The sequence below is a fragment of the Pseudomonas sp. BN415 genome, assembly GCF_029871195.1.
In the GTDB taxonomy this organism is placed as follows: Bacteria; Pseudomonadota; Gammaproteobacteria; order Pseudomonadales; family Pseudomonadaceae; genus Metapseudomonas; species Metapseudomonas resinovorans.
The window spans coordinates 1-57671 of the sequence record NZ_SSOK01000051.1 but is presented as its reverse complement, the minus strand read 5'-3'; the positions used below and the strand labels follow the sequence as shown (position 1 = coordinate 57671).

Annotated in this window: 50 protein-coding genes (1 of these 50 running past the window's edge); 40 read left to right on the top strand and 10 right to left on the bottom strand. The window is 63.6% G+C overall.

Annotation, left to right across the window (positions count from 1 at the left end; genetic code table 11):
* The 14 genes from E8F20_RS12045 to nuoN form a co-directional block, all read left to right on the top strand.
* Positions 1-897: the final stretch of a PhoX family phosphatase gene (locus E8F20_RS12045; RefSeq protein WP_280283925.1), read on the top strand. It extends 1098 nt beyond the left edge of the window; the window shows 897 of its 1995 coding nt (coding positions 1099-1995); the start codon falls outside the window, past its left edge; the stop codon is at positions 895-897.
* 491 nt (positions 898-1388) lie between these two features.
* Positions 1389-1802, top strand: coding sequence for an NADH-quinone oxidoreductase subunit A (locus E8F20_RS12040; RefSeq protein ID WP_280283924.1), 414 nt, complete (start codon positions 1389-1391; stop codon positions 1800-1802).
* Between the two features lie 10 nt (positions 1803-1812).
* Positions 1813-2490: an NADH-quinone oxidoreductase subunit B gene (locus E8F20_RS12035; protein ID WP_028628745.1), complete on the top strand. Its 678-nt coding sequence runs from the start codon at positions 1813-1815 to the stop codon at positions 2488-2490.
* Between the two features lie 62 nt (positions 2491-2552).
* On the top strand, positions 2553-4334 hold the full coding sequence (gene nuoC, locus E8F20_RS12030) for an NADH-quinone oxidoreductase subunit C/D (protein ID WP_153922522.1): 1782 nt from the start codon (positions 2553-2555) through the stop codon (positions 4332-4334).
* Position 4335: 1 nt separating this feature from the next.
* Entirely contained in the window at positions 4336-4830 is a 495-nt protein-coding gene (gene nuoE / locus E8F20_RS12025; RefSeq protein ID WP_280283923.1) for an NADH-quinone oxidoreductase subunit NuoE, read from the top strand.
* Positions 4827-6173: an NADH-quinone oxidoreductase subunit NuoF gene (gene nuoF / locus E8F20_RS12020; protein WP_280283922.1), complete on the top strand. Its 1347-nt coding sequence runs from the start codon at positions 4827-4829 to the stop codon at positions 6171-6173. The genes nuoE and nuoF overlap by 4 nt, the downstream gene beginning before the upstream one ends.
* A gap of 99 nt (positions 6174-6272) precedes the next feature.
* Positions 6273-8981, top strand: a complete 2709-nt coding sequence (nuoG, locus tag E8F20_RS12015; protein WP_280283921.1) for an NADH-quinone oxidoreductase subunit NuoG — start codon at positions 6273-6275, stop codon at positions 8979-8981.
* Positions 8978-9970 carry an NADH-quinone oxidoreductase subunit NuoH gene (nuoH, locus tag E8F20_RS12010; RefSeq protein WP_280283920.1) on the top strand — a complete coding sequence of 331 codons (993 nt, stop codon included), beginning with the start codon at positions 8978-8980 and terminating at the stop codon, positions 9968-9970. Before nuoG ends, nuoH begins: the two co-directional genes overlap by 4 nt.
* Positions 9971-9981: 11 nt before the next feature.
* Positions 9982-10530, top strand: a complete 549-nt coding sequence (nuoI, locus tag E8F20_RS12005) for an NADH-quinone oxidoreductase subunit NuoI (protein ID WP_028628751.1) — start codon at positions 9982-9984, stop codon at positions 10528-10530.
* A 10-nt stretch (positions 10531-10540) separates the two neighbouring features.
* Entirely contained in the window at positions 10541-11041 is a 501-nt protein-coding gene (gene nuoJ / locus E8F20_RS12000) for an NADH-quinone oxidoreductase subunit J (protein WP_137823045.1), read from the top strand.
* Positions 11042-11044: 3 nt separating this feature from the next.
* Complete coding sequence (gene nuoK / locus E8F20_RS11995) at positions 11045-11353, top strand: NADH-quinone oxidoreductase subunit NuoK (protein ID WP_004421908.1); 309 nt, start codon at positions 11045-11047, stop codon at positions 11351-11353.
* Positions 11350-13197, top strand: a complete 1848-nt coding sequence (gene nuoL / locus E8F20_RS11990) for an NADH-quinone oxidoreductase subunit L (protein WP_280283919.1) — start codon at positions 11350-11352, stop codon at positions 13195-13197. Before nuoK ends, nuoL begins: the two co-directional genes overlap by 4 nt.
* 25 nt (positions 13198-13222) lie before the next feature.
* Positions 13223-14749, top strand: coding sequence for an NADH-quinone oxidoreductase subunit M (nuoM, locus tag E8F20_RS11985; RefSeq protein WP_280283918.1), 1527 nt, complete (start codon positions 13223-13225; stop codon positions 14747-14749).
* A 7-nt stretch (positions 14750-14756) separates the two neighbouring features.
* Positions 14757-16220 carry an NADH-quinone oxidoreductase subunit NuoN gene (gene nuoN / locus E8F20_RS11980; RefSeq protein ID WP_280283917.1) on the top strand — a complete coding sequence of 488 codons (1464 nt, stop codon included), beginning with the start codon at positions 14757-14759 and terminating at the stop codon, positions 16218-16220.
* A 280-nt stretch (positions 16221-16500) separates the two neighbouring features.
* On the opposite strand, the gene E8F20_RS11975 is transcribed toward nuoN, so the two are convergent.
* Positions 16501-18183 (bottom strand): methyl-accepting chemotaxis protein, encoded by a 1683-nt coding sequence (locus E8F20_RS11975; protein ID WP_280283916.1) that lies wholly within the window; start codon positions 18181-18183, stop codon positions 16501-16503.
* 124 nt (positions 18184-18307) lie between these two features.
* Positions 18308-19627, bottom strand: a complete 1320-nt coding sequence (locus E8F20_RS11970) for a Na+/H+ antiporter NhaC family protein (protein WP_280283915.1) — start codon at positions 19625-19627, stop codon at positions 18308-18310.
* A gap of 241 nt (positions 19628-19868) precedes the next feature.
* Here E8F20_RS11970 and E8F20_RS11965 point away from each other — a divergent pair, with 241 nt between their 5' ends.
* Positions 19869-22013, top strand: a complete 2145-nt coding sequence (locus tag E8F20_RS11965) for a methyl-accepting chemotaxis protein (protein WP_280283914.1) — start codon at positions 19869-19871, stop codon at positions 22011-22013.
* Positions 22014-22870: 857 nt separating this feature from the next.
* Positions 22871-23467, top strand: a complete 597-nt coding sequence (locus tag E8F20_RS11960) for an NAD(P)H-dependent oxidoreductase (protein WP_280283913.1) — start codon at positions 22871-22873, stop codon at positions 23465-23467.
* A gap of 14 nt (positions 23468-23481) precedes the next feature.
* Here E8F20_RS11960 and E8F20_RS11955 read toward each other — a convergent pair whose 3' ends face one another.
* The gene (locus E8F20_RS11955) at positions 23482-24756 is read right to left on the bottom strand and encodes a sigma 54-interacting transcriptional regulator (protein ID WP_280283989.1); all 1275 of its coding nucleotides are present in this window, start codon (positions 24754-24756) and stop codon (positions 23482-23484) included.
* A gap of 235 nt (positions 24757-24991) precedes the next feature.
* On the opposite strand from E8F20_RS11955, the gene E8F20_RS11950 reads away from it, so the two are divergent.
* From E8F20_RS11950 to E8F20_RS11915, 8 genes are all read left to right on the top strand, one after another.
* Positions 24992-26095: a GNAT family N-acetyltransferase/peptidase C39 family protein gene (locus E8F20_RS11950; protein WP_280283912.1), complete on the top strand. Its 1104-nt coding sequence runs from the start codon at positions 24992-24994 to the stop codon at positions 26093-26095.
* Between the two features lie 84 nt (positions 26096-26179).
* Positions 26180-28054 (top strand): di-heme-cytochrome C peroxidase, encoded by a 1875-nt coding sequence (locus tag E8F20_RS11945; protein ID WP_280283911.1) that lies wholly within the window; start codon positions 26180-26182, stop codon positions 28052-28054.
* Between the two features lie 53 nt (positions 28055-28107).
* Positions 28108-29259: a catalase family protein gene (locus E8F20_RS11940; RefSeq protein ID WP_280283910.1), complete on the top strand. Its 1152-nt coding sequence runs from the start codon at positions 28108-28110 to the stop codon at positions 29257-29259.
* A gap of 298 nt (positions 29260-29557) precedes the next feature.
* A complete protein-coding gene (locus E8F20_RS11935; RefSeq protein WP_280283909.1) occupies positions 29558-30517 on the top strand; it encodes a homocysteine S-methyltransferase family protein in 960 nt (319 codons plus the stop codon).
* 220 nt (positions 30518-30737) lie between these two features.
* A complete protein-coding gene (locus E8F20_RS11930) occupies positions 30738-32120 on the top strand; it encodes a nodulation protein NfeD (RefSeq protein WP_280283908.1) in 1383 nt (460 codons plus the stop codon).
* A gap of 2 nt (positions 32121-32122) precedes the next feature.
* The gene (locus E8F20_RS11925) at positions 32123-32890 is read left to right on the top strand and encodes a slipin family protein (RefSeq protein WP_280283907.1); all 768 of its coding nucleotides are present in this window, start codon (positions 32123-32125) and stop codon (positions 32888-32890) included.
* A gap of 134 nt (positions 32891-33024) precedes the next feature.
* On the top strand, positions 33025-34146 hold the full coding sequence (gene ald, locus E8F20_RS11920; RefSeq protein ID WP_280283906.1) for an alanine dehydrogenase: 1122 nt from the start codon (positions 33025-33027) through the stop codon (positions 34144-34146).
* 227 nt (positions 34147-34373) lie between these two features.
* On the top strand, positions 34374-35219 hold the full coding sequence (locus tag E8F20_RS11915) for an EamA family transporter (protein ID WP_280283905.1): 846 nt from the start codon (positions 34374-34376) through the stop codon (positions 35217-35219).
* Positions 35220-35226: 7 nt separating this feature from the next.
* Here E8F20_RS11915 and E8F20_RS11910 read toward each other — a convergent pair whose 3' ends face one another.
* A complete protein-coding gene (locus E8F20_RS11910; RefSeq protein WP_280283904.1) occupies positions 35227-35574 on the bottom strand; it encodes an I78 family peptidase inhibitor in 348 nt (115 codons plus the stop codon).
* Between the two features lie 169 nt (positions 35575-35743).
* On the opposite strand from E8F20_RS11910, the gene E8F20_RS11905 reads away from it, so the two are divergent.
* Both E8F20_RS11905 and lpdA read left to right on the top strand, forming a co-directional pair.
* Positions 35744-36625, top strand: a complete 882-nt coding sequence (locus E8F20_RS11905; protein ID WP_280283903.1) for a pseudouridine synthase — start codon at positions 35744-35746, stop codon at positions 36623-36625.
* A gap of 148 nt (positions 36626-36773) precedes the next feature.
* Positions 36774-38174: a dihydrolipoyl dehydrogenase gene (lpdA, locus tag E8F20_RS11900; protein WP_280283902.1), complete on the top strand. Its 1401-nt coding sequence runs from the start codon at positions 36774-36776 to the stop codon at positions 38172-38174.
* 238 nt (positions 38175-38412) lie between these two features.
* Here the strand turns inward: lpdA and E8F20_RS11895 are convergent, their stop codons facing one another.
* Entirely contained in the window at positions 38413-38904 is a 492-nt protein-coding gene (locus E8F20_RS11895) for a hypothetical protein (protein ID WP_280283988.1), read from the bottom strand.
* A gap of 450 nt (positions 38905-39354) precedes the next feature.
* On the opposite strand from E8F20_RS11895, the gene E8F20_RS11890 reads away from it, so the two are divergent.
* Positions 39355-40161, top strand: a complete 807-nt coding sequence (locus tag E8F20_RS11890) for a lytic transglycosylase domain-containing protein (protein ID WP_280283901.1) — start codon at positions 39355-39357, stop codon at positions 40159-40161.
* A 286-nt stretch (positions 40162-40447) separates the two neighbouring features.
* Positions 40448-41074 carry a DUF2459 domain-containing protein gene (locus tag E8F20_RS11885; RefSeq protein WP_280283900.1) on the top strand — a complete coding sequence of 209 codons (627 nt, stop codon included), beginning with the start codon at positions 40448-40450 and terminating at the stop codon, positions 41072-41074.
* Positions 41075-41127: 53 nt separating this feature from the next.
* Here the strand turns inward: E8F20_RS11885 and E8F20_RS11880 are convergent, their stop codons facing one another.
* Complete coding sequence (locus E8F20_RS11880; RefSeq protein WP_280283899.1) at positions 41128-42057, bottom strand: malate dehydrogenase; 930 nt, start codon at positions 42055-42057, stop codon at positions 41128-41130.
* A gap of 611 nt (positions 42058-42668) precedes the next feature.
* On the opposite strand from E8F20_RS11880, the gene E8F20_RS11875 reads away from it, so the two are divergent.
* The 5 genes from E8F20_RS11875 (at position 42669) to E8F20_RS11855 (ending at position 48174) form a co-directional block, all read left to right on the top strand.
* Complete coding sequence (locus E8F20_RS11875; RefSeq protein ID WP_280283898.1) at positions 42669-43565, top strand: LysR family transcriptional regulator; 897 nt, start codon at positions 42669-42671, stop codon at positions 43563-43565.
* Between the two features lie 2 nt (positions 43566-43567).
* Positions 43568-44470: a LysR family transcriptional regulator gene (locus E8F20_RS11870; protein WP_280283897.1), complete on the top strand. Its 903-nt coding sequence runs from the start codon at positions 43568-43570 to the stop codon at positions 44468-44470.
* A 170-nt stretch (positions 44471-44640) separates the two neighbouring features.
* The gene (locus E8F20_RS11865) at positions 44641-45267 is read left to right on the top strand and encodes a glutathione S-transferase (RefSeq protein WP_280283896.1); all 627 of its coding nucleotides are present in this window, start codon (positions 44641-44643) and stop codon (positions 45265-45267) included.
* Positions 45268-45318: 51 nt separating this feature from the next.
* Positions 45319-47376 carry a pyridoxamine 5'-phosphate oxidase family protein gene (locus tag E8F20_RS11860; RefSeq protein WP_280283895.1) on the top strand — a complete coding sequence of 686 codons (2058 nt, stop codon included), beginning with the start codon at positions 45319-45321 and terminating at the stop codon, positions 47374-47376.
* A 321-nt stretch (positions 47377-47697) separates the two neighbouring features.
* Positions 47698-48174 carry a nuclear transport factor 2 family protein gene (locus tag E8F20_RS11855; protein WP_280283894.1) on the top strand — a complete coding sequence of 159 codons (477 nt, stop codon included), beginning with the start codon at positions 47698-47700 and terminating at the stop codon, positions 48172-48174.
* 305 nt (positions 48175-48479) lie between these two features.
* On the opposite strand, the gene E8F20_RS11850 is transcribed toward E8F20_RS11855, so the two are convergent.
* Together E8F20_RS11850 and E8F20_RS11845 are read right to left on the bottom strand one after the other, a co-directional pair.
* Positions 48480-49223 carry an anti-sigma factor gene (locus E8F20_RS11850; RefSeq protein WP_280283893.1) on the bottom strand — a complete coding sequence of 248 codons (744 nt, stop codon included), beginning with the start codon at positions 49221-49223 and terminating at the stop codon, positions 48480-48482.
* Positions 49220-49726, bottom strand: a complete 507-nt coding sequence (locus tag E8F20_RS11845) for a sigma-70 family RNA polymerase sigma factor (RefSeq protein WP_280283892.1) — start codon at positions 49724-49726, stop codon at positions 49220-49222. Before E8F20_RS11845 ends, E8F20_RS11850 begins: the two co-directional genes overlap by 4 nt.
* A 139-nt stretch (positions 49727-49865) precedes the next feature.
* On the opposite strand from E8F20_RS11845, the gene E8F20_RS11840 reads away from it, so the two are divergent.
* From E8F20_RS11840 to E8F20_RS11820, 5 genes are all read left to right on the top strand, one after another.
* Positions 49866-50924 (top strand): catalase family peroxidase, encoded by a 1059-nt coding sequence (locus tag E8F20_RS11840; RefSeq protein WP_280283891.1) that lies wholly within the window; start codon positions 49866-49868, stop codon positions 50922-50924.
* Positions 50921-51481 (top strand): cytochrome b/b6 domain-containing protein, encoded by a 561-nt coding sequence (locus E8F20_RS11835; RefSeq protein ID WP_280283890.1) that lies wholly within the window; start codon positions 50921-50923, stop codon positions 51479-51481. Before E8F20_RS11840 ends, E8F20_RS11835 begins: the two co-directional genes overlap by 4 nt.
* A gap of 46 nt (positions 51482-51527) precedes the next feature.
* Complete coding sequence (locus E8F20_RS11830) at positions 51528-51785, top strand: DUF2790 domain-containing protein (protein ID WP_028631281.1); 258 nt, start codon at positions 51528-51530, stop codon at positions 51783-51785.
* Between the two features lie 246 nt (positions 51786-52031).
* Positions 52032-53132 (top strand): 2OG-Fe(II) oxygenase, encoded by a 1101-nt coding sequence (locus E8F20_RS11825; RefSeq protein WP_280283889.1) that lies wholly within the window; start codon positions 52032-52034, stop codon positions 53130-53132.
* A 56-nt stretch (positions 53133-53188) separates the two neighbouring features.
* The gene (locus tag E8F20_RS11820) at positions 53189-53518 is read left to right on the top strand and encodes a DUF5629 family protein (protein WP_280283888.1); all 330 of its coding nucleotides are present in this window, start codon (positions 53189-53191) and stop codon (positions 53516-53518) included.
* A 90-nt stretch (positions 53519-53608) separates the two neighbouring features.
* Here E8F20_RS11820 and E8F20_RS11815 read toward each other — a convergent pair whose 3' ends face one another.
* Positions 53609-54199 carry an XRE family transcriptional regulator gene (locus E8F20_RS11815; RefSeq protein WP_280283887.1) on the bottom strand — a complete coding sequence of 197 codons (591 nt, stop codon included), beginning with the start codon at positions 54197-54199 and terminating at the stop codon, positions 53609-53611.
* Between the two features lie 57 nt (positions 54200-54256).
* Between E8F20_RS11815 and rhtA the strand changes: the two genes are divergently transcribed.
* The gene (rhtA, locus tag E8F20_RS11810) at positions 54257-55150 is read left to right on the top strand and encodes a threonine/homoserine exporter RhtA (RefSeq protein ID WP_028631277.1); all 894 of its coding nucleotides are present in this window, start codon (positions 54257-54259) and stop codon (positions 55148-55150) included.
* Between the two features lie 89 nt (positions 55151-55239).
* Positions 55240-56181, top strand: a complete 942-nt coding sequence (epsC, locus tag E8F20_RS11805; protein WP_280283886.1) for a serine O-acetyltransferase EpsC — start codon at positions 55240-55242, stop codon at positions 56179-56181.
* A 301-nt stretch (positions 56182-56482) separates the two neighbouring features.
* Here epsC and E8F20_RS11800 read toward each other — a convergent pair whose 3' ends face one another.
* Complete coding sequence (locus E8F20_RS11800) at positions 56483-57586, bottom strand: IS110 family transposase (protein ID WP_280282091.1); 1104 nt, start codon at positions 57584-57586, stop codon at positions 56483-56485.
* Between the last annotated feature and the right edge of the window lie 85 nt (positions 57587-57671).

The window sequence follows — 57671 nt, the reverse complement described above, 5'->3', positions numbered from 1 at the left end:
GTGAAACCAGGCCGGCCCGTGGTCTGTTACTCCGGCGACGACTCCCAGAACGAGTACATCTACAAATACGTCAGTCGCGAAAAGTACCGTCCCGGACAGGCCAACGGCCGCCTGCTGGACGAAGGCACCCTTTACGTCGCCCGCTTCAATGCCGATGGCAGCGGCGACTGGCTGGCCCTGGACATCAACGACCGCACATTCCTCAAGGCCTGCCTGACCGCCGGCGTCGCTTTTGCCGATCAGGGCGAAGTACTGATCAATACACGCCTGGCCGCTGACATCGTTGGCGCCACCCGTATGGACCGTCCGGAATGGGGTGCAGTGAATCCGGACAATGGCGAGGTCTACTTCACGCTCACCAACAACACCGCGCGCTCCAACGCCGACGCTGCGAACCCGCGCCCGGCCAACGCCTACGGCCATATCATCCGATGGCGTGAGAACAGTCGCGACCATGCAGGCAATCGATTCGACTGGAACCTCTTCCTGCTCGCCGGCCCCGAGGGAGATAGCCGTGGCCCGAACGGCAATCCGCTGGGCGCGCAGAACATCCTCGCCAGCCCGGACGGTCTCTGGTTTGACGACGAGGGTCGCCTGTGGATCCAGACCGATATGAGCGGCAGCCAATTGAACGCCGGCCCCTTCGGCAACAACCAGATGCTGGTAGCCGACCCGCGCAGCGGCGAACTGAAGCGCTTCCTGGTCGGCCCAACAGGTGCCGAAGTGACCGGCATCAGCGCGACGCCGGACTTCCGCACCCTGTTCATCAACATCCAGCACCCAGGCGAAGGCTCCACCGCCACGAACCTGCTAAGCACCTGGCCCGACGGCCCAGGCAAACGCCCGCGCTCATCCACCGTGGTCATCACGCGCGAAGACGGCCGCCGCCTACTCTGAATCCCCTCAAGGATTTCGGCCGACCCACGCGGGTCGGCCTCTTTTTCCTCGCTGGAAAGGCAGCATGAACAAAAACAAATGGAATTGTCGCAATTATGAAAACGACTTGAAGAGCAACTTTGGAGGACGCCAGGAGTATTTGTTATTTGCAGTTTTTAAGTTCTGCAAGAGCATTCTCGTGTAGTGATTAATTAACCACCAATCAAATGCTAATGACTATCATTCCCGCGCCAAATTCAACCCTCAGTGCGACATAAGGCCGCAATCAGACGAAGGCCTAAAAGAACCCTGAAAGCCCCGCCACCAGAGGCCTCCAGCCAAGCTAGCAGCCCAGAATTCGGCTGCGCGGGCAATTTTTTGGTGTGAAAAATTTACTTGCACACCCGCTCGGGCATAAAATTGTCGGAATCGATTGCCTGGGCATCATTGATACCCGGCATTAAACCTTTTAACGCAAGTGAACGCCGTTCCTTGTCTTAAGGAGTTCCGGCATGTCGGAAGCTACTGCCATCATCTCCCACAACTGGGGTTTCGCTGTTTTCCTGTTGGGTGTCGTCGGCCTCTGCGCCTTCATGATCGGGGTCTCTAGCCTGCTCGGCAGCAAGTCCATCGGTCGCAGCAAGAACGACCCCTTCGAATCCGGCATGCTCCCCACCGGCACTGCTCGCCTCCGCCTCTCCGCAAAATTCTATCTGGTCGCGATGCTCTTCGTGATCTTCGACGTCGAAGCCCTCTTTCTCTTCGCTTGGTCCGTCTCCGTCCGTGAAAGCGGCTGGGCCGGCTTTATTGAAGCAACCATTTTCATAGCAATTCTGTTGGCAGGTCTTGTCTACCTTTGGCGCATCGGGGCACTTGATTGGGCTCCCGAAGGTCGTCGCAAGCGGCAGGCGAAGCTAAAACAATGAGGCTTTGGCAATGCAATACAAACTTACTCGGATCGATCCGGATGCCACTTATGAGCAGTATCCGATCGGCGAACGGGAGACCGTTTCCGACCCGCTGCTAGAAGATCAGGTGCACAAGAACATCTTCCTGGGCAAGCTCGAGGATGTTCTCAACGGCGCAGTCAACTGGGGGCGCAAGAACTCCCTGTGGCCTTACAACTTCGGCCTCTCCTGCTGCTACGTGGAGATGACCACCGCCTTCACCGCGCCGCACGACATCGCGCGATTCGGTGCGGAGGTCATTCGTGCATCACCGCGCCAGGCGGATTTCATGGTCATCGCCGGCACCTGCTTCATCAAGATGGCACCGGTCATCCAGCGCCTCTATGAGCAGATGCTGGAGCCCAAGTGGGTGATCTCCATGGGTTCGTGCGCGAACTCCGGTGGTATGTACGATATTTACTCGGTCGTTCAGGGCGTGGACAAGTTCCTTCCCGTGGACGTCTACATTCCCGGCTGCCCGCCCCGTCCGGAGGCGTTTCTGCAAGGCTTGATGCTGCTGCAGGAATCCATCGGCCAGGAGCGCCGCCCGCTATCCTGGGTCGTGGGGGACCAAGGCATCTACCGTGCCGACATGCCCTCCGAGCGGGAAAAGCGCCGCGAACAGCGTATTCAGGTCACCAACCTGCGCAGCCCCGACGAAGTCTGAGCCTGTTCTTCTCTGGAAGACCCCAGGCTCATTCTTTACGTTGACCGATAGCGACCGAGACCATGACTGCAGACACCGTTCTGTCTATTCCGCCTTATAAGGCTGACGACCAAGACGTCGTCGTAGAGCTCAATTCCCGCTTTGGCGCCGAAAGCCTGACCATCCAGTCGACCCGCACCGGCATGCCGGTGATCTGGGTCGCCCGTGACAAGCTGATCGACGTCCTCAAGTTCCTGCGCAATCTCCCGCGCCCCTACGTCATGCTTTACGACCTGCATGGCGTCGACGAGCGCCTGCGGACCCAGCGTCGCGGCCTGCCGAATGCCGACTTCACGGTGTTCTACCACCTGATGTCGCTGGAGCGTAATAGTGACGTGATGATCAAGGTGGCCTTGTCCGAGGGCGACCTCAACCTTCCTACCGTCACCGGTATCTGGCCCAACGCCAACTGGTACGAACGCGAAGTCTGGGACATGTACGGCATCACCTTTGCCGGCCATCCGCACCTGTCGCGGATCATGATGCCCAACACCTGGGAAGGTCACCCGTTGCGCAAGGACTACCCGGCGCGCGCCACCGAATTCGATCCCTTCAGCCTGACCCTGGCCAAGCACCAGCTTGAAGAAGAAGCTGCGCGCTTCCGCCCGGAAGACTGGGGCATGAAACGCCACGGCGAGAATGAGGACTACATGTTCCTCAACCTCGGCCCGAACCACCCCTCCGCCCACGGTGCCTTCCGCATCATCCTGCAGCTGGACGGCGAAGAGATCGTCGACTGCGTGCCGGAAGTCGGTTACCACCACCGCGGCGCCGAGAAGATGGCCGAGCGCCAGTCCTGGCACAGCTTCATTCCGTACACCGACCGCATCGACTACCTCGGCGGAGTGATGAACAACCTGCCGTACGTCCTCGCGGTCGAAAAGCTCGCCGGCATCAAGGTGCCGCAGCGTGTCGACTTCATCCGCGTGATGATGGCCGAGTTCTTCCGGATCACCAGCCACCTGCTGTTCCTGGGCACCTATATCCAGGACGTCGGCGCCATGACCCCGGTGTTCTTCACCTTCACCGACCGCCAGCGCGCCTACAAGGTCATCGAAGCCGTCACCGGCTTCCGCCTGCACCCGGCCTGGTACCGCATCGGCGGCGTCGCCCACGACCTGCCGCGCGGCTGGGATGGCCTGGTGAAAGAGTTCGTCGAATGGCTGCCCAAGCGCCTCGACGAGTACGAAAAGGCCGCCCTGCAAAACAGCATCCTGCGTGGCCGTACGATCGGCGTTGCCCAGTACAACACCAAGGAAGCCCTGGAATGGGGCGTCACCGGTGCTGGCCTGCGCTCCACCGGTTGCGACTTCGACCTGCGCAAGGCACGCCCCTACTCCGGCTACGAGAACTTCGAGTTCGAAGTGCCGCTGGCCCACAACGGCGACGCCTACGATCGCTGCATGGTTCGCGTCGAAGAAATGCGCCAGAGCATCCGGATCATCGACCAGTGCCTCAAGAACATGCCGGAAGGCCCGTATAAGGCGGACCACCCGCTGACCACGCCGCCGCCGAAAGAGCGCACACTGCAGCACATCGAAACCCTGATCACCCACTTCCTGCAGGTTTCCTGGGGCCCGGTCATGCCGGCCAACGAAGCCTTCCAGATGATCGAGGCGACCAAGGGCATCAACAGCTACTACCTCACCAGCGACGGCAGCACCATGAGCTACCGCACCCGGATCCGGACGCCCAGCTTCCCCCACCTGCAGCAGATCCCTTCGGTGATCCGCGGCAGCATGGTGGCAGACCTGATCGCCTACCTGGGCAGTATCGACTTCGTAATGGCTGACGTGGACCGCTGATATGAGCACCCTTATCCAGACCGACCGTTTCGTCCTCAGCGAAACCGAGCGCTCGGCCATCGAGCACGAAATGCATCACTACGAGGACCCGCGCGCGGCGTCCATCGAAGCCCTGAAGATCGTCCAGAAAGAGCGTGGCTGGGTGCCGGACGGCGCTGCCGACGCCATTGGCGCGATCCTCGGCATTCCCGCCAGCGACGTCGAAGGCGTGGCTACTTTCTATAGCCAGATCTTCCGTCAACCGGTCGGCCGCCACGTGATCCGCGTGTGCGACAGCATGACCTGCTACGTCGGCGGCCATGAATCCGTCGTTGCCGAGATGCAGAAGCAACTCGGCATCGGACTCGGCCAGACCACCACCGACAACCGCTTCACCCTGCTGCCAGTCTGCTGCCTCGGCAACTGCGACAAGGCGCCGGCGGTGATGATCGACGACGACACCTTCGGCGACGTCCAGCCCGACGGTGTCTCCAAGCTGCTGGAGGCCTACCCATGAAGACCCTCACCTCCATCGGCCCGGCCAACCGCATCGCCCGCAGTGAAGAAACCCATCCGCTGACCTGGCGCCTGCGTGAAGACGCGCAGCCGGTATGGCTCGACGAGTACCAGCAGAAAAACGGCTACGCCGCCGCTCGCAAGGCCCTGACCGAAATGGCCCAGGCCGAGATCGTGCAGCAGGTCAAGGACTCCGGGCTCAAGGGCCGCGGCGGTGCGGGCTTCCCCACCGGCGTGAAGTGGGGCCTGATGCCAGCCGACGAATCCATGAACATCCGCTACCTGCTGTGCAACGCGGATGAAATGGAACCCAACACCTGGAAAGACCGCATGCTGATGGAACAGCTGCCCCACCTGCTGGTGGAAGGCATGCTGATCAGCGCGCGCGCCCTCAAGGCCTATCGCGGTTACATCTTCCTGCGCGGCGAATACGTCGACGCAGCGCGCAACCTCAACCGCGCCATAGACGAAGCCAAGGCCGCCGGCCTGCTGGGCAAGAACATCCTGGGCTCGGGCTTCGACTTCGAACTCTTCGTCCACACCGGCGCCGGCCGTTATATCTGTGGTGAAGAGACTGCCCTGATCAACTCCCTGGAAGGCCGCCGCGCCAACCCGCGCTCCAAGCCGCCCTTCCCTGCCGCCGTCGGCGTCTGGGGCAAGCCCACTTGCGTCAACAACGTCGAGACCCTGTGCAACGTGCCGGCAATCGTCGCCAACGGCGTGGACTGGTACAAAACCCTCGCCCGCCCGGGCAGCGAAGACATGGGCACCAAACTCATGGGCTTCTCCGGCAAGGTGAAGAACCCCGGCCTGTGGGAATTGCCCTTCGGCGTTCCGGCTCGCGAGCTGTTCGAAGACTACGCTGGTGGGATGCGCGACGGCTTCAAGCTGAAAGCCTGGCAGCCCGGCGGTGCCGGTACCGGTTTCCTGCTCCCCGAGCACCTCGATGCGCCCATGTATGCCGCCGGCATCGCCAAGGTGGGCACCCGTATGGGTACCGGGCTCGCCCTGGCCGTGGACGACAGCATCAACATGGTCTCCCTGCTGCGCAATATGGAAGAGTTCTTCGCCCGTGAGTCCTGCGGCTGGTGCACGCCTTGCCGCGACGGTCTGCCCTGGAGCGTCAAGCTCCTCCGCGCGTTGGAGCGCGGGGAAGGCCAAGCCGGCGACCTGGAGACCCTGGAGCAGCTCGTCAGCTTCCTCGGCCCAGGCAAGACCTTCTGCGCCCACGCTCCGGGGGCCGTCGAGCCGCTGGGCAGTGCCATGAAATATTTCCGTCCGGAATTCGAGGCAGGCATCGCCCGCCAGATCCCGGCAGCGCGACCGATTCCAGTCGGCGCCTGAGAAAAAAGGATTCGCGCAGCGGCGGCCGCAACCCGACCCCGCGCGCACGCTGATTCCATTAGCCAAAGCCCGGTCACACGGGCAGATGAAGACTGAACCATGGCCACTATCCACGTAGACGGCAAGACGCTCGAAGTCGATGGTGCAGACAACCTCCTGCAGGCCTGTCTGTCCCTCGGACTCGACATCCCCTACTTCTGCTGGCACCCGGCGCTCGGTAGCGTCGGCGCCTGCCGCCAGTGCGCGGTGAAGCAGTACACCGACGAGAACGACAAACGCGGTCGCCTCGTCATGTCCTGCATGACCCCCGCCACCGACAACTCCTGGATTTCCATTGACGACGAAGAGGCCAAGCAGTTCCGCGCCAGCGTCGTCGAATGGCTGATGACCAACCACCCGCACGACTGCCCGGTGTGCGAGGAAGGCGGCCACTGCCACCTGCAGGACATGACGGTAATGACCGGCCACAACGCCCGTCGCTATCGCTTCACCAAGCGCACCCACCAGAATCAGGAACTAGGCCCGTTCATCGCCCACGAGATGAACCGCTGCATCGCCTGCTACCGCTGCGTGCGCTACTACAAGGACTACGCCGGCGGCACCGACCTCGGCGTTTACGGCGCCCACGACAACGTCTACTTCGGCCGCGTCGAAGACGGCACCCTCGAGAGCGAGTTCTCGGGCAACCTGGTCGAGGTCTGCCCGACTGGTGTGTTCACCGACAAGACCCACTCCGAGCGCTACAACCGCAAGTGGGACATGCAGTTCGCCCCGAGCATCTGCCACGGCTGTTCCAGCGGCTGCAACATCAGCCCCGGTGAGCGTTACGGCGAGATCCGCCGCATCGAGAACCGCTTCAACGGCTCGGTGAACCAGTACTTCCTCTGCGACCGCGGCCGCTTCGGCTACGGCTACGTCAACCGTGAGGATCGCCCACGCCAGCCGCTGCTGGGTAACCAGAAGCTGAGCCTGGACGGCGCCCTGGACAAGGCCGCCGAACTGCTGAAAGGCAAGCGCGTGATCGGCATCGGTTCGCCCCGCGCCAGTCTCGAAGGCAACTTCGCCCTGCGCGAGCTGGTTGGCATCGAGAACTACTACTCCGGCATCGCCGCCAGCGAACTGGCGAACCTGCGTCTGATCCGCGACGTCCTGCAGAACGGCCCGCTACCGGTCCCCACCCTGCGCGACATCGAGCAGCACGACGCGATCTTCGTCCTCGGTGAAGACCTGACCCAGACCGCAGCCCGCATGGCCCTCGCCCTGCGCCAGGCCGTCAAGGGCAAGGCCACCGAAATCGCCGCCTCGATGAAAATCCAGGACTGGCACATGGCCGCCGTGCAGAACGTCGCCCAGGACGCCCTGAACCCGCTGTTTATCGCCAGTGTCACGGCTACCCGCCTGGATGACGTCGCCGCTGAAAGCGTCCACGCCGCACCGGCTGACCTCGCCCGTATCGGTTTCGCCGTGGCCCACGCCATCGACCCGAGCGCTCCGGCCGTGGAAGGACTGGAAGGCGAAGCGGCCGAACTGGTCAAACGCATTGCCGACGCTTTGCTGGCCGCCAAACGTCCGCTGGTCATTTCCGGCGCTTCGCTGGGCGAGAAAGCCCTTATCGAAGCCGCGGCGAACATCGCCAGCGCGTTGAAGAACCGTGAGAAGAACGGCTCCATCAGCCTGGTGGTGCCGGAAGCCAACAGCATGGGCCTGGCCCTGTTCGGTGGCGAGTCCCTGGAAGCCGCCCTGGAGGCCCTGACCTCCGGCAAGGCCGACGCTGTCGTGGTCCTGGAAAACGACCTGTACCGCCGCGCCGACGCCGCCAAGGTGGACGCCGCCCTGGCAGCCGCCAAGGTCGTCATCGTCGCCGACCACCAGCAGACGGCCACCGTCGAATGCGCCCACCTGGTGCTCCCGGCTGCCAGCTTCGCCGAAGGCGATGGCACCCTGGTCAGCCTGGAAGGTCGTGCCCAGCGTTTCTTCCAGGTCTATGACCCGTCCTACTACGACGCCAACATCCTCGTTCGCGAAGGCTGGCGCTGGCTGCACGCACTGCACAGCACCCTGCTGGGCAAGTCCGTGGACTGGACCCAACTGGACCAGGTCACCGCCGCCTGCGCCGACAGCAGCTCGTTGCTGGCTGGCATCCGCGACGCGGCTCCGAGCGCCTCGTTCCGCATCAAGGGCCTGAAGCTCGCCCGTGAGCCGCACCGCTACAGCGGCCGCACGGCCATGCGCGCCAACATCAGCGTACACGAGCCGCGCCAACCGCAGGACAAGGACTCGGCCTTCGCCTTCTCCATGGAAGGTTATGCCGGCAGCGCCGAACCCCGTCAGCAGATCCCCTTCGCCTGGTCCCCGGGTTGGAACTCGCCGCAGGCCTGGAACAAATTCCAGGACGAAGTCGGTGGCCACCTGCGCGCCGGCGACCCGGGCATTCGCCTGATCGAAGCCAAAGGCCAGGCTCTTCCCTGGTTCAGCGTCAATGCCGCCTTCAACCCGGCTCAGGGCACCTGGCAGGCCGTGCCGCTGCACCACCTGTTCGGCAGCGAGGAGAACAGCTCCCGCGCCGCTCCGGTTCAAGAGCGCATCCCGCAGCCCTACGTGGCCATGGCCAAGGACGAAGCGGATCGCCTCGGCGTCAATGACGGCGCCCTTATCGCCCTGACCGTCAATGGCCAGACCCTGCGTCTGCCGCTTGCCATCAAGGAAGAAATGGGCATCGGCCTGATCGGCCTGCCTGCCGGTCTGCCGGGTATCCCGGCAGTCTTCGCCGGTGCCGTCGTCACTGCCGTACAGGAGTCCGCGCAATGAGTTGGCTGACGCCCGAACTGATCGACATCGTCGTCACCGTCCTCAAAGCCATCGTCATCCTGCTCGGGGTGGTCGTGACCGGTGCGCTGCTCTCCTGGGTGGAACGCCGCCTGCTGGGCCTCTGGCAGGACCGCCATGGTCCGAACCGGGTGGGGCCCTTCGGCGCATTCCAACTGGGCGCGGACATGATCAAGATGTTCTTCAAGGAAGACTGGACCCCGCCGTTCGCCGACAAGCTGATCTTCACCCTGGCGCCCATCATCGCGATGAGTGCCCTGTTGATCGCGTTTGCCGTGGTGCCGGTCACCCCCACCTGGGGTGTGGCCGACCTTAACATCGGCGTGCTGTTCTTCTTCGCCATGGCCGGCATCGCGGTCTACGCGGTGCTCTTCGCCGGCTGGTCGAGCAACAACAAGTTCGCCCTGCTCGGCAGCCTGCGTGCCTCGGCCCAGACCATCTCCTACGAGGTGTTCCTGGCGTTGTCGCTGATGGGCATCGTGGCCCAGGTCGGCTCCTTCAACATGCGCGACATCGTTGAATACCAGGCCCAGAACCTGTGGTTCATCATTCCGCAGTTCTTCGGCTTCTGTACCTTTTTCATCGCTGGCGTCGCCGTGACTCACCGTCACCCGTTCGACCAGCCGGAAGCGGAACAGGAACTGGCCGACGGCTACCACATCGAATACGCCGGCATGAAATGGGGCATGTTCTTCGTGGGTGAGTACATCGGCATCGTGCTGATCTCCGCCCTGCTCGTGACCCTGTTCTTCGGCGGCTGGCATGGCCCGTTCGGCATACTGCCGCAGATCCCCTTCATCTGGTTCGCGCTCAAGACCGCCTTCTTCATCATGCTGTTCATCCTGCTGCGCGCGTCGATCCCGCGCCCGCGCTATGACCAGGTGATGGCCTTCAGCTGGAAGGTGTGCCTGCCGCTGACCCTGATCAACCTGCTGGTGACCGGCGCGCTCGTGCTGGCCGCGGCCCAGTAAGGAGAAACACCATGATCAAAGAAATCATCCACGTCGTGCATGGCACCTTCACCCAGCTTCGCAGCCTGGTGATGATCTTCGGCCATGCCTTCCGCAAGCGTGACACCCTGCAATACCCGGAAGAGCCCGTGTACCTGCCGCCGCGCTACCGCGGCCGCATCGTCCTCACCCGCGACCCCGATGGCGAAGAGCGTTGCGTAGCCTGCAACCTCTGCGCCGTGGCCTGCCCGGTCGGCTGCATTTCCCTGCAGAAGGCCGAGACCGAGGACGGTCGCTGGTACCCCGAGTTCTTCCGCATCAACTTCTCCCGCTGCATCTTCTGCGGCCTGTGCGAAGAAGCCTGCCCCACCACCGCGATCCAGCTGACCCCGGATTTCGAGATGGGCGAGTTCAAGCGCCAGGACCTGGTGTACGAGAAGGAAGACCTGCTGATCTCCGGTCCAGGCAAGAACCCGGACTACAACTTCTATCGCGTGGCGGGTATGGCCATTGCCGGCAAACCGAAAGGTGCCGCGCAGAACGAGGCCGAGCCGATCAACGTGAAGAGCCTGCTGCCCTAAGGAGACGCGCGTGGAATTCGCCTTCTATTTCGCCGCTGGTGTGGCCGTTGTCTCCACCCTGCGGGTAATCACAAACACCAATCCGGTGCATGCCCTGCTGTATCTCATCGTCTCGCTGCTGGCGGTGTCGATGTGCTTCTTCGCCCTGGGCGCGCCCTTTGCCGGCGCGCTGGAAATCATCGTCTACGCGGGCGCCATCATGGTGCTGTTCGTCTTCGTGGTCATGATGCTCAACCTCGGCCCGGCAATCGCCGAACAGGAGAAGAAGTGGCTCAAGCCCGGCATCTGGACCGGCCCTGCCCTGCTCTCCCTGATTCTGCTGGCCGAACTGCTGTATGTGCTGTTCGGCAATGCCACTGGTGCCACCATCGGTCACACCACCGTGGACGCCAAGGCAGTTGGCATCGCCCTCTTCGGCCCGTACCTGCTCGCTGTGGAGCTGGCTTCCATGCTGCTGCTGGCAGCCCTGGTCGCCGCCTTCCACCTCGGCCGCCACGAAGCTAAGGAATAAGCCATGAACGCAATCCCACTGGAACATGGCCTCGCGGTCGCCGGCGTGCTCTTCTGCCTCGGCCTGGTCGGCCTGATGGTGCGCCGCAACATCCTCTTCGTGCTCATGAGCCTGGAAGTCATGATGAACGCCGCCGCGCTGGCCTTCGTGGTCGCCGGCGCCCGCTGGGCCCAGCCTGACGGCCAGATCATGTTCATTCTGGTGATCAGCCTTGCAGCCGCCGAAGCCAGTATCGGCCTGGCGATCCTCCTGCAGCTGTACCGCCGCTTCCATACCCTCGATATCGACGCTGCCAGCGAGATGCGCGGATGAACCTTCTATTCCTCACTTGCCTGTTCCCGCTGCTTGGCTGGTTCATCCTGGCCTTCTCCCGCGGGCGTCTCTCCGAAAACACCTCTGCCGTCATCGGCGTCGGTTCCGTGGGCCTCTCGGCCTTGGTCGCGGCCTGGATCATCTGGCAGTTCAACGTGGCCCCGCCAGAAGGCGGCGTCTATACCCAGATGCTCTGGCAATGGATGAGCGTGGCGGGCTTCGCGCCCAGCTTCACCCTCTACCTGGATGGCCTCTCCCTGACCATGCTCGGCGTGGTCACCGGCGTCGGTTTCCTGATCCACCTGTTCGCCTCCTGGTACATGCGTGGTGAAGAGGGTTACTCGCGCTTCTTCGCCTATACCAACCTGTTCATCGCCAGCATGCTGTTCCTGGTGCTGGGCGATAACCTGCTGTTCCTCTACTTCGGTTGGGAAGGCGTGGGGCTGTGCTCGTACCTGCTGATCGGCTTCTACTTCAAGCACACGCCCAACGGCAACGCAGCGCTGAAGGCCTTCATCGTGACCCGCGTGGGCGACGTGTTCATGGCCATCGGCCTGTTCATCCTGTTCTTCCACCTGGGCACCCTGAACATCCAGGAACTGATGAAGCTGGCCCCCGAGAAGTACGTCGCCGGTGACGCCTGGCTGTGGGTCGCCACCCTGATGCTGCTCGGCGGCGCCGTGGGCAAATCCGCCCAGCTGCCGCTGCAGACCTGGCTGGCCGACGCGATGGCGGGCCCGACCCCGGTTTCCGCGCTGATCCACGCGGCGACCATGGTGACTGCGGGCGTCTACCTGATCGCCCGTACCCACGGCCTGTTCCTGCTGACCCCGGAAATCCTCGAACTGGTCGGTATCGTCGGTGGCGTGACCCTGGTCCTGGCCGGCTTCGCCGCCCTGGTACAGACCGACATCAAGCGTATCCTCGCCTACTCCACCATGAGCCAGATCGGCTACATGTTCCTCGCACTCGGCGTGGGCGCATGGGATGCGGCGATCTTCCACCTGATGACCCACGCCTTCTTCAAGGCCCTGCTGTTCCTCGCTTCCGGTGCGGTGATCAACGCCTGCCACCACGAGCAGAACATCTTCAAGATGGGTGGCCTGTGGAAGAAACTGCCGCTGGCCTACGCGAGCTTCATCGTCGGTGGTGCGGCACTGGCGGCCCTGCCGCTGATCACCGCCGGCTTCTACTCCAAGGACGAGATCCTCTGGGAAGCCTTCGCCAGTGGCCACTCCGGTCTGCTCTACGCCGGTCTGGCGGGCGCCTTCCTGACCTCGATCTACACCTTCCGCCTGATCTTCATCGCCTTCCATGGTGAAGCGCAGACCGAAGCCCATGCTGGCCACGGCGTCGCTCACTGGCTGCCGCTGACCGTGCTGATCGTGCTCTCCACCTTCATCGGCGCGCTGATCACCCCGCCGCTGGCCGGCGTCCTGCCGGAAAGCGTCGGCCACGCCGGTGGCGAAGCCAAGCACAGCCTGGAAATCGCCTCGGGCGCCATCGCCCTGGCGGGCATCCTGCTGGCCGCCCTGCTCTTCCTTGGCAAGCGCCGTTTCGTCAGCGCACTCGCCCAGAGTGCGCCGGGTCGCTTCCTTGGTGCCTGGTGGTATGCCGCCTGGGGCTTTGACTGGCTCTACGACCTGCTGTTCGTCAAACCCTACCTGCTGGTCTGCCGCCTGCTCCGTCGCGATCCCATCGACGGCACCATCGGCCTGGTTCCACGCGTGGTAAGGGGCGGCAACTTTGCCCTCAGCCGTAGCCAGACCGGCCAGCTGCGCTGGTACGCCGTATCCATCGTCGGCGGAGCCGTGCTCGTGCTCGGCGCCGTGCTGCTGACCTGAATCTTCTTAAGGAATTGAGCCCGTCATGATTCTGCCCTGGCTAATCCTGATTCCCTTCATCGGCGGCCTGCTCTGCTGGCAGGGTGAGCGCTTCAGCGCCACCCTGCCCCGCTGGATCGCCCTGCTCACCATGTCCCTGCTGTTCGTTCTCGGCCTCTGGCTGTGGGCGACCGGTGACTTCACCCTGGCACCCGCCCCTGGCACCGATCCGGTCTGGGCACATGAGTTCCAGGTGCAGTGGATCGAGCGCTTCGGCGTCACCATCCACCTGGCAATGGATGGCATCTCGGTCCTGATGATCGTCCTCACCGGCCTGCTCGGGGTGCTTTCGGTACTCTGCTCCTGGCGTGAGATCCAGAACCGCGTCGGCTTCTTCCACCTCAACCTGATGTGGATCCTCGGCGGAGTGGTCGGCGTATTCCTCGCCATCGACCTGTTCCTGTTCTTCTTCTTCTGGGAAATGATGCTGGTGCCGATGTACTTCCTCATCGCGCTCTGGGGTCACAGCGGCAGCAAGGGCAAGACCCGTATCACCGCCGCCACCAAGTTCTTCATCTACACCCAGGCCAGCGGCCTGATCATGCTGGTGGCCATCCTCAGCCTGGTGCTGGTGAACTACAGCAACACCGGCGTGCTGACCTTCAACTACGCCGACCTGCTGAAGGCCCAGCTCGCCCCGGGTACCGAGTACCTGCTGATGCTCGGCTTCTTCATCGCCTTCGCGGTGAAGTTCCCGGTGGTGCCGTTCCACTCCTGGCTGCCCGATGCCCACGCCCAGGCACCGACCGCAGGCTCCGTCGACCTCGCCGGCATCCTGCTGAAAACCGCCGCCTACGGCATGATCCGCTTCGCCCTGCCGCTGTTCCCCAACGCCTCGGCCGAGTTCGCGCCGATCGCACAGTGGCTTGGCGTGTTCGCCATCGTCTACGGCGCCCTGCTGTCCTTCGCCCAGACCGACATCAAGCGCCTGGTGGCCTACTCCAGCGTGTCCCACATGGGCTTCGTGCTGATCGCCATCTACTCCGGTAGCCAGATCGCGCTGCAAGGTGCCGTCGTCCAGATGATCGCCCACGGCCTCTCCGCCGCCGCACTCTTTATCCTGTGTGGCCAGCTCTACGAGCGCCTGCACACCCGTGACATGCGCGAGATGGGTGGCATCTGGAACCGCATGCCCTACCTGCCCGCGATCAGCCTGTTCTTCGCTGCTGCGGCACTGGGCCTGCCGGGTACCGGCAACTTCGTTGGTGAGTTCCTGATTCTGGTCGGCGCCTTCCAGCAAGTGCCTTGGATCGCCGTCCTGGCCTCCACAGGCCTGGTGTTCGGTTCGGTCTACTCGCTGATCATGATTCACCGCGCCTACTTCGGCCCGGCGAAGAACGAGAACGCCTACGAAGGCCTGAGATACCGCGAGCTGACCATGGTCCTGGGCCTTGCCGGCCTCTTGATCCTGCTCGGTGTTTACCCGCAACCGGTACTGGATACCTCTGCTGCGACCATGCATGGCGTGCACCAGTGGCTGGATTCCGCCGTCAATCAACTCGTTGCCCGGTAAGTAGGTTATGGAATTCACGACTCAACACCTGATCGCCCTGCTGCCGCTGCTGGTCACCTGCGCCACTATTGTCGTGGTCATGCTGGCCATTGCCTGGAAGCGGCACCACTCCTGGACCTTCGGCCTGTCGGTCATCGGTCTCAACCTCGCCCTGCTCTCCATCCTGCCGGCGCTCAAGGTCACCCCCCTGGAGGTGACCCCGCTGATGATGGTGGACCACTTCGGCGCCTATTACATGGCGCTGGTCCTGGCCGGCACCCTCGCCTGCGTCACCCTGATCCATGCCTACCTGGGCGGTGAGTCGGGCAAGGGCTACCCGGGCAACCGTGAAGAGATGTACCTGCTGATCCTCCTGTCCGCCGCCGGCGGCCTGGTGCTGGTCACCGCGCAGCACCTGGCGGGCCTGTTCATCGGCCTGGAACTGCTTTCGGTGCCGGTCTATGGCCTGGTGGCGTACGCCTTCTTCAACAAGCGTTCCCTGGAAGCCGGCATCAAGTACATGGTGCTGTCCGCCGCGGGTTCCGCGTTCCTGCTGTTCGGCATGGCACTGCTCTACGCCGACGCCGGCAGCCTGAGCTTCAGCCAGCTGGCCGCTGCCGGAACCTCCAGCGTGCTGTCCCAGCTCGGCATTGGCATGATGCTGATCGGCCTGGCGTTCAAGCTGTCCCTCGTGCCCTTCCACCTCTGGACCCCGGACGTGTACGAAGGCGCCCCTGCGCCGGTAGCCGCCTTCCTGGCCACTGTCAGCAAGGTTGCCGTGTTCGCCGTGCTGCTGCGCCTGTACCAGTTGTCCCCGGCCACCGCCGGTGGCTGGCTGAACGACCTGCTGACCGTGATCGCCATTGCGTCGATCATCTTCGGCAACCTGCTGGCGCTGGTGCAGAACAACATCAAGCGTCTGCTGGGCTACTCCTCCATCGCCCACTTCGGCTACCTGCTGGTAGCGCTGATCGCGAGCAAGGGCCTGGCGGTGGAGGCCATCGGTGTTTACCTGGCCACCTACGTGCTGACCAGTCTGGGCGCCTTCGGTGTGGTCACCCTGATGTCCACCCCGTACAGCGGCCGTGATTGTGACGCCCTGTACGAGTACCGCGGCCTGTTCTGGCGCCGTCCGTACCTGACCGCAGTGCTCACTGTGATGATGCTGTCCCTGGCCGGCATCCCACTCACTGCCGGCTTCATCGGCAAGTTCTTCGTGATCGCCGCTGGTGTCGAGTCCGGCCTGTGGTGGCTGCTGGGCGCCATGGTCCTGGGCAGCGCCATCGGCGTGTTCTACTACCTGCGCGTCATGGTCACGCTGTTCCTGGTCGAGCCGAACCTGCGCCGCCACGATGCCGACATGCATTGGGCCCAGCGCGCTGGTGGCATCATGCTGCTGTTCGTGGCGCTGCTGGCCTTCTTCCTCGGCGTCTACCCGCAGCCGCTTCTGGACCTGGTCCAGCACTCCGGCCTGGTGGCACTCGCCAACTGAGGCGAACCCCGAGAAACAAAAAACCCGGCACCTGCCGGGTTTTTTGTGGGTGCTGGAAATGCCTGCAACCGCTCAGGTGGGCCTGCACAACCGCTCAACGCCAGGACAACCGCCAGCGAAAGAAGCAGTAACAGCGCACAACGAGAAACGAAACAGAGGTCAGACCAGGTAGCCGACTGCCAAAAGCGACACTGTCGGCAGCGGCGGCGATGCCGATGTTCAAGACTCGGCGAGTAGAGGGAACCGGGGCGGCGCGAACGAGCAACCCCGGTAAAAGGGCTTAGATCCTGAACTGCTTCACCAACCCGCCCAGGCTGTCGCCGAGGCGGGCCAGGCTGCGGGCTGTGTCCGCGCCATGGCGGGTTTCTTCGGCAACGCTGTCCACTGCCACTGCGATCTGGTGCACGCTGCGGTTGATCTCTTCTGCCACCGCCGTCTGCTCTTCGGCAGCGCTGGCGATCTGCGCGTTCATGGCATTGATGGTGCCGATCAGCCCGGCGATGGCGTCCAGGGAGGCTCCAGCCTGGTTAGCCTGGTTGCTGGTGGTGTCGCCAGCATCGCTGGAGCGGCGCATGGCGGTCACGGCGTCCTGGGTGCCTTGCTGCAAGCGATCGATCATGCCCTGGATTTCCTGGGTGCTCTGCTGGGTACGACTGGCCAGGGCCCGTACCTCGTCCGCTACCACGGCGAAACCGCGACCCGCCTCGCCGGCACGGGCAGCCTCGATGGCCGCGTTGAGCGCCAGCAGGTTGGTCTGTTCGGCGATGGAGCGGATCACGCCCAGCACACTGACGATGGACTGCACGTCCTGCTGCAGGCTATCCAGGGACAGGCCACTGCTGCGGATATCGCCGACCAATGCGTGGATGCGCGTGATACTGCCGTCCACCACCTGCTTGGCGGCTTGTCCTTCCTGGTCGGTCTGCTGCGCCGCTTCGGCAGCACCTTGGGCACTCCTGGCCACTTCGTGAGCCGCAGCGGACATTTCGTTGATGGCCGTGGCCACCTGATCGGTCTCGTGACGCTGGCGTTCCATGGCCTGCTCGGAACGCTGTGCCTGCGCCGCCACCTCGCCTACCAGGCCAGTGAGCTGGCCGGTCATGTCAACGATCTGGCGCACCAGGCCATGGATCTTCTCGGCGAAGCGGTTGAAGGAACCCGCCAGCTCACCCAGCTCGTCATGGCTGTCCACCACAAGGCGACGGGTCAGGTCACCCTCACCGGCAGCAATGTCATCCAGGTTGGCTTTGATGCGCTGCAGCGGACGTACCAGGGCATTGGCCAGGCTCAGGCCAACCAGGCCGAAGATCACCAGCAACACGGCGGCGATCACCACCACGCTGGTCACGATGGTGCTGACGCGCTCGTCAATCTCGCTTTCCACCTTGGCCACCTGGGCCGCCACACCGTCCAGGTTCACCGCGGTGCCCAGCGCCAGGTCCCACTTGGGCAGGTAGTAGCTGTAGGCCAGCTTGGGTACCAGCACACTCTCGTTACCCGGCAGGGAAGAGCTGTACTCCACATAGTTGGAACCGTCCTTGGCCACAGCCACCAGGCGATCATTCACCGCCACGCCGTTCGGGTCCTTGCGGCCGGTGAAGCTCTTGCCCACGTCCACCGGGCTGTCCCCACGGAACAGGCGCACGACCTGCGAGTCGTAGCCGAAGAAGTAACCATCCTTGCCGTACTTGATCTTCGACAGAATGGCGATGGCCTGTTCGCGGCTGGCGGTGTCGCCGGAGGACGAAGCGTCATACAACGCCTGCACCGAACCCAGGGCGATCTGCATATAGCTCTTCAGCTCCTGGCGGCTTTCCTCGACCAGACGCTCTCGGGTGTTCTTTACCTCATCTTCGGCGAGGCTGTGAATCACCTGGGTCACCGCACCGGACAGCACCAGCGCAAAGAGAATCACTGGCACCAGTGCCAACAGCAGGACTTTGGTCTTCAGGGTCAATCGCATGGAGCAATCCTCGGTAGGCAGAGCCAGAAAGCACAGCGGGGTTGCCGATATATCGGCAACCCCGCGCACACCTTAAACGACCACTGGGTCGAAATGATTAAACGAGCGACTGGGTCGAGGCGCCTCAGAGCACCATCGCCGCGACCCAGCCAAATGCCATCAGCGGCAAGTTGTAATGCAGGAAAGTGGGTACCACGGTATCCCAGATATGGTTGTGCTGGCCGTCCACATTCAGGCCCGATGTCGGGCCAAGGGTCGAGTCGGAAGCCGGCGAACCGGCGTCACCCAGGGCGCCCGCAGTGCCGACGATGCTGACGATGGCCAGCGGGCTGAAGCCCAATTGCACGCAGAGCGGCACGAAGATGGCCGCGATGATCGGCACCGTAGAGAAGGACGAGCCGATCCCCATGGTCACCAGCAGCCCCACCAGCAGCATCAACAATGCACCCAGCGCCTTGCTGTGGCCGATCCAGCCGGCCGATGCATCCACCAGGGTTTCCACCTGGCCGGTTGCGCGCATCACCTCGGCAAAGCCCGAAGCGGCGATCATGATGAAGCCGATCATGGCCATCATCTTCATGCCCTCGGTGAACAGGTCGTCCGCCTCTTTCCAGCGCACCACGCCCGATAGCGAGAAGATCACGAAGCCCAGCAGCGCGCCGATGATCATCGAGTCGAGCCACAGCTGCACCACGAAGGCGACCAGGATGGCCACCCCCGCCACACCGAGGCTAAGCGGGTTATAGGCAACGCTCACCTGCTCGGCCTGGGCGATGCGTTCCAGGTCATAGACGCGCTTGCCGCGGTAACTGACGAACACCGCGATGAAAAGACCGGCGACCATGCCCAGGGCCGGTATCAGCATCGCGTGGGTGACGTTCACACCGGTAACGTCGACGCCACTTTTCACCACATTCGCCAGCAGGATCTCGTTCAGGAAGATGTTGCCGAAACCTACTGGCAAAAACATGTACGGCGTGATCAGGCCGAAGGTGATCACGCAGGCAATCAGCCGACGGTCGATGGACAGGCGCGTCAGTACATAAAGAAGCGGCGGCACCAGCAGCGGTATGAATGCAATGTGGATCGGCAGGATGTTCTGCGAGGAAATCGCCACGCACAGCAGGAGTGCGACCAGCAGCCATTTCAGTGCATTACCGCCATTGGCTTCCTGCCGGCCCACCAGAGCCAGGGCCCTGTCCGCCAGTGCGTGGGCCAGGCCGGAACGGGCGATGGCCACGGCAAACGCGCCCAGTAGCGCATAGGACAGCGCCACGGTGGCACCGCCCCCCAGCCCCTTGTTGAAGGCCGCCAGAGAACCTTCGATTCCCAGGCCGCCGACCGTTCCACCCACCAGGGCACCCACGATCAGGGCCACCACCACGTGCACCCGGCACAGGCTGAGAACCAACATGATCCCCACCGCCGCTACTACCGCATTCATAGCCTCTCCTCAGGTTTCGGGGCCAAGCCAACCGCGGGTTCGCCGCGAAAAAAAGGGCGCACTCTGCCCAAACCGGCCACCTCTGTCAAAAGCGTTCGGAATATTGTTCGGAGTGTGCATAATTCTTGCCTGCAAATTGCGCCCTCGTGCATTCCGCACGGCTATTCGTCGTCTACGCGTCAAGAAATCGCCTGTCGCGCCGATATCGAATGAAGTTCCGACGAGTCAGAAGGAAGTCCCAATGCCGTTCAATCACCTGTCCATCCAGTGGAAGATCACCTTGCTGGCCGGCATTTGCCTGCTGGCCATCGTGACCTTGCTGGTCGGTTCGTCCCTGTATCAGTCCAAACGCAGCGCCAGCCTGGTAAAAGCCGAAAGCAGCCAGATGCTCGACCAGAGCGCGCAACTGCGCCTGCAGGCCCGCGCGGAGCTGCAGGCCATCCGCATCCAGCGCTACTTCATGGACAACTATCAGTACGGCAAGGGTTTCTCGCGCCAGGTCCTGTTCCTCAAGGAGCAGGCGGAAAAGCGCTTCCTCGACGCCTTCGACCTGCGTGAAGACCTGACCCGTCAGGTGCGTACCAGCCTGGAAGCCAACCCTGAAATCCTCGGCCTCTACCTCGTCTTCGAACCCAATGCCCTGGACGGCAAGGACGAACTCTTCGTTGACCAGGCCGAGCTCGGCAGCAACGACAAGGGCCGGTTCTCCCTCTATTGGGCACAACCCACTCCCGGCAAACTGGAATCCGAATCCATGACCGAGGAGCTGCTCGCCGACAGCAGTGCCGGTCCTAGTGGCGCCCCCTACAACGCCTGGTACACCTGTCCGATCAAGACCGGCCAGGCCTGCGTACTGGACCCCTACTTCGATAACGTCGGCGACCGCCAGGTGCTGATGACCAGCATCGCCTTTCCCCTGCAACTGAATGGCAAGACCGTGGGTGTCATGGGCCTGGACATCAGCCTGGAAAGCCTGCAGCAACTGAGCGTATCTGGTAACCGCGAGCTGTACGACGGCAATGGACATGTCAGCATCCTCAGCCCGGCGGGCCTGCTTGCCGGCCATAGCCGCGACGTCAGCCTGCTCAGCGCCAAGCTCGACAAGGCCTTTGGCGAAAAAGCCAGCGAGCTGGCCGGCAACCTCCAGGCCGGCAAGGCCGTGGAAATGCAGCACGATGGCATGCTGCGCGTGATGCAGCCCTTCAAGCCGATTCCCACCGCTGCCCCCTGGAGCGTGCTGCTGGAAGTACCGGAGAAAGTCCTGTTGGCCCCCGCGCTGGAGCTGAGCACCAAACTCGATGCGCAGAACCACGCTGCCAACCTCACCGGCCTGCTGATTGGTCTGGTCGCTGGCATCGCCGGCCTGCTGCTGGTGTGGCTGACCGCCCGTGGCGTGACCCGGCCGATCCAAGGCGTGGCCAGCATGCTCAAGGACATCGCCAGCGGCGAAGGCGACCTGACCCGCCGCCTGGATTACGCCCGCCAGGACGAGCTGGGTGAACTGGCCGGCTGGTTCAACCGCTTCCTCGACAAGCTGCAGCCGATCATCGCTGACGTAAAGCGCTCGGTGCAGGACGCCCGCAGCACCGCCGACCAATCCGCCGCCATCGCCAGCCAGACCAGCGCCGGCATGCAGCAGCAGTACCGCGAAGTCGACCAGGTGGCCACCGCCTCCCACGAGATGAGTGCCACCGCCCAGGACGTCGCCCGCAGCGCCGCCCAGGCCGCCGAAGCCGCCCGCGGCGCCGACCACGCCACCCGCGAGGGCCTCGGCGTGATCGGCAAGACCACCAGCGCCATCGAGCAACTGGCCAGCGAAATGAGCGCGGCCATGGAAGAAGTGCAAAGCCTGGCCAGCAGCAGCGAGCAGATCGGCTCGGTGTTGGAAGTGATCCGCGCCATCGCCGAGCAGACCAACCTGTTGGCACTCAACGCCGCCATCGAGGCCGCCCGCGCCGGCGAAGCCGGCCGTGGCTTTGCCGTGGTCGCGGACGAGGTACGCAACCTGGCCAAGCGCACCCAGGACTCGGTGGAAGAAATCCGCCAGGTGATCGAAGGCCTGCAACACGGCACCCGCGAAGTGGTCGGCTCGATGCACAGCAGCCACCGCCAGGCCCAGGGCAGCGTCGAGCAAGTGGAGCAGGCCGTGGTCGCACTGCAGCGCATCGGCGACGCGGTGACGGTGATCAGCGACATGAACCTGCAGATCGCCTCGGCAGCCGAGGAGCAGAGCGCGGTGGCCGAGGAGATCAACCGCAACGTGGCAGCGATCCGCGACGTCACCGAGTCCCTCTCCGGCCAGGCCGAGGAATCCGCCCAGGTCAGCCAGGCCCTCAACCGTCTGGCCAACCACCAGCAGGGGCTGATGGATCAATTCCGGGCGTAGATCGCCACGCGCCCCCCTGTGGGGGCGAATTCATTCGCCAAGCAGGCCGCAGGCCTGCCCAACGAACGCCCAGCGGCGCCTGATTTCCCTCACCCCCGGCCCCTCTCCCTGAAGCGGAGAGGGGTGACGCGCGCCGGCAACTTCGCGCTCACCAGCGCCGTTCCGCTTCTCTGTGGGGGCGAATTCATTGGCTATGTCTGCGTTAAGTGTTGCTAGAACGTCCTTCGCCAAGTTGATTGCCGAGTTCTGCGGATGTTTCTGGTTTCGCCTTCCCAGGCGAGTCTCTTTTGGCAGTCGCCCCAAAAGAAACCAAAAGGGCTTGCCCCACCATCCGGCCCGACTTCGTCGGGTTCCCTCCCTCCATCGTTGCTCCGGGGGCCCGGCGCGAGGGGCCATCCATGGCCCCACACGCCTCTCGCGGCATCCATGCCGCTCGTCCCCCTGCGCAACGATTCCACTCAGCCTCCTGAAGGGGCGTAGTCGCTGCCCCACCACGTCTGCCCGGTGTCAGGCCCGTGTGGGCTTCAGGATGGTTCGTGCCTCGCCGGCGCGAGTCACCCCTCGCCCTCTGGGAGAGGGGCGGGGCGGGCCGCGTTCGGATGAGGGTTGTGTCAGGCTGGCGCGGAAGCCTCGAAGGTCTGCACTAGAGCGCTTCCTTCATCGTTGCAACAGCTAACGCAGACATAGCCAATTCATTCGCCAAGCAGGCCGCAGGTCTGCCCAAGAGCCCGAGCCAGCTACATATCCCCCGCCCCGACCTTCATTGGCACCATCCGCACCTCGGACTGACGTCCACTCCCTTGCCGGTTCGCACGCCGCCAGCTAGCCTGCCCGCGGTCTAAACAAGGAACCCCCAGATGCTGAATATCGTCCTGATCGCCGGCTCCAGCCGCACCAACAGCCAATCGGGCAAGGTCGCCCGCTTCATCCGTCAGCGCCTGATCGAACTCGACAAAGCCAGCCCCAGCTCCTGCAACATCATCGACCTCGGCCAAGGTCCGCTGCCCCTGTGGCCGGCCGAAGACACCGGTCCCTGGAGCAAATACCAGCAGCAACTGCGTGACGCCGACGCGGTAGTCGTCATCGCCCCCGAGTGGAACGGCATGGCCTGCCCGGCCATCAAGAACTTCTTCATCTACGCCAGCAAAGCCGAACTGGCGCATAAGCCGGGTCTGCTGGTTGGCGTCTCCTCCGGCATTGGCGGTGGCTACCCGATCAGCGAGCTGCGCGCCTCCAGCTACAAGAACTGCCGCCTCTGCTACCTGCCGGAGCACCTGATCATTCGTGGCGTGGAGAACGTACTGAACGACGTCGAGCCAATGAACGAAGACGACCTGCGCATCCGCGCCCGCATGGACTACGACCTGGACATCCTCGCCCGCTACGCCGAAGCGCTGAAGCCGGTTCGGGAAGCCATCGACATGAGCATCCCGGCCTTCGCCAACGGCATGTAAACGCGGCAGTTGAGCTACAGCAATTGATGTTTATGCAGCAGCCGATAGAACGTCGGCCGTGATACCCCCAGCACCTTGGCCGCATGGCTGAGGTTGCTGCTGTAGTGGGCCAGCGCATCGCACAACGCCTGGTACTCGGCCCGCCGCTTGTAGTCTTCCAACGTGCCCAGCAAAGCACCGTCCACCGGCGCACTCTGCAACCCCAGGTCATCCGCTTCGATCGGTCCGCTCTCGGCCAGGGCATAGCCGCGCCTTACCCGGCTGGCGAGCTCGCGTACGTTGCCAGGCCACCGGTGGCGAGACATCGCGGCCAGGGCCTCCTCACTGAAATGACTGGCTCGGCGCCCCGCCTCCAGGCTGTAAAGATCAGCGAAGTATCCGGCCAGCAGGGCGATATCACCCTGGCGTTTGCGTAACGGCGTGATCAGCAGGCGGTTCTGTTCCAGCCACTGACGCATCCCGGCATGGAAACGTCCCCCTTCCACCAACTCACCCAGTTCCTCCCGCGTCGAGGCCAGCACCCGCACATCCAGCGTCAGCGCCTCGCCGTCGGCGTGGCGCAGGGTCTTGCTGCGCAAGCAGGTCAACAGTCGCTCCTGATGACTCAGGGGCAGCTCATGAATGGCATCGAGGAACAGGGTGCCGCCATTGGCAGAAGCCAGCTTGCCCTGATGGCCGAACAGCAGGTTCGCGGTTTCCGGTTCCGGCAGCACACCGCAGTTGAAACTGACGAATGGTCCGGCCACCCGTCGCGACATCCGGTGCAGTGTGCGCGCCACCAACTCCTTGCCACTGCCGCTTTCACCCAGAATCAGCACAGGCTTCTCGCTCGGCCCCAGGCGCGACAGTTGCTTGCGCAGCTCGCGCAGCGGCCGGCTCTGCCCCAGCAGCTCATGCTGGTCGCCACGGCGATTGCCGATGCCGCGCAAGCGGGCAATGCCGAAGGCGCGCCCCAACAGGCCCTGCAGGCGCGGCATGTCCACCGGCAGCGTCAAGGCATCGAAGAACCATTCACCGATGAACTCGTCCAGCCCTGACACCGGCTCGGTCAGCGGATCGACCAGGGCGATCCATTCCGTACCGCTGCGGCTAATCAGGTGTTTGACCCCTTCCGGACGCTCCAGGTGGCCGCTGTGCAGGCGCAGCAGACCGATGTCGTAGCTCGCTGCAAGCGCCGCGTCCAGGCTCTGGGCGGACACTGACCAACCGGCCTCTTCCAGGTGTGGGAGGATCCGCCGGCAGTGGTCGCAAGGGTCGACAAGCATTAGACGTCGCGGTGCGGAGGAGATGGAGTCCACAATGAACCTTCCTTGACGTCAAAAAATTGATTTATCAATAAAAACAATAGGTTGTGACTGCCATTTGTAACGCTAGCAAGAACCTTGGCGGCCTTTGGAACGTTTCTCTATAAGGGCAATTTCCCTTCGCGCTTTCGTCTGGCCCCCACACCCCGGAAGCGTCTCGACAGCGTTCCAATCAAGGCCAATACTCGGGCGACTCCTTCCCTGCCTTGCGGGGCCTGCCATGAACCTGCTTCTGCGTACCGCCACGCTCGACGACCTGTCGGCGCTGGTGGAGCTTGAGAGTCGCTGCTTCGAGGTTGCCCGCCTCGGCCGGCAGCAGTTCCGCTGGATGATGGTGGAGGCCAACGCCCACCTCACGGTCGTCGAGGGCGACGGTCACTCCCTCCTGGGTTATGCCTTGGTGCTGTTTCGCCAGGGCAGCACACTGGCCCGCCTCCACTCCATCGCCACCGACCCCCGTGCACGTGGCAACGGCATCGGCCAACGTCTGCTGGAAGCGGCCGAAACCGCCGCCCGTGAACATGACTGTGCCTACTTGCGACTGGAGGTGTGCGTGGATGATCGCCAGCCCGTAGCCCTGTTCGAGCGTAATGGCTACAGCAACCTGGGGCTGTTGACGGACTTTCTCCCCGGCCACCGCGATGCCCTGCGCATGGAGAAGCGCGTGGTGCAGCATCCGCAAGCCTTGCAGCGCCACGTTCCGTACTACCACCAGACCACCGAGTTCACCTGTGGCCCCGCGTGCCTGCTGATGGCCATGGGCGCCCTGGACGGCGCCGTGCCCGGCAACCACCAGGACGAGCTGCGTCTCTGGCGCGAAGCCAGCAGCGTACACATGCCCGGCGGCCACGGCGGCTGCAGCCCTCACGGCCTTGCACTGGCGGCCTGGAGACGCGGTTACCGGGTCAGGCTGCACCTGAGCGACCAGGGTCCACCGTTTCTCAATGAAGTACGCGACGCCGGCAAACGCGACGTGATCCGCCAGGCCCACGACGATTTCTGCAGCGCCCTGAAGGACACCGACATCGAGCAGCATCTGGGCGAAGAACTGGACCTGCGTCCGCTGCTGGAGTCCGGTGGCCAGCCCCTGGTGCTGGTAGACGGCCATCGCCGCAGCCGCAGCCGCGCCCCCCACTGGGTCCTGGTCACCGATTTCGACCACAATTTCATCTACCTGCACGACCCCAACGCCGAGCGCAGCTTGCAGCGACGCCCGCAGGACTGCCAGCACGTCCCGGTCACCCATCAGGAATTCGAGCGCATAAGCCACTTTGGTCAGGGTAAGCAGCGTGCGGCGGTGGTGCTCTATCCGCGGGAGACTTAGCACTATTGCGTAGTAGCACCTTGCCAACCCCCCAACCGATTGGCATAACGTAGGCAATTTCAGCAAGCTACAAGGAAGTATCTGATGCGCGCTCTCCGCCGTGTCCTTTGGCTGGTGCTATTTCTCCTGCTCGCAGGCCTTGCGGTTGTCCTTTACTACATCGCCAACCCCAATCTTCCGGCTTACCAGGCACCTAATCAGTTGCACTACCTGGACCAATGGAGCGACCAGGAGCGCCAGACCTACTACTACACCCCGCAGGGTACGACGGTTAAGGGGCTGCGCTACGAGTGGTTCACCGCCCTCGAGCTCCCCTTCTCCCGCGACAAGTTTGCCCATCCGAACTACCTGGCGCGCTTCGGTTTCCTGGTAGACCCGCAGCAGAAACCCACGCCGCTGAACCCTGGCAACCTGCCGGTGGGCATGGCTCGCCACGAAGACGAGAAGACCGGCGCGCAATACCTGGACATCAGCTGCGCCGCTTGCCACACCGGCGAACTGCGCTACAAAGGCCAGGCCGTGCGTATCGACGGCGGGGCCGCCCTGCACTCCCTGGCATCGACCGTCCCCACCCTGCGCGGTGGCAGCTTCGGCCAGGCACTGGGCATGAGCATGGCCTTCACCTACTACAACCCGCTGAAGTTCAACCGCTTCGCCGAGACCGTGCTGGGCGAGCACTACCCTGACGGCAAAAAGGAACTGCGCAGCGAGTTCAAGAAAGTCCTCGACCGCCTGCTCGGCACCGCCTGGAACGACACCCATCGAGGCCTCTACCCGACCGAAGAAGGCTTCGGCCGCACCGACGCCTTCGGTCGCATCGCCAACAGCGTCTATGGCGACGCCATCAGCCCGGACAACTACCGGATCGCCGACGCCCCGGTGAGCTACCCGCACCTCTGGGATATCTGGAAGTTCGACTGGGTGCAGTGGAACGGTTCGGCCATGCAGCCCATGGCCCGCAACATCGGCGAAGCCCTGGGCGTAGGCGCCAGCCTGCATCTGTTCCAGCCGGACGGTGGACAGGTGCCGGAAGCCGACCGCTACGCCTCCAGCGTGCGCGTGCGTGACCTCCATACCCTGGAAGAAACCCTGAAGAAACTCACCCCGCCTACCTGGCCGGAAGCCGTTCTCGGCAAAGTGGACCTGGCTCGCGCAAGCCAGGGCCGCGCACTCTTCGTCGAGAACTGCGCCTACTGCCACGCCCCGAACGTCGTGCCGCCGGAGCAACGCATGGCCGCCGGCCGTGACCCGGAATGGCACATGCGCATCGTGCCCATCGACATCATCGGCACCGACTCCACCACGGCCGACAACATCGCCGACCACCGCTTCGACATCAGCAAACTGGGCTGGACCCACGAGCAACTGGCCAAGCTCGACGTCAAGCTGTTCGGCGCCAACCTGGGCCAGGTGGATTTCAGCAACATCTCCAGTGCCAAGGGCCTGGCCTACATCACCGCCTTCGTTGAAGACCAGGCCTACAAGCAAGCCGGCATCTCCGGTGACGAACGCGCTCGCATGGACGGTTTCGGCCTGCCCATCGGCGTGCAGGAAAAGCGCGGCTACAAGGCGCGTCCGCTGGACGGCATCTGGGCCACACCGCCGTTCCTGCACAACGGCTCGGTCCCGACCCTGTTCCAACTGCTCTCGCCGGTCACCGAGCGGGTCAGCCAGTTCAATGTCGGCAGTTTCGAGTACGACCCGAAATTCGTGGGTTTCCAGACCTCGGCGTTCCCCGGCAGTTTCCTGCTGGACACCACCATCAAGGGCAACGGCAATCGCGGGCATGAGTTCCGCGATGGCTGCCGCAAGGACGGTGTGATCGGCCGCGCCCTGTCGCCGGACGAGCGCCTGGCACTGATCGAGTACCTCAAGGTTCTGGGCAACCCGGCACTGGAAGGCCAACTCACACCAGTCGAAGCCAGGCCCTGGACACCCGGCCCGGACTGCGCGGGTTAGGACCAGGCTCCAGACCCCGCCCTGACTGCAGCAGACAAAGGACTCAAGTACCCATGCTCAAGCGCTTCTGGCTCTGGCTCGGCCGAGTACTCGGCAAACTCCTGCTCTTCGTGCTGGTCGTCGGCCTCATCGGCTGGCTGGCGGGAGAGGCTTACTACGGCTGGAAATTCTCCGGCCCGGTAGCCACCGAAGAAGTCATTCCCGCCGATGAGGCCGCGCAGACCCGCGCCATCATCGACGACGCCGTGCGCATCGTCGAACAGCACCGCGACAACACCCGTGTACTGCGCGACGCCCACGCCAAGGCCCATGGCTGCGTGAAGGCGGAAGTCAGCGTTCTGCCGAACCTCGATGGCGACCTGCGCGCCGGTGTCTTCGCCGAACCCGGCAAGACCTGGCAGGCCTGGATGCGCCTATCCAACGGCAATGCCTACCCGCAGTTCGACAGCGCGCGCGACGCCCGCGGCATGGCCATCAAACTGCTCGACGTGCCTGGCGATAAACTGATGAAGAGTCCGACGCACGCCAACGAACAGGACTTCGTGATGTTCAACCATCCGGTGTTCTTCGTGCGCGACGTGGCCCAGTACCGGCAGAACTTCAACGCCCAGGCCAAGGGCGAGAAGGTCGGTGCCTTCTTCCCCAGCTGGGACCCACGCAGCTGGGAAATCCGCCACCTGGTCATTGCCCTCAAGACGCTGGCCCCGGCGCCGGACAGCCCGGTCAGTACCACCTACAGCTCGATCTCGCCGTACAAGCTGGGCGAAGCGAACATCAAGTACCGGGTCATCCCCGACCCGCAGAGCTGCCCGCCTTACCAACTGCCGGAACAGAACACCGCGCTACCCAACTTCCTGCGCAACGCCCTCTACCAGCAACTGTCGCTGGACCGGGTGCCGGCCTGCTTCGCGCTCCAGGTTCAGAAGCAGAACGCCCAGCACTACATGCCGATCGAAGACACCAGTGTGGAGTGGGACGAGTCCATCTCGCCCTTCGTGACCGTAGCCACCATCAAGGTCCCCGCCCAGGACTTCGACAGCCGCGAGCAGAACCTCGCCTGTGACAACCTCTCCTTCAACCCCTGGCATGGCCTGCCCGAACACCGCCCCATCGGCGGCATCAACCGACTGCGCAAGGCGGTCTACGAAGCGGTGAGCGCGTATCGCCATGAACGCAATGGAGCGAGTAACGCAACCACGCCCTGAGTTGTAGGCGCGATCGGTTTTTGCAGGGGCCAATTCATTCGCCAAGCAGGACTAAGTCCTGCCCATCGGTCCGATTGGGGCAGCTGTGCTGCCCCCACCCATCAGCCCACCGCAGCTACGCCCCGCACGGGTGCTAGCCTTTCCTCTTACCCACCGGGCGCTAGAGTCCGCCCGGCGTAGTGCCTACGGGCCCCCCTTCAACCGCGGAACAAGCCCGAGGCCAATCAGGCTGTCCGCCCCGCCTTCGCCATGAGGCCCACTGCGGACGTCCACGTCCACAGGTCACGGAGTCAACACCATGGCCCAATATCGCGGCGCCCTTCCACAACTGGAGGGCGAACTTTTCCTGACTGATGGTGGCATCGAAACGACCCTGGTTTTCCACGAAGGCATTGCCCTCCCCGACTTCGCCGCCTTCGTGTTGCTCAATTACCCCGATGGCCAGGACGCCCTGCGCAAGTACTTCCGCGCCTACTGCGCCATCGCCAGCCACTACGGCACCGGCCTGATTCTGGAAAGCCCGACGTGGCGCGCCAACCCGGACTGGGCTACTCACCTCGGATTCACACCCCAAGGCCTGGCCGAGGCCAACCGTCAGGCCATCGCCCTGCTGGAAGCGCTGCGCAGTGAAGTGGCAAGTGGCCGTACCCCCGTGGTGATCTCCGGTTGCGTAGGCCCGCGAGGTGATGGCTACATCGCCGATGAAGCCATGGACGAGTTCCAGGCTCAGCAGTACCACAGCGAACAGATCAGCGTATTCGCCGAAACCGCTGCCGACATGGTCACCGCCATCACCATGAATTACGCGGAAGAAGCCTTGGGCGTCGCCCTGGCCGCGCGCGAGTTGCGTCTACCCGTGGCCATCTCCTTCACCGTGGAAACCGACGGCAGGCTGCCCACCGGCCAGACGCTGAAAGAGGCCATCGAACAGGTGGACAGCGCCACCGCCTCTTATCCGTCCTATTACATGGTCAATTGCGCCCACCCCGACCACTTCGAGGACGTGCTGGTGCCCGGCAGCCGCTGGGTGCAACGCATACGTGGGCTGCGCGCCAATGCCTCGCGCAAGAGCCACGCCGAACTGAACGAGGCAACGGCCCTGGACAGCGGCGACCCGGAGGAACTGGGCGCGCAGTACGCCCGGCTGCGCCAGCGCCTGCCCCACATCAACGTCATGGGCGGCTGCTGCGGCACCGACCACCGCCATATCGAGCACATAGCCAAGGCGTGCAAACCGCTCTTCCGCGCGGCCTTGTAAGGGCCGCGATCCCTGTGGGGGCGATTTCAATCGCTATGGTCCGCGCAGCGGCCCCGAACAGGGGTGGGCAGGACTTCGTCCTGCTCAGCGACTGAAGTCACCCCCACAATACAGCCATCAACGCCCCACACATCCACTTGCACCTGCGTTTCCCTCCGCAAATACCCGACGAATGGCCTCAACTATGCTGTAAGTGAACACGGCATAGCGGGAGGTCGCCATGATCCGCCGGCTGCTACGCAGGCTCCTGTGCCTGGTCATGCTGTTGCCCGGTACGCTGCTGGCCGCCGGGAGCGTCACCGTGCTGACCGTGGACGGCCCGATCGGCCCGGCCACCGCCGACTACCTGACCCGTGGCATCGAACGCGCGGAGGCCGACAAGTCGCAGCTGGTGGTCATCCAGATCGACACACCCGGAGGCCTCGACACCTCCATGCGCAGCATCATCAAGACGATCCTCGCCAGCCCTGTGCCGGTGGCCAGCTTCGTCGCGCCCAGCGGCGCACGGGCTGCCAGCGCCGGCACGTACATCCTTTACGCCAGCCATATCGCAGCCATGGCGCCGGGCACCAACCTCGGGGCGGCGACGCCGGTGCAGATCGGCGGCATGCCGGGGCAGCCGGAAGGTGGCAAGCCCAGCGGCGACAAGGACGAAAAGACAAAAGATGAAAAGGCCACACAACGCAGCAACGAGGAAACCCTGACCCGCAAGCAGGTCAATGATGCGGCTGCCTACATCCGCGGCCTGGCACAGATGCGCGAACGCAATGCGGATTGGGCAGAAAAGGCGGTTCGCGAGTCCGTCAGCCTCTCCGCTGCCGATGCCCGCCGCCTGAAGGTGGTGGACCTGGTGGCCCACGATCTCCACGACCTGCTCCGCCAGCTCGACGGCAAGCCCCTCGAAATCGCCGGGCAGAAACTCATCCTGGCCACCAACGGTGCACCGCTGATCCAGCGCGAGCCGGACTGGCGTGCGCAGATCCTGGCGGTGATCACCAATCCCAGCGTCGCGCTGATCCTGATGATGATCGGGGTCTACGGACTGATCTTCGAGTTCTCAAACCCCGGCAGTGGCGTCGGTGGCGTGATCGGCGGCATCTGCCTGATCCTCGCCCTCTACGCGCTGCAACTGTTGCCGGTCAACTTCGCCGGCGTTGCGCTGATCCTGCTGGGCATCCTGTTCATGGCGGCGGAAGCCTTCATGCCCAGCTTCGGCATCATCGGCTTCGGCGGCATCGCCGCCTTCGTGGTCGGTGCCGTGATCCTGATCGACACCGAGGTGCCGGGCTTTGGCATTCCCCTCTCGTTGATCATCACCGTGGCGCTATCCAGTTCGCTGGTGATCTTCGCCATCATTGCCATGGCCGTCCGCGCCCGCCGGCGTGCGCTCGTCAGTGGCGACGCAGGCCTGGTAGGCAGCGAAGCCACCCTGCTGGACCTGGTGACGGACGACGCGCGCAGCGGCTGGGTGCAATTGCAGGGTGAGCGCTGGCAGGTGCGCAGCGATGCCCCCCTGAGGAGCGGCCAGCGCGTGCGCGTGCTGGCGCGCAATGGACTGTTGCTGGACGTGACGGCGGATGAACGTTCGCCCAAAGGAGACTGACCATGGCCTTTCCGCTGAGCTTTGCCACCTTCCTCTTCCTGTTGATCGTGCTGGCGGTCTCGGCCATCCGTGTCCTGCGCGAGTACGAGCGAGGCGTGGTGTTCCAACTCGGGCGTTTCTGGAGGGTCAAGGGGCCGGGGCTGGTTCTCATCATCCCGGCCATCCAGCAGATGGTGCGGGTCGACCTGCGAACCGTGGTCATGGACGTGCCGCCCCAGGACGTAATCTCCCGCGACAACGTCTCGGTGAAGGTCAATGCGGTGGTCTACTTCCGCGTGCTCGACCCACAGCGCGCCATCATCCAGGTGGAGAACTTCCTCATGGCCACCAGCCAGCTCTCCCAGACCACGCTGCGCGCGGTGCTCGGCAAGCACGAACTGGACGAGATGCTGGCCGAGCGCGAACGGCTCAACGTCGACATCCAGCAAGCCCTGGACGCGCAGACCGATGCCTGGGGCATCAAGGTGTCCAACGTCGAGATCAAACACGTGGACATCAACGAAACCATGGTGCGCGCCATTGCCCGCCAGGCCGAGGCCGAACGCGAGCGGCGAGCCAAGGTGATCCACGCAGCGGGTGAGCTGCAGGCCTCGGAGAAACTGATGCAGGCTGCGGAAATGCTCAGCCGCCAGCCCGGAGCCATGCAATTGCGCTACATGCAGACGCTGGGTTCCATCGCCAACGACAAGACCACCACCATCGTTTTCCCCCTGCCAGTGGACTTGCTCGGCGGTATGCAAGAAGGAAGGCAAAAGGACCAGGAAGACTGACAGCCTTCCAGCGACACTCTGTTTTGCCCGCCTTTTTCAGGGGGATTCCCTGAAAACCCGCCTCTATTCGGCGAGGGCGCGACGGGTGGGTTTCTACACTTGTTGAAAGGACAACAAGAACCTGGGAGATCGCCATGCGTATCGGAGTGCCGAAGGAGATCAAGAACCACGAATACCGGGTCGGCCTGACCCCGCAATCTGTGTCCGAGTTGACCCGCCTGGGGCATGAAGTCTGGGTGGAGACCAAGGCCGGGAGCGCCATCGGTTTTTCAGACGAGGACTACCAGGCTGCAGGCGCCAAGTTAGCCAGCAGCGCGGGAGAGGTCTTCGAACAGGCCGAACTGATCGTCAAGGTCAAGGAGCCCCTGACCCAGGAACGTGCCCGCCTGCGTCCCGAACAGACGCTCTTCACTTACCTGCACCTGGCCCCTGACCGTCCCCAGACCAACGAACTGATTGCCTCCGGGGCCACCTGCATCGCCTACGAGACCGTCACCGACAGCCACGGCCGCCTGCCACTGCTGGCGCCCATGTCGGAAGTGGCCGGGCGCATGTCCATCCAGGCAGGCGCCAGTTGCCTGGAGAAAGCCAAGGGTGGCCGGGGGGTGCTACTGGGCGGCGTGCCCGGTGTCGCACCCGCAAAGGTGGTGATCCTCGGCGGCGGCGTGGTCGGCACCCACGCACTGGCCATGGCCGTGGGGCTGGGCGCTGACGTGACCGTGCTGGACAGGAGCGTGGACGCCCTGCGCCGGCTGGACGCCCTCTACGGGAACCGCATTACCACGCTCTACTCCACCCATGGCACCGTGCGTGACCAGGTCCTGGCGGCCGATCTGGTGATCGGTGGCGTGCTGATTCCTGGCGCTGCGGCACCCAAGTTGGTGACCGCCGAAATGGTCGCACGCATGCAGGAAGGTGCCGTGCTGGTGGACGTGGCCATCGACCAGGGCGGTTGTGCGGAAACCTCGCGGGCCACCACCCATGCCGAACCGACCTACGTGGTGGATGGCGTGGTGCATTACTGCGTGGCCAACATGCCCGGTGCGGTAGCGCGCACCTCCACCCTGGCGCTGAACAACGCCACCCTGCCCTTCGTCATCGCCCTGGCGCAGAAAGGCACGCGCAAGGCGCTGGAAGACGACCTGCACCTGCGCCACGGCCTGAACGTGGCCAAGGGACGCCTCACCAACGGCAGCGTCGCCGCTGCCCACCATATGGACTACGTGCACCTGGAAGAAATGCTCAAACAGCTTTAGTTCAGGGGCTTTTGAGCCCCGATGGCCACGCCGCAGCAGGAGTCCTAGGCCCTCAACTGCGTCGTGGCCATTTTTATTGTGCGTGGCTCTGGCAGGTCTTGAGCCGGCGAGTAACGGGCGAAAGTCCCCCCTTTGCTCGTCAGGGGGAGGGAGGCTTCAGTCAAGCGCGATTCCCATCGGCTATGTCACTATCCCGCTTTTGCCAAGCGCCCAAGGACAGCCCCGCTGTGGAAACCTCGGTCTTCCTCCTGGTCCTCACCGCCGCCGCCCTGCATGCCGGCTGGAACGCCCTCCTCAAGATCGGCCTCGATCGCTTCCTCACCGCCTCGCTGATCCAGATCGCTGCCGGCATGGTCGCCCTGGTCGCCCTGCCTTTCGTGGTCCCGCCCAAACCAGAAGCCTGGCCCTGGATCAGCCTCTCCGCCCTCTTCCATATCGGCTACAACACCTACCTCGCCCGCGCCTACCAGCATGGCGACCTGGGCCAGGTCTACCCGCTGGCGCGGGGCAGCTCGCCCCTGCTGGTGGCCGTGCTGTCAGTGTTGCTGCTGGGTGACCAGCTCAGCCCCGGAGAGCTGACCGGATTGCTGGTGCTGGTTGGTGGGATCTGGCTGATGGCGGTACGCGGAAGCCACAGTGCCAAAGGCATCAACCGTTCGCTGCTGGGTTGCGCGCTGATGACAGCCGTGTTCATCGCCGGCTACACCCTGGCCGATGCGACCGGGGCGCGGCGCAACGGCGATGCGCTGTCCTATTCGATGTGGCTGTTCGCGGTGAATGCCCTGGTGATGGCGGTGGTGATTGCCATCACCAGGGGGCCGCGGACGTTCCTGCAACTGGGCCCGCATTGGCGCGGCGGCCTGGCCGGTGGGGCAATGTCGCTGGCGGCCTACAGCATCGCCATCTGGGCCATGACCCAGGCCCCGGTGGCGCTGGTTTCAGCCTTGCGGGAAACCAGTGTGCTGTTTGCCCTGTTGATCGGCGCGCTGCTGCTAAAGGAGCCGCTGCCGCCGATCCGTTTGCTGGCGTGCGGGGTCATCGCCGCCGGCGTGGTGCTGCTGAGGTTGCCCTGACGGCCGATCAGCCGCAGGTGAACTGTTTGACGATGTCGGTTTCGCTCACGTCGATATTCAGGCGGCGGGAGTTGTAATCCATGGTCACGGCATCATGGGGGCGCAGTATCCGTGCGGTTTCGGCACCGGATTGGCGCTTGGCCCGTTCGACCAGGGCAGTGTTGGCGGTCTTGCCGACCAGGGTGGCTACGGCGGTGGCATCGCAGGTGCCGGAGAATGACGGCGCGGCCGCGCTGGGAGATGCCTCGGCGGTCGGGGTGGCGGCAGTGGGCGCAGTGGGTTTGTCGGTCGAGCTGCAGCCGGCCAGGAGCAGGCCGGTAAGGGCAAGACTGAGGGAAATCGATTTGAAGTACATACAGCGGTCCTCTTCTGAAAATAACCTGGCGTGCGCCTGCAACGGGGCTTCCATCGCGGCGGGGCTCCTGCCCGCGGGCGCACGGCCGGTGCATTCTATCCTCTGCCTTTGACTCCGGTCAGTCAGCTGCGGCCTAATGCCCCGCCCCTGCAATCTGCCGAAACACTCCATGTCCCGTATCCCCAGCATCCGCCCCAGTACCCTCCACCTGCCCCAGGGCGATTGGAGCACAGTGCTGGACTGCCTCTGCGCGCGCTTCCCGGCCATTCCCCGCGACACCTGGGTGGAGCGCATGGCAGGCGGCAGGGTGACCGACGCCCAGGGCAATCCGCTCGGCCCGGAGCACCCCTATCAGGAGGCGCTGCGCGTGCACTACTTCCGCGAGGTGAAGGGTGAGAAGGCCATTCCCTTCGAGGAATCGGTGCTGCACATCGACGAACATCTGGTGGTGGCCGACAAGCCCCACTTCCTGCCGGTGATGCCTGCGGGCGAGTACGTCGAAGAAACCTTGCAGGCACGTCTCACCCGGCGCCTGGGCAACCCCCACCTGGTGCCGTTGCACCGCATCGACCGCCATACCGCCGGCCTGGTGCTGTTCTCCGCCAACCCGGCCAGCCGCAACATCTATCACGCCCTGTTCCGCGATCGGGAAATCCACAAGCGCTACGAAGCGATAGCCCCTGCACTGCCCAGCCTCTACTTCCCGCTGCTGCGGGAAACGCGCCTCGGCAAGAGCGAGCCCTTCTTCCGCATGCAGGAAGTAGAGGGCGAGCCCAATACCCGTACCCGCCTGGACGTGCTGGAGAAGAACGGCGAATTCTGGCGCTACGACCTCTACCCCATCACCGGCAAGCAGCATCAACTGCGGGTGCATCTGGCGGCCCTCGGTGCGCCCATCTGCAACGATGGCTTCTACCCGGAGCTGACCGACAAGGGCGGGCCGGACGACTATCAGCGCCCCCTCAAATTGCTCGCCCGCAGCTTGGCCTTCAACGACCCCATCAGCGGCGAACCCCGCTGTTTCGAGAGCCGTCTGACCCTGGACTGGTAAAGGCGCCCTTCGCACGTCCTCTTGACGGGAAATATGACCAGCATAATATTACAGCCGTAATCCCAGCAGATTATTGACCGGCTGGAAGGCTGCTGGTTGTCCACTAGGCTTCTGCATTCCCCTTACGACTTTTCGACAGGTAGAGCCCATGAGCGCATACGACGTGGTGGTGATTGGTGGCGGTCCAGGTGGTTACAACGCGGCGATCAAGGCCGGGCAACTGGGCATGAAAGTGGCATGCGTCGAAGGCCGGGAGACCCTGGGCGGCACCTGCCTCAACGTTGGCTGCATGCCTTCCAAGGCCTTGCTCCATGCCTCAGAGCTGTATGAGGCGGCAGCCGGCAAGGAATTCGCGACCCTGGGTATCCAGGTCGAACCCAAGCTTGACCTGGCGCAGATGATGAAACAGAAGGCCGAAAGCGTGACGGCGCTGACCAAGGGTATCGAGTTCCTCTTCCGCAAGAACAAGGTGGAGTGGGTCAAGGGCTGGGGCCGCATCGACGGTGCTGGCAAGGTTGTGGTGACCGCCGCCGATGGCCAGCAGCAGACCCTGGAAGCCCGCAACATTGTCGTCGCCACGGGGTCGGAGCCGACGCCCCTGCCCGGTGTGACCATCGACAACGAGCGCATCCTCGACTCCACCGGCGCCCTGTCCCTGCCTGAAGTACCCAAGCACCTGGTGGTGATCGGCGCCGGGGTAATCGGCCTGGAGCTGGGCTCGGTCTGGCGCCGCCTGGGCGCCCAGGTGACAGTGGTGGAGTATCTGGGCCGCATCTGTCCGGGCCTGGATGACGAGACTGCCAAAACCCTGCAGCGCGCCCTGACCAAGCAAGGCATGAGTTTCAAACTCAGTTCCAAGGTCACCACCGCCAAATCCAGCAAGACCGGCGTCGAGCTTTCCATCGAACCGGCAGCCGGCGGCCTCGCGGAAACCCTCAAGGCCGACTACGTGCTCGTGGCCATCGGCCGCCGCCCCTACACCCAAGGGCTGGGCCTAGAGACAGTGGGCCTGGCCACGGACCCGCGCGGCATGCTCGCCAACGAACGCTACCAGACGACGGCCCCCGGCGTCTGGGTCATCGGCGACGTGACCTCCGGCGCGATGCTCGCGCACAAGGCCGAAGACGAAGGCATCGTCTGCATCGAGCGCATCGCCGGACAGGCCGCCGAGGTGAACTACAACCTCATACCAAACGTGATCTACACCCGCCCGGAAGTCGCCAGCGTCGGCAAGAGCGAAGAACAGCTCAAGGCCGAAGGACGCCCCTACCGAGTCGGCAAGTTCCCTTTCACCGCGAACAGCCGGGCCAAGATCAACCATGAGACCGAAGGCTTCGTGAAGGTACTGGCCGATGAGCGCACGGACGAAGTGCTGGGCGTGCACATGGTCGGCCCGAGCGTCAGCGAGATGATCGGCGAGTACTGCGTGGCAATGGAGTTCTCCGCCTCGGCCGAAGACATCGCCCTCACCTGCCACCCCCACCCGACCCGTTCCGAAGCCCTGCGCCAGGCGGCGATGGATGTGCATGGCGCGGCGATGCAGGCGTAACTCCGCGCCCCCGCACGAAGCACCCGCGCCCGCCCATAGGTTGGCGCGGGACGAAGCGAGGCCCAACGCGCGGAAGCCTGATCACGGAAGACACTGCGCATTGGCAGATGCATCCGCGCGAAGATTTGCTGAGTCGGGAAGGCCGGTGGTTGCCCATCTTGAAGGGGAACTATCAGCCAAGAGCAGCTATCCGGCCGAATGGACTGGCCACCAGTGGCCGCTCGGCGCGCGGCTTAACTCAGGCGCTTGAGGTGCCGCGAGCGTACTTCTTCTGCAGGATCATCGACGCTTCGTTGTAGGCAGTCTGGAAGGCATCGCCGCCGAGCCAACTGACTGCCGTGTCTTCGTCTTCATCGTGGAAGATCCCGCGATAGACGATCAGCAGGCCCATCATGAAGTCGATGACAGCCTCTTCCTCTTCCTCGGCGACCACCAGCTCCAGCACCGGGTACTGCAGGAACACCAAGCACATCGCCAGTAGGCTGATGCCTTCGCCGACGTTCATCGCCTGGAACAGATCGTCGAAGTCCGCCGGGTCGAAACCGTTCTCTTCAATGTCTTTGAAGTCGAAGGTGCTCAGGTCGATTTTGACATCATCGAATGGCTCGTTGACCAGCGGATTGGCCAGAAGCGGATGAAAGACATTGGCCTTGGCTTTGCCCGAACGGTTCTGCTTGGCCTTGGTTTTGGCCCGCTGGGCACGTTTTTGCTGTTTATCAGAGGAGGCCATGGAGGCGGTTTCCTTGTTCGATGCAGCCATGCTCATGGCCTGGGGTATTCGGACGTGAATTGTATTCAGTCTTGGCCAGGTTCGTCGGCCCAGGAGGCAGATTTTTCGTGCTCCAGTCCTTTGTTTTCGGCCATGGCAAGCCGGGACGACGCATGGTGCGAACAATCAGGCCTGCGCCACGCGTGAGTACCGAAAGCCCGTACGTCAACGCAGGTTCCAAGGCCGGTTACAAGGGCTATAACTACCAGAACAAACGGTGGGTCATTCAGGATAGGCCCTGCACGGGCAGCGCCTGGGAAATCCTGGGGGCCTGCCAGTAACAGGAGCACGGCGAGCGTGCGCAATGCGCGCTGGGGGCTACCGCCGGCGACGACAGTCCCAGTTGGTGTTTCCCGATTGCCCGGGCCAGGTCCCCAGGGCCGATCGGCGCTTGCGGCGCGGAGCGATGTGATGAGTTCCAGAGCATGGCAATGGGCTCGCAAGAGCCTTCTCGGCTGCATCGAGCTGGCCTTGCTAGCCGTTCCACTGTGCGCCAGCGCCACGTTCAAGTGCCACGCCAGTGACGGAACCATCAGCTACACCAGCCAAGCCATCGCCAGCGCCCACTGCACTCGCCTGGATGCCATGGCGGGCGCCGCTGTCGACGCCAAGGCAAAGGCCCCGCCAAGGCTTGAGCGGGGCGACGACTCAGGCGCGGTGCGGATTCGGGTGTACACCTTCGTCCACAAGGGTGTTCGTAAATATGTAAGCCGGCGCCCCGTTGGGATCTCCGCTCGGGTCACTGTCCTTGAGCTCGATTACATCAAGGGCTGCTATCTGTGCATGGCGCCGAAGGATTTCAAGGTCGCCTCACTGCGCCTGGACACCCGCTCCTATCGGCGGGAGATCGAAGCCGCTTCGGGTCATTTCGGCGTCGACGGGGCGCTGGTCCGCGCAGTGATACATGCCGAATCGGCGTTTCGCCCCAACGTCATTTCCGTAGCCGGCGCCCAGGGGTTGATGCAGTTGATGCCCGCCACCGCCGAGCGCTTCGCCGTAGACGATCCGTTCGACGCGCGACAGAACATTCGTGGCGGCACGCGCTACCTGGCCTGGCTGCTCAAGCGCTTCAACGGCAACCAGGTGCTGGCGTTGGCAGGTTACAACGCCGGCGAAGCGTCCGTGGTCAAGTACAACGGGGTGCCTCCCTACGCCGAGACGCAATCCTACGTCACCCTCGTGCAGTCCTTGACCGAACGCTATCGCAACCATCGCTAGTACCGTAGGGCGCATAACTCGCAATAGGTTCGGCCCCTCCACGGCGGACAGCGCTGGAACATTATCCGCGCTCGATCAATACGCCGGGCGTGGAATGGCTCAACAGAACGTCCACGCTCACCGGTATCTAGCGAACATTTCTGCCTGCCGCGATTGCCCCTGGATGCCTGCTTGATGGTGCGGGCCAGCTTCTATGCTTGTATAAGCACCCACCCCTGCCGGGGTGTTCCACGTACGTTAGCGAGCCACCAAACCCTTGTGCATGCGCATTGTAGTGCTGGCCCTGATGCTGACACTGTTCGGCTGCGCGACCGCGTCGGCCCCGCCAAGGGACGAGGGTGGCGATTGGCGGTCCGTCTATGTAGTGAATCATGGCCTGCATACCGGGTTGGCAATTGCGCGCCCCGATCTACTTCAGGTGCTTCCCGAGCTGGCCGAAGAATTCGGCGACGGCGACTTCGTTGAGTTCGGCTGGGGTGACGAGGACTTTTACCGAGCCCCACAGGCCACCTTGAGCCTCGCCCTGCGAGCCTTGTTCGGGTCGACGGGAACCGTGCTGCATGCGGTCAAGATTGACGGGGACCCCAGGCGGCGTTTTGCCGCAAGCGAGGTCATCGAGGTGCGGGTGACGGAGGACGGCTACCGGCGACTGCTCGCGTTCGTGGCCGGGACCTTCACCCACTCAGCGACGGGCACCTTGGCGATGCTCGGGCCTGGCCTGTATGGAGAGAGCCGGTTCTACCAGGCCGAGGGTAGCTATTCGCTGTTTTATACCTGCAATACCTGGGTCGCAGAGGCACTGGCGGCGAGCAATTGCCCAATGTCGCCTACAGCGGCGATTACGGCGGGGAACGTCATGGCGCAGCTACGCCGGGCGACAGCGGTTGGTGCATCCTGCCGGGTTACCCGCTAACCCGCGCTGACGATGGGAGGTATCCAACCTTGTGCCCCCTCGTATACCCCCACTCACAAAGCTTTCATTTCAGCAATATCACGCACCACCTGATCTGCAGAGCGGTCGAACATCGCCTGCTCTTGCGCATCCAGAGGCAACTCGATTACCCGCACAACCCCCTCCGCTGCCAGCACACAGGGGACCCCCATGGCAATATCTGTACGCCCGTACTCGCCCTCGAGAATCGCGACCGTCGGCAAAATACGGTTTCGCCCATTGGCGATAGCATCCACCATCTGTGCAATGGCCACGCCCGGCGCATCGCAGGCGCTCCCCAGCTTCTTCAAACCCAGAATCTCGCCGCCACCCTGACGTGTGCGCTCTACAATCCGCTCTATCTGCTGACTGGACAGGAAGTGAGACAGCGGCACTGAACCAACCGCACAGTAACGCATCAGCGGCACCATGCTATCGCCATGCCCTCCGAGCACCAGCGCCGTGATATCCCGAGCAGAAAACCCTGTCTCCTCGGCGATGAAACACTTCATGCGCGCTGTATCCAGCACCCCCGCCTGCCCGAACACCCTGTCGCGTCCCAGCCCACTGAGACTCCAAGCCCGATAGGTCAGCACGTCGACCGGGTTCGACACCACCAACACCGTCGCCGCCGGAGCATGACGATTAACATCCAGCATGATGCTGTCGAGAATTGGCAGATTGATACTCAACACATCCTGGCGCGACTGACCGGGCTTGCGGGGCACACCCGCCGTAATCACCACCAGGTCAGAATCCTGCAGCAACTCGGCATTGGACCCGCCGTAAACCCGGGTATCAGAACCTGACTCAACTGCCGCCTGCCAGACGTCCAGCGCCTTGCCCTGCGCCAACTCACCCTGCACGTCAATCAACATCAACTCACGACAGAACTCTTCCCGGGCGATGATCTGAGCGGCCGCCTCACCCACAATACCGACACCCACAATTGATAGCTTTTTCACCTCACACCTCCCGGCAGCGCGCGCCTTCAGCAACACGCCCACCCTTGCAGAGAAGTATTACCCGCTAATGCAAAAAGACCACCCGAAGGTGGCCGAAGCCGTCGCTAACGGGCAGTCGTAGCCCGGATGAAATCCGGGAGGGGCCTCCCGATCAGAACGACAACGCCCGCCCCAGCGCGTAGTTGTAGCCGTCCCTCGACCAGTACCGCGCCTCCAGCTCGCCGGCCGGGCTGGTCGCCTGGTTCTACGACAAGTACGGCGAGCGCGCTTTAACGCGCGACGAGATGCTGGACAACATCTCGCTCTATTGGCTGACCAACACGGGCACATCCAGCGCACGAATCTACTGGGAAAAAAGTGCCAGTAGCGCAAAGCCAGAGCCAATCTCGATACCGACAGCCGTGACGATACTTCCCGGCGAGGAGACGAGCAGAGTTCGACTCCTTGCTGTTAGCCAAAAGGCAAAAAACCGACCCAAAGCTACCGGTGGAGATTGGCAGTAACCGGCCGAAACTAACCTTCAAAAACATTATTAGGTTACCGTCCGCGCTACGCTGTTAGCGGCTAATCCACTCAGCAAACTGGCGGTGATTGTGGACAGGTTTCAGGAAATGAAGGTGCTGCTGGCCGTCGCGGAAGCAGAGAGTTTTGCCGGCGGCGCCAAGTTGATAGGGATGTCACCGCCAAGCGTAACTCGTGTGATAGCTGGTCTGGAAAATCGCCTGGGAACACTGCTGCTCGCACGTAGCACCCGGAGCGTACGCCTGACTGAAGCGGGGCGGCGCTATGTGGATGACTGCAAGCGCATCCTGCTCGACCTGGAGGAAGCCGAAGAGCTGGCGACCGGTAGCAGTGTTCGCGCTCGTGGCAACCTGACAGTGACTGCGCCGGTTATGTTCGGCGAGCAATATTTAATACCTCTGATCACACAGTACCTGGCAGAGCACCCGGAAGTGACTGTAAATGCCCTGCTGGTGGATCGCCTCGTGAACATGGTCGACGAGGGGGTGGACATAGCCATTCGCATAGGTGAGCTGCCGGACACCGGCCTGCAGGCCGTCAAGGTCGGGCAGGTCGCTACAGTCGTATGTGCTGCCCCGACATTTCTTGATCGCGTCGGCAGACCCGTGGAACCAAGCGATGTGTTGGGGTTGCCGATGGTGATGTCATCGGCGAGTAGTTTGCTCACCGACTGGCAATTCAGGGTGGGGGAAAGCACTATCGTTTTGCATCCCAAACCGCGCCTGATTGTCAGCTCCAACCAGGCATCTATCAATGCCGCACGGATGGGCTGGGGTCTTACACGGGTTCTGTCTTACCAAGTGGCCGAGCCGGTGGCGAAAGGCGAACTTGAGATCCTGCTCGAGGCGTATCAGACACCTGCACTGCCGGTGCACATGCTGTATCAGGGCGACAAGCGGGTGTCAGCGAAGGTGCGTACTTTCGTTGACTACTGCTCCGCTCGACTCATTGCAGATCCAGCACTGCAAACCGTTTCGGTGGCATAGGAATGAGCCGATATCGCGAGATGCGGGCATTCGAAGCGGTGGTGCAGACCGGTAGCCTGGCCGCCGCAGCTCGGCATCTCGAGCTGTCGCCAGCAACCATCATGCGCACCATTGCGTCCTTGGAAGCGCGCCTACACAACACCTTGCTATTTCGCAGTCCGCGCGGTGTGGAGCTGAGCCCGGCTGGCGAGCAGTTCGCGCAAAGCTGTCGGCAAATCCTGGAAGAGACCGAGCGTGCCGATCGTTCTGCTGCCGGCCGGCATGCTCGACCCGGTGGCCAACTGACGGTTGCAGTTCCGCTACTGATGGATTTGCAGATCTTCACCCCGATAGTCCTGTCCTATCTGGACGCCTATCCTGATGTATGCCTGACGATCCAGACCAGCCATGGAGCACCCAATCTCCTCAAGGATGGCATCGACATTGCGCTGGTCGTCGGCCAGTTACCCAACTCATCCGAGTTCGCTGCTTCACTGGGTATGGTCAGGCCAATTGTCTGTGGCTCACCCGACTACCTGCGCGCATGGGGGCGTCCCGAAACACCTGAAGATCTCAAGACTCATCGAGCAGTGTTTAGCTCGTCTCCAGGCTATGAGACGGGCTGGCGTTTTCCTTGCGCTCGCTCCACCCGCCTGGTGAACCCCACGCAAGTGCTTACCTGCACGACCCAGCGCGCAGCCATTCGTGCAGCGACACTGGGAGCAGGCCTGGTTCGTTGCATGAGCTACGAAGCCCATGATGAGTTGGCTAGCGGGTTACTCGTGCCGGTGCTTGCGGACTTCGCCAGTCCGCAAGCACCGGCGCAGTTGATCTACCGCCACGGCCGCCGCGCCGAGGCACGAGTGCGGACCTTTATCGACTTTACTACGCCCCTGTTGCGTGCCCATCCGGCCTTTATGGGCTGAGGTTGCAACGTCCTCCCATCACGTTTTATTTCGGAAAACGAAATTATGGATTGCTCTGCATGGTGGTTCTGCTTCGCCAGCGATGGGCGCAGCATGTCTCCACCAACGCAACAACCGCCAACCTGGTTTGCAGCTGCGTTGAGTCCCACGACCCAAACGGAGCCATCGCCATGCCAAACGCCATCAAGCTGTATCGCCACCCGCTGTCCGGCCACTCCCACCGCGTCGAGCTGTTCCTCTCGCTGCTGAACCTGCCCACCGAGCTGGTGTTTGTCGACCTGGCAAACGGCGCCCACAAAACAGCCGAGTACCTTGCTATCAACGCCTTCGGCCAAGTACCCGTGATTGACGACAACGGCACCCTGATCAGTGACTCCAACGCGATCCTGGTCTACCTGGCAAAGAAATACGGCAACGGTAGCTGGCAGCTACAAGACCCACTCACCGAGGCGCGCATCCAGCGCTGGTTGTCGGTTGCTGCTGGCCAGGTCGCCTATGGCCCGGCCGCCGCGCGGCTGATCACGGTATTCGGTGCCGCATTCAATGCCGACGAGGTCATCGCCCGCGCCCATGCCCTGCTCAAGGTAATGGAGGTCGAACTCAGCGACAGCCCATTCCTGGCGGGAACCGAGGCCAGCATCGCCGATGTGGCTAACTACAGTTACATCGCCCACGCCCCGGAAGGCAACGTATCGCTGGAGGCTTACCCGAATGTGCGTGCCTGGCTGCAACGTATCGAAGCACTGCCTGGCTTCGTTCCCATGCAGCGCACCGCCGCAGGTCTGCAAGCCAGCTAAATACCAACCATGCTGCCGGAGCCCCGGCAGCTCTCCCAAGGAGCGCCAGCCATGGACCATCTGCCCAAGCACCGTAAATCACCGTGGCACGCCGGCGAGCGAGCGCTTCAGGAAATTGTCCATGCCTCCGAGCAGATGGAAGTGATCGGGCAGAAGGTCATCCGCAACTACATGCCTGACCAACACCGTGAGTTCTATCACCAGTTGCCGTTCATCGTGGTCGGTGCTGTAGATACGGACGGTCGCCCCTGGGCCACTCTGCTCGAAGGGCCAGAAGGCTTCGTCACTTCCGCTGACCCGCAGCACCTGCTATTGGCTGCACAAACCGATCCGCACGACCCGGCCGCCTCTGGCCTGCAGGCAGGCCATGCGATCGGCATGCTCGGGATTGAGCTGCATACGCGTCGGCGCAATCGCATCAATGGCGTGATCCAGCAGGTTTCGGCAGAGGGGCTCGAGGTTTCGGTCGAGCACTCCTACGGTAACTGCCCCAAGTACATTCAGGAGCGCTCCTATACGCGCGTCGCCGAGTCGTCGAGCAGCAAGGCACCGCGCCGAGATTTCAATGCGCTAGACGAATACACCAGCGCCCTGATTCGCACGGCCGATACGTTCTTCATCGCCAGCTACGTCGATCATGATGCCCACAATCGCTCCGTAGACGTATCCCATCGAGGCGGACGTGCCGGTTTCGTGAAAGTCGAAGGCAACCGGCTGACCATTCCCGACTACGCCGGAAACCTGTTCTTCAACACCCTGGGGAACCTGCATACCAACCCGATCGCCGGATTGCTTTTCATCGATTTTGCCACCGGCGACACACTGCAACTCAGCGGGCGCAGCGAACTGCTGCTGGACAGTCCCTTGATCAAGTCCTTCGAAGGCGCAGAGCGCCTTTGGACCGTCGAGGTTGAGCACGTAGTCCTTCGCCCGGCCGCCGTGGCCATTCGCTGGCAATTTCACGGCTACGCCCCCACCAGCCTGGCGACCGGGATTTGGGATGAAGCCGACGAGCGTGTGCGGCAGTGCGAACAACGCCGGCAATGGCAGCAATGGCGAGTCGCGCGAGTACAGCAGGAAAGCAGAGATATCCGCTCGTTCTACCTTGAGCCACAGGACAGCGCCGTAGTGCCATTCGCCGCAGGCCAGCACCTGCCGATGCGCATCATGGGTTCAGAGGAAGAGGCTCTGGTCAGGACTTACAGCGTTTCTAGCGCGCCTTCCGATGGGCATATCCGCATCAGCGTGAAACTGCAGGGCAAGGCCTCGCGCCACCTGCACGAGCACGTGCAGGTGGGTGATCTGCTGGAGGTGCGGATGCCGTTGGGCAGCTTCACCCTGGTTGATGAAAACGAACGACCGGTGGTGTTGATCGGTGCCGGCGTTGGCATCACCCCAATGATCTCGATGGTCCGAGAGCTGGTAGCGCAAAACCAGCAACACCAGAGGACACGCAAAATCCACCTGTTCCAGAGCGCAAGAACGCTGGAGGAACTGCCATTTCAGCTGGAGCTGGCGGAGTTACTGCAGGGCTCGGCTGGACTGCTGCATATCCATCGTGCCTTGAGCAATCCAGGAACCGAGGCGCTACTCGACCGTGATTACCAGTTGGCAGGCCGCCTGGCCTTCGCCCAGGTCAAGGCACGACTGCCGCTGGATGACTATGACTTCTACCTCTGCGGCCCAGCCGGATTTCTTCAGGACATGTACGACGGTCTGCGTGGGGTGAACATCCCGGATCATCGCATCCATGCTGAGGCATTCGGCCCCTCTGCGCTGCGCCGCTCGGAAACCGAACTGCCACCGACATGGGTTCAGCCACCGGCGGCCGGAGTGCCAGTGCCGGTGTATTTCTCGGCATCTGCAACCGAAGCGCGCTGGAAGCCCGACAGCGGAAGCCTGCTGGAACTGGCCGAAAGCCGTGGCCTGACGCCCGAGTTCAGTTGCCGTGGCGGCTCATGCGGAACCTGCGCCGCCCGGCTGATCAGTGGCTCCGTGCATTACACAAATCCACCGGCGCAGTTGCCGGACGGCGACAAGGTGCTGATCTGCTGCGCCGTACCAGCGCAAACCGAGGGCACCCCACTCCCCCTGGTCCTTGATCTTTAGCGAGGAGCTGCGAGATGAACAGAACAGCTTTCCATAGCTGGGAAATGGACCAGCTTCTGTCGTGGGACGACGCGCCAATGTCGTCGCGGGGCGCTGATGCAATGGAGTGGGAGGCGAGCCTTCTGCTACCACAATTGGTCGCCACGCCCGAGCACCCTGCCAGTCTCGTTGAAGAGTCGACGCATGAGTCGGCCGGCCGCCTCTCGAGCTTATGGCGGGCAGTGCGAACGACCGTCCCTGCCCCACTCGCTTGAGTCGCGTTTTATCGGCCAACTGAGCAGTGTCATCCCCCATTCACCTTTGCCACCAGGAGCAACAGCCATGTCTACGTCCGAAGTTCGTCAGCCGGTTCCGCCATTCACCCGCGAGACCGCCATCCTCAAAGTCCGGCTGGCCGAAGACGGTTGGAACAGCCGCGATGCTGCCAAAGTGGCTCTCGCTTATACCCCCGACACTAAGTGGCGCAACCGTGCAGAGTTCGCCACCAGTCGGGCCGAGGCCGAGGCATTTCTCACGCGTAAGTGGAACAAGGAACTTGAGTACCGCCTGATCAAGGAGTTATGGGCATTCACCGCAAATCGCATTGCTGTACGGTATGCCTACGAATGGCATGACGACTCCGGCAACTGGTACCGTTCCTACGGCAACGAGAACTGGGAATTCGCCGAGAACGGCTTGATGGCCCATCGATTCGCTTGCATCAACGACCTACCTATTACCGAGGCCGAGCGGAAATTCCGCTGGCCGCTTGGGCGTCGCCCTGATGATCACCCAGGCCTATCGGAGCTGGGTTTGTAATGTCCCTATAACGGATGCTTGGCCATGTGTGCCAACTCTGACGTTGTTGATGAAGGACAGTCAGGAGGTGTCGCAATGAGTGCTCGCGCGGCGGGTGCAGCCGTTGGTGAAACGACTGCATTGCGGACCCTACAGCGTCCGGTATCAGCCATGCTCCGCATGGGTTTCGTGCCTCGACCCATCCTACGGATCTGAGCTGGCGATTCTTGTGGGGGCGATTTCAATCGCCAAGCAGGCCGCAGGACTGCCCCTCGTGGCTGAGGGGCAACTCCGTTGCCCTTGGCGAATGAATTGGCCCCTTCCGATCAGAACGACAACGCCCGCCCCAGCACTTCCCCGCGCGGGTCCCCTTCCCGGCTGACCAGCGCGTAGTTGTAGCCGTCCCTCGACCAGTACCGCGCCTCCAGCTCGCCATCACGGCGCTGACCCTTCTGCATGCTCGGATACAGCGAGCCCGGCGCCCGCAGGTACAGGCTGACCCGCTGCCCCTGGCCGTCTTCGAACAGGAGCAAGGCTGCTGCGCCCTGCTCGGTCACCAGCCAGCGACCGCCCACCGGGGTGAAGCCATAGGGGCTGAGATCAGGAATCCGCGCCGCGTGGCTGAAGCGCTGGTCCAGCCAGGCTTGCAACTCACCCGACACACGCGCCTGGATATCCACCACCGGGCTGGTCGAGAACAGCCGATGAGCCTGCAGGGCATCCTGCATGGGTGGGTTGGACGCCAGCAGGCTCATGTCCCGCGCCTGCCAGCCGCCCAGGCCGCCTGCGCCCAGCGCCAGCACGAAGGACGCTGCCAGGGCCAGGCGGCGCTGCTTGCGGGCACGCAGCGAAGCGCGGATCGCTACCGGTTCGAGGCGCGGGTTGGGGGCGACGCCCGGATTCGCCAGCGCAGCGCGCAACCATTGGGCGTCGCGCCGCCAGGCCTCTACTTGAGCGGCCGCTTCCGGATTGGCCGCCAGATAAGCCTCCACCGCTTGGCGCTGCTCGGCGTCCAGCTCACCGTCGAGATAAGCGTGCAGGTCGTCTTCGCTGGGATGGAATGCGTTCATTTGAGTACCCGCAGCTGAGGGTTGGACATCTCGCCCTCGGCCAGTTCGCGCAGCGCCTTGCGTGCGCGGGACAGCCTGGACATCACGGTGCCGATGGGAATCCCCAGGGCTTCAGCGGCCTCCTTGTAGCTGAGGCCTTCCACACTCACCAGCAACAACAGTGCACGTTGTTCCGCCGGTAGCCGGCCGAAAGCTTCCAGGGTGGCCTGGTTGACCACCAGCTCTTCAGTGGAAGGGGCTTCCTGGCTGCGGCCACCGAAGAACTCCAGTAGCCGCGCATGGCGACGGGCCTTGCGCTGCCCATCGAGGAACTGCCGGTAAAGGATGGCGAACAGCCAGGCGCGCAAGTTGCCGTCGCCTTTGCTGCCCCAGCGGGAAAGTGCCCGTTCCAGGGTTGCCTGGACCAGGTCATCGGCGCTGCTGGCATTGCGCGTCAGCCACAGCGCAAATCGCCTCAGCCGCTGTAACAACTCCCGCAGTTCCGCGTCATCGATCATGTTCATAGTCAGGTTGTGTGCCGCTTCTGCCAAAGGTGCGACAGAGAGACGTGCGAAGCAGGATTTTATTCCCCGTCGGGAATAAAGCTTGGGGCGCCGCGTCTCACCGGCTCATGGACAAGGGCATATGGCCCGGGAGTATCGCATGAGCAAGGCAACACCCAAGGGGTTCGACCTGGCCGCCCGACTGGCCCTGATCGGCTTCGCCGTCGGCGGCCTGGCCGCAGGTTTTGGCTATGCCGCCGGCTGGCTCGGTAGCGAGCGCCTCACCCCGCACCAGATCATCGACGCCTTCGAGGCCAATGCCGGCAAGTTCCCCGGCTACCGCAAGAATCACGCGAAGGGCATCTGCATTGCGGGCCATTTCGAGAGTAGCGGCCAGGCCGAGAAGCTGTCCCGCGCCAGCGTCTTCGCCCCTGGCAAGGTGCCGGTGATCGGTCGCCTGGCCATCGGCGGCAGCAATCCCCACGCCCCGGATGCCGGTGTTCCGACTCGCAGTATGGCCTTGCTTTTCCAGCTGCCCGGCGGTGAACAGTGGCGCACCGGCATGAACACCCCGCCGGTGCTGCCGGTGGCCACCCCGGAGGCGTTCTACGAGCAGGTGCTCGCCTCGCGCCCCGATCCCACCACCGGCAAACCCGACCCTTTGAGGATGCAGGCCTTCTTTGCCGCCCATCCGGAGAGCGCCGCGTTCCGCCAATGGGCGCAGGCCGCGAAACCCAGCAACAGCTTCGCCAACGTCGCCTACAACGGCATCAACGCCTTCCGCCTGGTAGATGCCGCCGGTAATGGCCAGTACGTTCGCTGGTCCGTACAGCCGGAGGCAGCCTACGCGCCCTTGGGCGAGGCCGGCAATGATCCGGACTTCCTCAGTCATGACCTGCAACAGCGATTGGCCCAGGGCCCGCTGCGTTGGCACCTCGTACTGACGCTGGCCGACCCCGGCGACCCGACCCACGACGCCACCCGCCAGTGGCCGGCCGAGCGCCGTCAGGTGGACGCCGGTACCTTAGTGGTGGAAAGCGCCGAGCCCCAGGACACAGGCGCCTGTCGCGACATCAACTTCGACCCGTTGGTGCTGCCGGACGGCATCCAGGCCTCCGACGACCCCATCCTCGCCGCCCGCTCGGCCGCCTACGCCGTGTCCTATAACCGCCGCACCCGCGAAGGTGCGCCCCATGCCGCGCAAGGAGCCCAACAATGACTGCGCCCACCCATTTCAGCCTGTTGCTGCGGGTCATTCACTGGCTGATGGCGATCCTGCTGCTGGCCATGCTCTTCATCGGCGTCAGCATGGTGGGCGACCTGTCCCCGCGCCACAGCACCCTGGTGGCCCTGCACAAGCCCCTAGGCGTGACCTTGCTGGCCCTGGTACTGATCCGTCTAGCCGTGCGCCTGGCCAGTCCCACACCGCCCCTGCCCGACGACATGCCCGGCTGGCAACGGGGAGTCGCCAAGCTGTCCCATCTGTTGCTGTACGCCCTGATGCTCGCCCTGCCGCTGGTGGGCTGGGCGATGCAGTCCGCTGGCGGCTACCCGGTGGCGCTCCACGAGTCCGTATTGCTGCCGCCCATCGCCCCGCAGGACGCCCGGCTCTATGCCTCGCTGCGCCTGGCCCACACTGTACTGGCGTACCTGCTGTTCATCAGCATCCTGGCGCACCTGGCGGCGGCCCTCTACCACGCGCTCATCCGCAGGGATGGCGTGCTCTCGAGCATGACCACCGGCAGCGGCATTCGCCCGAAGCCTGACGGTCAGTAGACGCGGGACTACCCGCAACCTCCCCTCTCCAGCAGGAGAATCCACTATGAAAACCCTTGTCGTCGCCCTGACTCTCAGCCTTGCCTCCACCGCCGCCCTGGCCGCCACGACCGACCAGGCGACGCAACCCGTTACCCAGTACGAATACGGGGTGCACCTGGATATCGCCCGGGTGGTGCAGATGACCGACCTCTCTACCTTCTGCGGTATCGGGCCGGCGCGCATGACGTATGAGGACAGCCAGATGCAAGAGAAGACGATCGAATACCTGGTCTGGGGAACCGGGTGCAAGAACGACTATTGAGGCCAGCACATCTGTAGGCTGGGCTTCGCTGCACTCGGCCCTGCCTACAGAGTGGCACGGAACCGACGACCTCCCGGGTATTGGCAAGCCCCGGTCGGAAGCGGCCTCCCCACTTGAACCCGGCATAGGTTCGCCGCCTGGGAGCGAGTAAAGCACCGGTCATACCCTGCGATGCCGCGTCCGGCGGCGGGCAAGGCACGCGGAATGCGGGTGGTCTAGCTTGAGTTCAAGCAGATGGAGGCAACCATGACCCAGCGCAATTCCCCCGTGGACCCGGGCGAAGCGGTGCCCTGGTTCACCAGCAGCACCCCCAGCCGGGAACGCTTCACCTTCGATACCGTCGCCGGGCGCTATATCGTCCTCAGCTTCCTGGGGTCATCCTCGGACCCGACGGCAGCGCGCGTACTCACTGACCTGCTGGCGCGCCGCGAGCGCTTCGACGACGACCAGGCGAGCTTCTTCGGCGTCACGGTCGACCCGCGTGATCGCGAGCAACAGCGCATCCGTGACCTGTTACCCGGCATCCGCTTCTTCTGGGATTTCGACCGCACCATCTGCAACCTGTACGGCGTGCAACAGGAAAACGGCGCCGTCCGTCAGATGACCTACCTGCTCGACCCGCGCCTGCGGGTGATCGCCGCGCTGCCCATCCGGCCCGGTGGCGAAGGCCACGTGGACGCCCTCCTCGCCCTGCTCCAGGCCCAGGACCCCATACGCCCGGCTAGCATCGCCCGGGCCCAGGCGCCGGTGCTGGTCATCCCACGGATCTTCGAGCCGGGCCTGTGCAAAGCGCTGATCGACTACTACGACCGGCATGGAGGTACCGAATCCGGCTACATGATCGAGCGTGACGGCAAGACGGTGGAGGAGGTCAAGCATGACCACAAGCGCCGCCGCGACTGCTCCCTGGACGACGATAAACTGCGCGACACCTGCGCACATCGCATCACCACGCGGCTGGTGCCGGAACTGCTCAAGGCTTTCCAGTTCCATGCCACCCGCATGGAGCGTTACCTCGTGGCTTGCTACGACGCCGAAGAAGGCGGTCACTTCCGCCCCCATCGCGACAACACCACCAAGGGCACCGCCCACCGCCGCTTCGCGGTCTCCCTGTTCCTCAACAGCGGCGAGTACGAAGGTGGCTGCCTGCGCTTCCCGGAATTCGGCCGCAGCCTGTACAGCGCCCCAACGGGCGGCGCCGTGGTGTTCTCCTGCTCATTGCTGCATGAAGCCACCCCGGTCACTGCCGGGCGCCGCTATATGTTCCTGCCCTTCCTCTACGATGAAGAAGGCCGGCGCATTCGCGAAGAAAACCAGCAATACCTGGAAAGCTCGGCCGAGCAATGACGGGCGTCCTGGCTTATCATCCCGCGCCACTCGACCGATTGATGGATGCACGCCCCATGACTCACCCAACCCTGCTGGATGCCCTGCTGGCCGCCGACATGCTGGAAATCGACGACCTCCACGCCTGGGAGTTCGACCTGGATGAAACACTGCTGGACGCCCTGGAGGCAGGCCAGCCGGGTGATCCCGAGGCCCAGCTGCTGCGGGTCGAGTGCATCGACGGTCGCACCCGCCGCGAATGGCGTTTCACCCAGGCTGCCGTGCAGAGCGCAGGTTTCGACGCCGAGACCGGCTGCTGGAAGCTGGCTGGAACCGACGGCGAGCACCTACTGCGCTGCCTGGATGCCTTCGGCGGTGACGCCGAGGATGAGGACGAGCAGGCGTAACTGCCCTCCTCCATCAACACTCGCGCTCCGGACGGCAGGCGAAAAAGCGCCGTCCGCCCACTCTACGAGGCTTCCGGCCACGTCTGAGGCTCAGGTCAGCACATTGCGAACGAAGCGCACCATCACCTCGCCTTCATTGGCATAGGTGTAAAGTCGGTCGCTGCCGAACACCAGGAAGTCTCCAGCCTCGACTCGCTGTTTATCATCGCCGCGCAGCACACTCAGATTGCCCTCGATCACAAAGATCATCTCGCGCCAGCCTTCGGCATCCGGTTCGGCCGTGTAGCGCTCACCCGGCGCCAGCGACCAGCTCCAGAGCTCGACTTCATGGCGAGTCGCCGAACTGGCCAGCAGGGTGGCGCGACTGCCCGGTTTGCTGCCCACCCAGGCCACGGCATTGATACGTGAACGGTCGGGACGATCCGGCTGCTGCACCAGATCGGGGAACAGCACGCCAAGGGCCGCAGCGATGCGATCCAAGGTGGCCAGGCTGACGTTCACATCGCCACCCTCGATGCCCACCAGCATGCGCCGGCTGACACCCGCGGCCGTGGCCAGGGCCTCCTGGCTCAGACCTGCGGCGCGGCGCAGCCGGCGGACGTTTTCCGAGACATGTTCGAGAACGTTGGGACGTTCATCCGATTTGGGCAACATATTGCTCACACCCTGACTTTTGCGCATTATGTTGCACATAAGCATATCAAGACGCCAGCCCTTCTACATTTCGGATTCCGCCAAATGCCCCCGCTGTCGAGCCGCCTCGCTTCCACCCTGCTGCCTGTTTCCGTCCTCATGGTGGCCATGGCTTCCATCCAGAGTGGCGCCTCCCTGGCCAAGACCCTGTTCCCGGTCATCGGCGCCCAGGGCACGACCACCCTGCGCCTGGTGTTCGCCGCCATCATCCTCGCGCTGATTCTGCGCCCGTGGCGCGCGCGCATCAGCAAGGCGTCCCTGCGACCGCTGATCATGTACGGCCTGGCCCTGGGCGGTATGAACCTGCTGTTCTACATGTCCCTGCGCACCATTCCGCTGGGCATCGCCGTCGCGCTGGAATTCACCGGGCCGCTGGCGGTAGCGCTGTTCGCGTCGCGGCGGGCCATCGACTTCATCTGGATCGGCCTGGCAGCCCTGGGCCTCTGGCTCCTGCTGCCACTCGGCAAGACCGGCGGCCACCTGGACCTGACCGGCATGGCCTACGCCCTGGGTGCGGGCATCTGCTGGGCGCTGTACATCCTCTACGGTGCGCGTGCCGGCAGCGACCACGGCATGCAGGGTGCGGCGCTGGGCGTGCTGGTGGCCGCCCTCTTCATCGCCCCGGTCGGCATCGTGCACGCCGGCACCGACCTCTTGCGCCCGGAACTGTTGCCCGTTGCCCTGGCCGTCGCGCTGCTCTCCACGGCCATCCCCTACACCCTGGAAATGATCGCCCTTACCCGCCTGCCGGCGCAGACGTTCGGCACCCTGATGAGCATCGAGCCGGCATTCGGCGCGCTCTCCGGGCTGATCTTCCTCGGCGAGCACCTGTCGCTGCTGCAGTGGCTGGCGATCCTCTGCATCATCCTCGCCTCCATCGGTTGTACCGTGACAGCACCGCCACGCCAGCAGGCCCAGCCCCTGGTGCCGGCCGACTGAACACAGGTTTACGGCAAATCACCTCTTGCAGAAAACAGGTGATTCTCCGCACGCTATAGCGATCCGGACCGCGCCATACAGGTACCCCAATGAACAGACTTCCCTACGTCGCCACCGGCTGCCAGCCGGTGAACTGGCAGCTCGACCAGATCGTCAACGACCTGCGCGACGCCCGCGCCCAATGGCGCAGCCAACATGGCCGCCTGCAGGACCGTGGCGGCCGCGAACTGCCGTCGCGCGTCACTGTCGGGCAAATCATAGAGGCCCTGGGCGGCGCCCTCTTCCCCATGCGCCTCGGCCCGGCAGACCTGCGTGAGGAAAGCGAGGACTTCTACGTCGGCCACACCCTGGACGTCGCGCTCAACGCCCTGGCCGGTGAAGTGCGCCGCGAGCTCTCCTACGCCGCACGACAAAATGGCGCCAGCGGCGATGACATCGCCTGCCAGGCCATCGAGATCGTCAAGGGATTCGCCGCCACCCTGCCCAAGCTGCGGGTGCTGCTGGATACCGACGTGCTGGCCGCCTTCCAGGGCGACCCGGCGGCGCGCAGCGTCGATGAAGTGCTGATCTGCTATCCGGGCGTGCATGCGGTGATCCACCATCGCCTGGCCCACTACTTCTACAAGGCCGGGCTGCCGTTGCTGGCGCGGATGATCGCCGAGATCGCCCATTCGGCCACCGGCATCGACATCCACCCCGGCGCACAGATCGGCAAGAGCTTCTTCATCGACCATGGCACGGGCGTCGTCATCGGCGAGACGGCGATCATCGGCGAGCGTGTCCGCATCTACCAGGCGGTAACCCTCGGCGCCAAGCGCTTCCCATCGGACGAGGAAGGCAACCTGCAGAAGGGTCAACCGCGTCACCCGATCGTCGAAGACGATGTGGTGATCTATGCCGGCGCGACCATCCTCGGCCGCATCACCATCGGCAAGGGTTCCACCATCGGCGGTAACGTCTGGCTGACCCGCAGCGTGCCGGAAGGCAGCAACATCACTCAGGCCAACCTGCAGAACGAATGCGGGGTTTGAGTGCCACGGCCGGGCCACGCTGATGGGTGTCGTTCCTCTACCCATCCTATGTATGGACTCGCCTTTTACTGTCAACCCGCTTTGAACAGAGAAACCCGGTTGCATCTATGTATCAGGCCTCAGCAAGGGAGCCGCAAAGGGGCTCCGGGCCAACATTGTCTGAGCTCGCGCCGTGCCAATTACGAAGAGGCTTAGGGGCCAGTAGGATGGCAGGCATCATCGCGCGACGGTCTGACCTGGGGTCAATGTTCTCAGCAGCGGTTGAGGCGCTCAGCGCCTCGGTGGCGGGATCTCGTGGGATCTATTCGGCTATCGTTGCTCCCGGTTGGACAGAGGGATTACGGCAGTAGCGGGCGTCCGACTGCAGCAGCACCCAGACGATACGCAAGTTGCGGTTGGCCAGACGTATGGCCGCCCCCTTGCGTCCGTGCCGCTGCATCCAGCGGTTCAGCCGACGGTCGTCCACTTCCTCGGAGTCAGCCTTGAGCGTGCGGAGCACCGCATGGGCGCCCTCGACCATCAGGCTGCGCAGATAACCATCACCGCGTTTGCTCATCTTGCCGAGCCGAACCTTCTGCCCGCTGCTGTGCTGATCGGGTACCAGGCCAAAGTAGGCCGCGAACTGGCGTGCATTCGGGAAGCACGCGGGCTTGACCTGCTTGGCGACCAGGGCAGTGGCGATGATCGGCCCAACCCCGCGCACGCTCATCAGTCGCGAGGCGGTCTTGTCCGCGCGTGCACATTGTTCCAGCCGTTTGGTCAGCAGCAGGAGACGGCCTTCCAGCGCCTGCCATTCCGCCTGCATATCGGCGATCAGCTCACGCAGCAGGTCTGGCAGCGGCAACGTGGCATCCTCCAGAATCCGGCTCACGCGGTCGCTGAGCGCTGCAGCGCCTTGCGGGATCGCCAGGCCATGCTCGAGCAGCAGCCCCCGGATTTGATTGCCCAGCGTCGTCCGGCGCCGTAGGTAGCCCTGTCTGACCCGATGCGCCGCCTGCATGGCCAGGGCCTCCACGGTTTTCACCGGTACGGCATGGATGGTGGTATCGCGTCCGGCGCGCAAGATCGCCTGCGCATCGTTGCGATCGTTCTTGGCACCACTGCGGTGCTCGGCGACTCGCTGTGCGGGTAACAAGCGCACCTGACAACCCAGGGCCTGCACCTGTCTTGCCCAGGCTTGTGCGCCCGGCCCGGTCTCCAGCAAGACCGTCGCGCCCTTGGCGATCTGGTACAAAAACCTCGAGAACGCCTCGCGCGACTGGAGACGCTTTTCGTACACCAGCTCTCCGTGCGCCTCTTCGCCGGCGATTTGGAACACCTGCTTGGCCAGATCAACAGCGACTGTCGTGCACAGAGAGAGCGTTTCCGGGTGTGCAGCTTGCGGTTTCGTCGTACGCTTTTGCATGGCCTTGCCCTCGCTGTCGGTGGTTATCGTAGGGTGCCACCGTGGCGCGCTCGACGCCTCGGCGAGGGCGAGTCCATCCAATTAC

Excerpts from the sequence above, each read along its gene's own strand:
- nuoN (WP_280283917.1), top strand. The coding sequence starts at position 14,757 with ATGGAATTCACGACTCAACACCTGATCGCCCTGCTGCCGCTGCTGGTC.
- E8F20_RS11830 (WP_028631281.1), top strand. The coding sequence starts at position 51,528 with ATGAAAACCCTTGTCGTCGCCCTGACTCTCAGCCTTGCCTCCACCGCC.
- E8F20_RS11935 (WP_280283909.1), top strand. The coding sequence starts at position 29,558 with ATGGCCCAATATCGCGGCGCCCTTCCACAACTGGAGGGCGAACTTTTC.
- nuoI (WP_028628751.1), top strand. The coding sequence starts at position 9,982 with ATGATCAAAGAAATCATCCACGTCGTGCATGGCACCTTCACCCAGCTT.
- E8F20_RS11940 (WP_280283910.1), top strand. The coding sequence starts at position 28,108 with ATGCTCAAGCGCTTCTGGCTCTGGCTCGGCCGAGTACTCGGCAAACTC.
- nuoL (WP_280283919.1), top strand. The coding sequence starts at position 11,350 with ATGAACCTTCTATTCCTCACTTGCCTGTTCCCGCTGCTTGGCTGGTTC.
- rhtA (WP_028631277.1), top strand. The coding sequence starts at position 54,257 with ATGCCCCCGCTGTCGAGCCGCCTCGCTTCCACCCTGCTGCCTGTTTCC.
- E8F20_RS11910 (WP_280283904.1), bottom strand. The coding sequence starts at position 35,574 with ATGTACTTCAAATCGATTTCCCTCAGTCTTGCCCTTACCGGCCTGCTC.
- E8F20_RS11865 (WP_280283896.1), top strand. The coding sequence starts at position 44,641 with ATGCCAAACGCCATCAAGCTGTATCGCCACCCGCTGTCCGGCCACTCC.
- nuoH (WP_280283920.1), top strand. The coding sequence starts at position 8,978 with ATGAGTTGGCTGACGCCCGAACTGATCGACATCGTCGTCACCGTCCTC.
- E8F20_RS11895 (WP_280283988.1), bottom strand. The coding sequence starts at position 38,904 with ATGGCCTCCTCTGATAAACAGCAAAAACGTGCCCAGCGGGCCAAAACC.
- E8F20_RS11820 (WP_280283888.1), top strand. The coding sequence starts at position 53,189 with ATGACTCACCCAACCCTGCTGGATGCCCTGCTGGCCGCCGACATGCTG.
- E8F20_RS11970 (WP_280283915.1), bottom strand. The coding sequence starts at position 19,627 with ATGAATGCGGTAGTAGCGGCGGTGGGGATCATGTTGGTTCTCAGCCTG.
- E8F20_RS11850 (WP_280283893.1), bottom strand. The coding sequence starts at position 49,223 with ATGAACGCATTCCATCCCAGCGAAGACGACCTGCACGCTTATCTCGAC.
- E8F20_RS11890 (WP_280283901.1), top strand. The coding sequence starts at position 39,355 with ATGAGTTCCAGAGCATGGCAATGGGCTCGCAAGAGCCTTCTCGGCTGC.
- E8F20_RS11835 (WP_280283890.1), top strand. The coding sequence starts at position 50,921 with ATGACTGCGCCCACCCATTTCAGCCTGTTGCTGCGGGTCATTCACTGG.
- nuoE (WP_280283923.1), top strand. The coding sequence starts at position 4,336 with ATGAGCACCCTTATCCAGACCGACCGTTTCGTCCTCAGCGAAACCGAG.
- E8F20_RS11875 (WP_280283898.1), top strand. The coding sequence starts at position 42,669 with ATGAAGGTGCTGCTGGCCGTCGCGGAAGCAGAGAGTTTTGCCGGCGGC.
- E8F20_RS11950 (WP_280283912.1), top strand. The coding sequence starts at position 24,992 with ATGAACCTGCTTCTGCGTACCGCCACGCTCGACGACCTGTCGGCGCTG.
- E8F20_RS12040 (WP_280283924.1), top strand. The coding sequence starts at position 1,389 with ATGTCGGAAGCTACTGCCATCATCTCCCACAACTGGGGTTTCGCTGTT.
- E8F20_RS11870 (WP_280283897.1), top strand. The coding sequence starts at position 43,568 with ATGAGCCGATATCGCGAGATGCGGGCATTCGAAGCGGTGGTGCAGACC.
- E8F20_RS11945 (WP_280283911.1), top strand. The coding sequence starts at position 26,180 with ATGCGCGCTCTCCGCCGTGTCCTTTGGCTGGTGCTATTTCTCCTGCTC.
- E8F20_RS11800 (WP_280282091.1), bottom strand. The coding sequence starts at position 57,586 with ATGCAAAAGCGTACGACGAAACCGCAAGCTGCACACCCGGAAACGCTC.
- E8F20_RS11905 (WP_280283903.1), top strand. The coding sequence starts at position 35,744 with ATGTCCCGTATCCCCAGCATCCGCCCCAGTACCCTCCACCTGCCCCAG.
- nuoK (WP_004421908.1), top strand. The coding sequence starts at position 11,045 with ATGAACGCAATCCCACTGGAACATGGCCTCGCGGTCGCCGGCGTGCTC.
- E8F20_RS11815 (WP_280283887.1), bottom strand. The coding sequence starts at position 54,199 with ATGCGCAAAAGTCAGGGTGTGAGCAATATGTTGCCCAAATCGGATGAA.
- E8F20_RS12035 (WP_028628745.1), top strand. The coding sequence starts at position 1,813 with ATGCAATACAAACTTACTCGGATCGATCCGGATGCCACTTATGAGCAG.
- lpdA (WP_280283902.1), top strand. The coding sequence starts at position 36,774 with ATGAGCGCATACGACGTGGTGGTGATTGGTGGCGGTCCAGGTGGTTAC.
- E8F20_RS11885 (WP_280283900.1), top strand. The coding sequence starts at position 40,448 with ATGCTGACACTGTTCGGCTGCGCGACCGCGTCGGCCCCGCCAAGGGAC.
- E8F20_RS11960 (WP_280283913.1), top strand. The coding sequence starts at position 22,871 with ATGCTGAATATCGTCCTGATCGCCGGCTCCAGCCGCACCAACAGCCAA.
- E8F20_RS11975 (WP_280283916.1), bottom strand. The coding sequence starts at position 18,183 with ATGCGATTGACCCTGAAGACCAAAGTCCTGCTGTTGGCACTGGTGCCA.
- E8F20_RS11840 (WP_280283891.1), top strand. The coding sequence starts at position 49,866 with ATGAGCAAGGCAACACCCAAGGGGTTCGACCTGGCCGCCCGACTGGCC.
- E8F20_RS11845 (WP_280283892.1), bottom strand. The coding sequence starts at position 49,726 with ATGAACATGATCGATGACGCGGAACTGCGGGAGTTGTTACAGCGGCTG.
- ald (WP_280283906.1), top strand. The coding sequence starts at position 33,025 with ATGCGTATCGGAGTGCCGAAGGAGATCAAGAACCACGAATACCGGGTC.
- nuoC (WP_153922522.1), top strand. The coding sequence starts at position 2,553 with ATGACTGCAGACACCGTTCTGTCTATTCCGCCTTATAAGGCTGACGAC.
- E8F20_RS11930 (WP_280283908.1), top strand. The coding sequence starts at position 30,738 with ATGATCCGCCGGCTGCTACGCAGGCTCCTGTGCCTGGTCATGCTGTTG.
- E8F20_RS11825 (WP_280283889.1), top strand. The coding sequence starts at position 52,032 with ATGACCCAGCGCAATTCCCCCGTGGACCCGGGCGAAGCGGTGCCCTGG.
- E8F20_RS11925 (WP_280283907.1), top strand. The coding sequence starts at position 32,123 with ATGGCCTTTCCGCTGAGCTTTGCCACCTTCCTCTTCCTGTTGATCGTG.
- E8F20_RS11965 (WP_280283914.1), top strand. The coding sequence starts at position 19,869 with ATGCCGTTCAATCACCTGTCCATCCAGTGGAAGATCACCTTGCTGGCC.
- nuoF (WP_280283922.1), top strand. The coding sequence starts at position 4,827 with ATGAAGACCCTCACCTCCATCGGCCCGGCCAACCGCATCGCCCGCAGT.
- E8F20_RS11855 (WP_280283894.1), top strand. The coding sequence starts at position 47,698 with ATGTCTACGTCCGAAGTTCGTCAGCCGGTTCCGCCATTCACCCGCGAG.
- nuoG (WP_280283921.1), top strand. The coding sequence starts at position 6,273 with ATGGCCACTATCCACGTAGACGGCAAGACGCTCGAAGTCGATGGTGCA.
- E8F20_RS11860 (WP_280283895.1), top strand. The coding sequence starts at position 45,319 with ATGGACCATCTGCCCAAGCACCGTAAATCACCGTGGCACGCCGGCGAG.
- epsC (WP_280283886.1), top strand. The coding sequence starts at position 55,240 with ATGAACAGACTTCCCTACGTCGCCACCGGCTGCCAGCCGGTGAACTGG.
- nuoM (WP_280283918.1), top strand. The coding sequence starts at position 13,223 with ATGATTCTGCCCTGGCTAATCCTGATTCCCTTCATCGGCGGCCTGCTC.